This is a genomic window from Herbaspirillum rhizosphaerae (genome assembly GCF_001189965.1).
GTDB lineage: Bacteria > Pseudomonadota > Gammaproteobacteria > Burkholderiales > Burkholderiaceae_D > Herbaspirillum > Herbaspirillum rhizosphaerae.
This window is the reverse complement of sequence record NZ_LFLU01000018.1, coordinates 57,672-104,187: the sequence shown is the minus strand read 5'-3', so window position 1 is coordinate 104,187 and position 46,516 is coordinate 57,672. Positions and strand designations below refer to the sequence as shown.

Sequence of the window (46,516 nt, the reverse complement as noted above, 5' to 3'; positions counted from 1 at the left end):
GCAGAACGCCAAGCTGGCGCTGGAGGCGGCGCATCGCGGTTATGTGATGGAGTCGGGCCTGATCACCATGACCGGCGATGCCAAGCAGATGCTTAATGATCCGCGTGTCAAGGCGGCTTATCTGGGTGAGGGCTAAGAAAGCGGCGCGCAAGTCTGGTGTAGGATAGGTCGGTGTTTCCGCTGTTTTCAGATTCAACTCCCTCATCAAAGGACATTGAAATGAGCGATACCCCGATCACTATTCTCGGCATCTCCGGCAGCTTGCGCGCAGGTTCTTACAACACGGCAGCGCTGCACGCCGCAGCGGAATTGCTGCCGCCCGGAGTGCGTCTGATCCAAGCCGACATCTCCGATATTCCCCTCTACAACGACGATGTACGCGCCAAAGGATGGCCGCCTTCGGTGGAGCGTTTTCGCAAGCAGATTGCCGAAGCGGATGCGATCCTGTTCTCTACGCCGGAATACAATTATTCGATTCCCGGCTTGCTGAAAAACGCCATCGACTGGGCCTCGCGCCCGCCGGAGCAACCTTTCGCAGGCAAGGCGACCGCCATCATGGGCGCCAGCCCGGGCGCCGTCGGTACGGCGCGCGCGCAATATCACTTGCGCCAGATCGGCGTCTTTCTCGATCTGAAATTTCTCAACAAGCCGGAAGTCATGATCGGCGGCGCCGGCGATCGTTTCGACGCCGGCGGCAAGTTGACGCATGAACCGACACGCGAATTCATCAAGACCATGCTGGTCGCGCTGCAAGAGCTGGCGTTGATGCTGAAGCATCACAAAAAATAAGACGGAGATCTGTCAGTAAAATAAAAAAGAGCGGCTTGTGAGCCGCTCTTTTTTATTTCCGGCGCACGCATGTTGGGAGACATGCGTGCGTCGCTTGCTACCGCATGCTTATGCCGCCTTCTTGGCGCGCACCTGATCGCGCAATGCCTTGACGCGGTCGTGATTGGCGAGCACACCCTGGTACTGGCGCTCGACGAGCAGGCGCACGTCGCTCGGCAAATCTTCCGCCAGGGCCTTGCGATAGGCGTTCACTGCGGCATCTTCACCGCGTTCGCATTCGTTGAGAATCGCTTCGTCGTTCTTGCCGACGATGGCGCTCTTGATGTTGATCCATTGGCGATGCAGGGCGCCGCTGACCGTGGTGTGGTTGGTCGGTTCGCCGCCCAGCGCACGCACCAGGTTCTGCAATTCCAGCGCACTCTGGCCGCAGGCCTGCGAGCGTTCCAGGAACTGGGTCTTGTAATACGCCTGGCGTTCCGATGCGTCTTCCGCGCAGACGCGGAAACCTTCTTCGCCGTCCTTCGAAATCTGGATCAGGTCGTTCAGGGTATCAATCAGTTGATCGTTTTTCATCATGTGCCTTTCATTGAAATGGAGGGGAAAAGTTTTTTCTTTTTCTGCTCTTACATCGCTGCATCAGTACATCAGTGCACGAAAAAGTAGATCAGCACCAGCACGAAAGCGGGAACGCCCAGTATCCAGGCGAGGAAATACTTACCCATATCTGCTCCTTGAAATGTGAGGTCAACGCATTGAGCTGCGTATTGACCAGGAGACGCGCATCGGTTCTTTGCGTGCCTGTCTGCGATCAGGCGGCAAGCGCGGAATAATCTTGACGTATTGCCAAGACTTGCCAAGCTTCGGCCGACTTGCCATCCAATGTTTGCATCGTAGTAGCTGCACCGCGCCGGGGCCATCAGACGCCTGCGCAATCGCTTGTAGGAAGGCAAGCGCAAAGATCGGTAACGATCACTGTGGAGATAGGCGGAAAGCCTTTGCCGGCGCGGCTTCTCATCTTGTCCTACAAGACAATGGGCGGGCGTCCTATACCTCTTGCCCGAAGGCATTGCTACGATCCTCCCATCGCATCATCAAAGCCGAGGAGCGCGTCATGAACAAAGACCAATTGGTAGGCAATCTGAAAATTGCACTGGGACGTCTGCATGCAAACATGGCCAGAGTTTCCGGCGATCAGTCGCGCCGCCGCCATGCCCTGCAATTGCAGGAAGCAGGCAAGGTGCAGCGCACCCTCGGCGATGCGCGCCAGATCATCAAGCACTCGATCAAGCATTCTGCGAAGCAGCATCTCTCGGCCTGAGCCGGTTGCCTCGCAAAGAAATTAACAAAGAGAACAGGGAGATCGCCATGCTGACCAAACGAAGCCTGTTGCTGGCGCTGGGTATTTCCAGTGCAGCAGTCGTTGCCGTCCTCAACATTTGCGCCAATCGCCTGCAGCGCGCCGACCAACGCGCGCACCGCAAGGCCTTGCAACGCTGGGAGGGTGAAGGCGGCAATGTATTTCAGCCGGCCATGCCGGCGCCGGCTGCACAAAGCGATGTGCTATCGCAGGACGCTACGCCCTGATTGAGGGTCATGCAAGGGATGGTGTTTTACCGGCCTTGTCCTACAAGGCAATCAGCAGCAGTCCTATCGCTGATGATGCAGTCAGAAAGTATCGTTCAGTTACCGGGTCCGCAACGCTATGTAGCCACGCGGATTACAGGGAAACAAGGAAGAGACAAGCGGTTCGTTTCACGACACAAGAACAGATCGAAACGGGTGCAATCATGGAAAAACTGGTGCTTTGCTGGTTAGTGGGTATGCCTCTGCTGATGCTGCTCGTTCTTCAATACTTCATGTATTGAGCCATAAGCCGAAGCCAACAAACAAGGAGTTAAAAAATGCGCGAAGAAAAATTGCGAACCGTCCGAACCGACGTCCAGGTGCTGTTGCAGGAAGCCCAGGAACTGTTCAATGAAGCCGCTGCGGCAACCGGCCAGAAAGCCGCCGATCTGCGCGCCAAGGGCGAGGAAATCCTCGACCGTGCGTTCATCAAGGCCCAGGGGATTCAATCGTATGTAGTGCAGACCGGCAAGGAAATCGCCGCCACCACCGACGATTACGTGCAGTCCAACCCGTGGCGGGCCATTGCCATCTCCACCGGCGTCGGCCTGTTGCTCGGCCTGTGCGTGTCGCGCAGCTGCGAACGCTAAGCGCCGGCTCATCCTCAGCCATACAGCCAACCGGATAAAGGAACACGATCATGTCAAGCAAACCATCCACGGTGCACCACATCAGCGGCAAGCCGTTTCACATCGACCGCGAGAAAGTGCGCCAGGACGCCATGAAGCTGAGCGACGGCGCCGTGACCAAGGGTTACAAAGGCGATCGTGAAGAAGTGGTCGCCATGCTCAACGATGCGCTGGCGACCGAGCTGGTCTGCGTGCTGCGCTACAAGCGTCACTATTTCACCGCGACCGGTCTGGAAAACGAACCGATCAAGGCCGAGTTCCTCGAACACGCGCTGGAAGAAGAACAGCACGCCAACCAGATCGCCGAACGCATCGTGCAATTGAACGGCGAGCCGAATTTCAACCCCCGCGAGCTGTCCGAACGCAGCCACGCGGATTATGACGAATCGACCGACATCAAGTCGATGATTCGCGCCAACCTGATCGCAGAGCGTATCGCCATCGAGACTTATCGCCAGATGATCGAACGCATCGGCGACGACGATCCGACCACCAAGCATTTGCTCATCTCCATCATGGCGAAGGAAGAAGAACACGCCGACGACATGAGCGACCTGCTGGATTGACTGCGCCTGACCGGCGCATAGACGCCGGTGGAAGACATGCCCCCGGCACTGTCTGGCAAAACCACACTATCGACAACAAGCAAGGAGAACAGCATGAACTGGGACATCATTGAAGGCAACTGGAAACAGTTTAAAGGCAAGGCCAAGCAGCAATGGGGCAAGCTGACCGATGATCAGCTCGACACCATCAACGGCAAGCGCGAAGAGCTGGCCGGCCGCATCCAGGAAGCATATGGCATCAACAAGGACGAAACCGAAAAGCAGATCAAGGCTTTCGAGGACAGCAACAAGGATTGGCGTCATTGATTCGTGCGCCATAGGTGCGCGATCGATGCGAGCCTGCGGGCTACGCTCTGATCCCCCGCCCGGACCGCATTTCCGTCAACCCATTTCGTCTTATAGATCAATAAAGGAAATCTCATGAAAAAACTCATCGCCACCTGCATCCTGACCACCGCCGCTTTCGGCGCGCATAGCCTGGCAAACGCCGCCGACGCCGTCAAATCCCAATACAAGGCTGACGTCGCCGCCGCCGATGCGGACTACAAGACCGCCAAGGCCAAGTGCAAGCCGCTCAAGGGCAATGAGGAAGACGTCTGCAATAAGGAAGCCAAGGCTGCGCACGAAACTGCGATCGCCGACGCCAAGGCCAAGCGCAAGACCAAGGACGCCAACAAGGATGCAGCCAAGACCACCAATGATGCCGATTACAGCGTCGCCAAGGAAAAGTGCGATGCCTTGAAGGGTGCGGAACAAGACAAGTGCACGACCGCCGCCAAGGCCAAGTACGGCAAGTAATTCGCAGCAATCCAGTAAGGTCATGGAGAGGTAGCGATGCTTCTCCATAAAAACAATCACACTAATGTATTCGAATTTACCAACAAGGAGATCATCATGACTTTATCTTTGACCAAACGCTTTATGGGCTTTTTCCTCGCACTGATGATGGTGTCGCTGGTCGGCTGCGCTTCCGGTCCCAACAAGGAAGGCACCGGCGAGTATGTCGATGATGCCGTCATCACCACCAAGGTGAAGACCGCCATCCTCCAGGAACCTAACCTGAAGTCGGCCGAAATCAACGTCGAGACCTACAAGGGTGTCGTGCAGTTGAGCGGTTTTGTCAGCTCGGCAACCAGCGCTACCCGTGCTACCGAACTGGCGCGCGGCGTCAAGGGCGTGACTTCGGTGAAGAACGACCTGCGCCTCAAGTAAGGTCTTTTCCGGCGGCGGCTGCGGCTGCCGCCCGGATCCGATCCGGAGCTTGTTTGCCGGACAATTGTTTTATCGGAACCAAGCAGCAAGAGGTAATAAGGTATAGTTAGCCGCGGAAGGCCCCGGTGCCGCCGGGCAACTCAATCAAATGACGGAAACGCTGCACAGCAGGCAAGGAACAGCGCAGTCGTACCGCATTTGCCTGATCAGGAAGGACTGCAGCATTGAACTTGATGCTGGTAAAAACTATGACAAAAATATTGGTAGTCGATGATCACGCTGTCGTGCGTGCTGGTGTCCAGCACTTTATTGCGGACATTCCGAACATGGAAGTCGGCGGTGAAGCAAGTACCGCCGAAGAGGCGATCCGCCTGGTGCGTACGCAGGAGTGGGACATTGTCCTGCTCGACATTGCGATGCCGGATAAAAGCGGCGTCGAAGTATTAAAACAAATCAAACGCGAAAAGCCGGCCTTGCCGGTGCTCATGCTGAGCATGCATCCGGAAAGCCGCTATGCGGTGCAGGTGCTGCGCAGCGGCGCCAGCGGCTATGTACAGAAGGAAGCGCTCGCGACCGATCTGGTCAGCGCCATCAACACTATTCTGCGCGGCCACAAATACATCAGCTACGGCGTGGCGGAGTTGCTGACTACCGATCCTGTGGATTCGGAAAAACCGCTGCACGAAACGCTGTCGCAACGCGAATATGAAATTTTTTACAAGCTGGGACAGGGCCAGGGCGTGACGCAGATCGCCGATGAACTCTGTCTGAGCGTGAAGACCGTGAGCACCTACCGGTCGCGCGTATTGCAGAAGATGAATATGGCCAACAACGCCGATATCATTTATTACGCCATCAAGAATAATCTGATCGATTGACGAAACATGACGGCAGGAATGTGCGGACCATACGCCGCACTGTCGTTTGCCATACCGGCCCGGGATTTTGGATTTGAGTGTCAGGATAGTAATCATGGAACAGGTATTGCAGGAAATGTCGGAAAGGATGGGGCGCAGCGCGAATGCGCCGCTGACGGTATTCCTCGTCGAAGATTCGGCCGACGTGCGCGACCTGATCATGGAAAGCCTCGCGGAGATTCCGGGCGTTGAACTGGCCGGTTATGCCGAGACCGAAGATGACGCCGCCGCCCATCTGGAAAACGAAAGCTACGATGTGCTGATCCTGGACATCCAGCTCAGGCAGGGCAACGGCATGAATCTGTTGCAGTCGCTGGCGCGTTCCGGCAAGAAGAGCCATGACGAGCTCAAGATCATCTTCAGCAATCATGTCAGCGCCACCTATCGCCGTGTCGGCTTGCAATACGGCGTGCAATTCTTCTTCGACAAATCTTCTGAATTTACCAAGTTGCGCAGCCTGATCGAAAGACTCAGCGGCAAGGGAAAAGGAATGGCGCCATTGCGCGGCTACACGCCGGCATGACCGGTTTATGTCGTGCAGCGCAGGCAGAATTACCTGTCTAAAATAATGTAGCCGGTGCAAGAACGAAGATGCGTGTTCGCCACGTGACGTTTGCGCACTCAACGGCACAATCCGGGGGCTTCGGCACATGCAAATAAAGGCAGTACGCAACGAGATCGGTGAAAGTTCATCGCTGGAGCACTACGTCGCCACGCAGGCGAATTTTGCCAGCATCGTCACGGCGGCGATGAGCCTGGCCATGATCATCGTGCTGTTCGGCATGGTGGTGCTTATCAGCTGTTATGCCGAAGACGACTACCGCAAGATCCTGGCGGATCTGATCGCGGTGCAGGGCAGCACGGCGGTCGGTTTCATCCTGGCGGGGGCGGCGCTCTACATGCAATGCCTCAACGTCGACCAATCGAGTCGCCGCCTGGCGATTTCTGCGCGTATCGTGGCCTGCCTGCTGCTGGTGCTGGGAGCCGGTTTCCTGTTGCAGAACGTGTTCGGACTGAGTTTGCTGGGCGACCGCCTGCCGGGCTTGCTTTCCACGATTTCCCTTGCGCACAGTGCGTTCGGCGCGGCGATCCATCCGCTGGCGGCGGGCAGCTTCGTCCTGATCGCGCTGACCTTGCTGCTGCATGATGTACGCATCCACGCACGCCACTATCCGGCCGAGTATCTGGCCTTCATCCTGATCGGTCTGAGCGCCATTCCTCTGGTCGGTTATCTGTATGGCGTCAACAAGCTGACCTTCCTGCATTATTCGACCGGGATTCCTTTCCTGTCGGCGCTGGGCTTCTTGTTGCTGAGCGCGGCGCTGCTGATGGCGCGGCCTTCGCATCGCCTGATGGCGATCATCGTCAGTCACGCGCCCGGCGGCAACATGCTGCGCCGCCTGCTGCCGTCGATGCTGCTGCTGATCCTGATCCTCAATCTGCTGGTGGCGCGCGGCGCCGAATACGGCCTCTATGCCGACCGCCTGATGTTGCCTTTCCTGACGCTGATCGACGGTGCGCTGGTGGTGTTCATTTTCTGGCGTTTCGCCGGCCGGCTCGATCGCGAATACGGCGCGCGCATGCAGAGCGCCGCCAAGCTGGCGGAAACCAATTCCCTGCTGACCGCGGTCAGCGACAGCACGCGCGAACCGATCTTCGTCAAGAATCGCCAGGGGCTGCTGGTGTTCGCCAATCCGGCCATGCTGCAGCAAGTCGGCAAGACCTGGGAAGAGGCGATGTACCGCGCCAGCCGCGAACTGTTCGCGCACAAGGAAGACGCCGAGCGCATCGATGAAGACGACCGGCGCGTCATGGCCAGCGGCCTGCCGGAAACCATCGAGCAGACCCTGCATTTGCCGCACGGCGTCTTCACGTATCAATCGACGCGCGTGCCCTGGTTCGACAAGGTCGGCAATGTGCTGGGCGTGATCGGCATCAGTACCGACATCTCCGAGCGCAAACGCGCGGAAGACTCGCTGCGCGAGCGTGAAGCGCAGCTGGAGAAAACGGTGGTCGAGCGCACCGCGCTGCTGCGCGAGCTGACCAATCACCTGGAAACCGTACGCGAAGAAGAGAAACGGGCGATTGCGCGCGAGCTGCACGACAACATGGGCGCCTCGCTGACGGCACTGAGCATGCATCTGGAAAGCGTCTACAAGATCCTGCCCGACGATGAGAAATGGCAGGAACGCAAGCCGCGCATCCAGGGGCTGATGAATTCGCTGGTCGGCACCACGAGACGCATCCAGACCGAGTTGCGGCCCAACATGCTCGACCTGTTCGGCCTCAAGGCCGCCATCACCGAGCAGATGGACGAGCTGGCCGAGCGTAGCGGCATGACCTGCAAGGCCAGCCTGCCGGACGAAGACGTCGCCATCGGCCATCAGATGGAAATCGCCATCTACCGCATGCTGCAGGAGATGCTCAACAACGTCACCAAACACGCCAAGGCGACGCAGGTCGACGTGATCCTGGATGTCGATGAAGAGCAGGTCGCCCTGACCGTGCGCGACAACGGCGTCGGTATTTCGCAAGACCGGCGCGACAACAACAAGACCTACGGCTTGCGCGGTTTGCGCGAACGCGCCACGTTCTTCGGCGGCGAAGTCGATATCCGTTCCACGCCGGGCAACGGTTCCCTCATCACCATTCGCCTGCCGATCGCCGCGCCTGCAGCACCTGCTGCTCCTGCCGCGCAAGCCTGATACATAAGCCCGATACATAAGCCTGACAAGGGGTTCGGTTTTCAGGTCGTTTTTTACTCTGCTTGTCCTACGTTTCAAAGCGGGGCTGTCTTATAGTCCCGCACCATCCCCCTCGCTAAGATGAACTCATCGCGTTTCCATCCATGGAGATGTGTGCAGTTGACTGTTGAGCATCGCAGTAACTGGTCTTTCAACTTTCAGGAGTCATCATGAATAAAGATCAAGTTCAAGGTAGCGCAAAACAGGTAGCCGGCAAGGTCCAACAAAAGGCCGGTGAAATGGTGAACAGCAAGGAACAACAGGTCAAGGGCGCCGCCAAGCAAATCGACGGCAGCCTGCAAAAAGGCTACGGCGACGCCAAGGAAGCACTGAAGGATCGCTGATCCTGAGCCGGTAAATGGGAGCGAAGGCTCCCATTTTCATGCCGGCCCGCTCTTTCTTGTAGGAATCGTCTTACGCCAGAATCGGAGAAGCACGGCTGTTGAGCCTTTCCCGCTTTTGTCATGATGGGCCGAGAGAAGAACAGGCAGGTATTGACTTAACAGGCCCTGGTACGCAGGACATGTCGAGGGAGGGATTATGAAAAAAACAGTTACCGTTGCTTCGCTCGTACTGGTCGGCATGATGGCATGCTCAGCTGCCGTCGCCGCTACCCCTCACGCTACGCAAGCAGCAGTGCCGGTGCCGAACGACGATGCCGCTCATGTCCTCATGGTGAAGAGCCATGCACAAGCAGGAAAAGCATCCGGCGTGAAGCCGGCATCGGACAAAAAGAAATTCCGCTATCTCGACATGGTAGAGAGAAAGCATCCTTCGTCGATCCGTAATGCGGTCATCGTGTATGACCACGCGCTGATGCGCAAGAAGGCTTGTGACTCGCACGATCCCGCAAGTGTAAGCGAATGTTTGGGACGTCCTTCGGTGTGAAACTATCCGCCTTCAAGTCGTCTAAAAAGTATGCGCCTCGCAAACCGGCGCTCAACTGAATCATTTGCTGCAGCGGCAGCATCAATCAACTTTTTATAGAGGTGTCATCATGAAAAATATACATAAGATTGCAGTGACCTCGATCACTGTGTGCGCCCTCACCGTATTGAGCGGCTGTAGCGGCATGTCCCAACGCGACAAGAACACCGCCATCGGCGCCGGCGTCGGTGCGGTCGGCGGCGCAGTGCTGACAGGCGGCAGCGGCATCGGCACGGCCGGCGGCGCAGCGGTCGGCGGCGTGATCGGTAACCAGGTCGGCAAGTAAATAAGCCGGTTGCCGTCGTACAGACTTCTCATCGCATCCCCGGCCGTACGCGGGATGTCATGCAGGAGGACATTGTGGAGACAAGAAAAGAACAAGGGGACCAGTTTGGTCCCCTTGTCTTTGGGCGTGTCGAAAGATGCGTCGGCAACCCTTTGTGCCGAACAGGGGCGATGCCGGCTTAACAGCGCGGTCCTGGTCCTCGTAGGGTTCTTATTCGCTACCGGCGGTATTGGCCTTGTAGATGCGCTTGGCCCGGTCGAGATCGCTTTGCATCAGCTCGCGCGCTTCCTTGCGGCAGGCTTTGGCTTCGGCGCGCTTGAGCGGTTTGCATTCGCCCAGGGCTTGCGCATAGGCTGCGTGCGCTTCTTTCATCAGATTCTTGTTATGCAGCTGGGCAGTGTCGTCGCCCTCGTACCAGCGCTGCGGATCTTGCTGCGAAACGTCTTCTTCCGCAGCCATCGCAGGGACATGCGCGGTAAAGCAAGCGGCCAGGAAGAACGGCAGTAGCAAAAGGTGTTTTTGGCGATTTTTTGTCATCGTTACGAGCTCCCTTCCAGTCAAAATGATAAACGGCGTTGCATCTGCAGGGTATCTGCAGATGCAACGCCGCTCATCATATCCTGTTTGTGATGCCAGGAAGAAAAACCTTCTACAACCTGCCCAGCAACACCAGTATCAGCAGGATGATAACGACGGTGCCGGCGATGCCGCTCGGGCCGTAACCCCATGAGCGGCTGTGCGGCCAGGCCGGCAGGGCGCCGATGAGGATCAGGATAAGTACGATCAGTAGTATGGTGCCGATGGTCATGTTGTTCTCCTTGTTGTACTGCAGGACTTGCAGCGATTACCGGCGCTGTGCGCCACACCGGTCGGCGGGCGCACAGCGTCAATATCAGAAACGCACTTTCACGTAGGCCGACGGCCCTTTGAGGCGGATGTCGAGGTTGGCGTCATTGATGGTGCCGCCGCCGCTGCGATTGATGTTGATGCGTGTGATGCCGTAGTCGGCGCCGATACCCAGGTTGGCCAGCGGATACCATTCCGCGCCGAGCGCCGCGCTATAGATGTGGCCGGTGACGCGGCCCCAGTTTTTCTTCACGCCCGAGGCTTCGGCATAAAGACGGAAGTCTTTGCTGAAGGCGTGTTTCCAGCCCAATTCGACCAGCGGCGCCCAGGTTTTCTCTGTGTAGCTTTCGTTGAAGGTGCCGGCGGTGCCGTTGAGCGTAGCCGCTGCGTTCACATCCAGATGAGCACGGTAATAACCGGCGCCGAGGCCGATGCCGAATACGTCGCTGCCCTGGCCGATCCACCATTTGTAGGCCAGCGACGCCATGTCGACCTGCAAGTTGGCGTCGGCGTTGGCGCTCAGGCTGGAGGTGGTGCCGCCGATCAATGCCGACCTGTCGATGGCTGCGCTGTTGTTTTTCTTGTAGGTGAAGTAATCGAAGGATAGGCCCTGGCTGTCGAACAGCAGCAACTCGCCGCGTATGCGCGGCAGGGTGGTGCGGTTGCGATCGATGTCGCCGGACTGGAAGTTGCCGTATTGCGTATTGGCGTTTACCCGAAAGGTGGGATCGGCATAGTAAGCGCCCGCCGACAGGCTGAAGCGGTCAAGTGCGGGCGACGGGTCGGCCAGCGCGCCGGCCGATGTCAGCGCCAGCGCACTGCCGGCAGCGAAGTAGGTGGCAAGTTGCGCGGTTTTTCTGACGGCCGGCAGCGTGCAATGACGACGGAACATGGGGGTCTCCTGAAAATAGATCGAATGCGCGGATCGAATGCGGTGTCGTGTTCACCTGCAAAAGCAGGAGATGACGTGATGGATGTTAGCCATCGCGATTGCTGCGGTAGATAGGCGTGCACCTCAATTTCCTGTAGGAAAAGGCGAGTGGCGAAGTAGGAGTGGAGCATCCTTGCGTCGGTGTGCGCCGCGGATCGTGGTTTGATTTTTGCTTGCTGCTAGCTGACGGGGCGATGCAAGGCGCCTGGATTGAGGCGCTGAAATACATCATGAAATGATATAAAGTGTGCGCTTGCAGCAAATGAGTTACTATTCGCCCGGCTGCATTCGGGGGAAGATCGGAGCGGCAACTTTGTCGCCCATCCCGCAGATCCGGCCGCAGAAACAACACATCAGCCCGCAACGAGTTCAGAATCGATTTACGATGTCCAGGCGAACATTGGAACCACACATGCGCAATTTACGCATCGTTGTCGTCAACACCATCATCGACCACGTCGATGAAAGCGACACTGCGCTGCACGAGCAGGCGGAGCGTGGCAAGGCGTTGCGCATCGGTTTGCTGGAAGCCGGCTACAACATCATCGCCTCGCTGCCGGCAGACCTCTATCTGCCGGAGCGCATCGCCCAGCTGCAGCCCGACATGATCATCATCGATGCCGAGTCCGATGCACGCGACGTGCTCGAACACATTGTCATCACCACGCGCGACGAGCGCCGCCCGATCGTCATGTTTACCGAAGACGACACCACCTCCACCATGGAAGCGGCCATGGAAGCCGGCGTCACCGCCTATATCGTGGCCGGTCTTCAGTCGGAACGCATCAAGCCCGTGCTGGACGTGGCGCTGGCGCGTTTCCGCCAGGAGCAAAAGCTGCTCACCGAGCTGTCCGACACCAAGCACAAGCTGGCCGAGCGCAAGGTGGTCGAGCGCGCCAAGGGCGTGCTGATGGCCAAACACAAGCTGTCGGAAGAGCAGGCCTATCAAAAATTGCGCAGCATGGCCATGAACAAGAACCTCAAATTGTCCGAAATAGCCCAGCGCTTGCTGGACGTCGAAGACTTGCTCGGCTGACATTTTTCCCGCCCGTCGCACTGATCCCAGGGGGCAATCATGCACCGCCAAATTGGTGCGCAGCACAAACGCGGTGCGCTGACGCGGCATTTTCCTGCGTCGGATTTTCCTGAGTTTGGTTTTCCCGCAGCCCTGCCGATTTGCCGTTTCATAGCGTAGCGACGGGGCTTTCCCGATTTTTTACCCAACTTGGCACGCTCTTTGCTGAATCCTCGATATAGCGCAAGGTTTGCGCATCGAACGGTTCGGCCAATGGCGGTTGAACCATCCAAGACAAAGGCGTCTTTCAGCATGCTTCATTGCGTGCTGAAGGGACGCCTTTTTTATTTGCTGAATGGGGAAACGCAATGGAATTCAAAGAGCAAGACGCGAACAAGGCCGTGGCAGCTGTCGAGGAAGTGGATTTCAAGCGTCGTCAATTAATTCAGACCGCAGGACTTGCAACAGGAGCGACCATGTTGGGATTAGCCACCGGAGGAGCGTGGGCAGCGGGCTCGGACAAGCCGGAAAAAGAAGAAGTGAAGATCGGTTTCATCCCGCTGACCGATTGCGCTTCCGTCGTCATGGCTTCGGTGCTCGGCTTCGACAAGAAGTACGGCATCAAGATCGTGCCCAGCAAGGAAGCCTCCTGGGCCGGCGTGCGCGACAAGCTGACCAACGGCGAGCTGGACGCGGCGCACGTGCTGTACGGCCTCATCTATGGCGTGCAAATGGGTATCGGCGGCCAGAAGAAAGACATGGCCGTGCTCATGAGCCTGAACAACAACGGCCAGGCCATCACGCTGTCGAAGAAGATCGCCGACAAGGGCGGTGTCGACGGCGCCTCGCTGGCCAAGCTGATGCAAACCGACAAGCGCGAATACACCTTCGCCCAGACTTTCCCGACCGGCACGCACGCGATGTGGCTGTACTACTGGCTGGCCGCCAACGGCATCAACCCGATGAAGGACGCCAAGGTCATCACCGTGCCGCCGCCGCAGATGGTGGCCAATATGCGGGTCGGCAACATGGACGGCTTCTGCGTGGGCGAGCCGTGGGGCCATCGCGCGATTGTCGACGGCGTCGGCATCACCGCCACCACCACGCAAGACATCTGGAAAGACCATCCTGAAAAAGTGCTGGGCACCTCGCTCGACTTCGTCAAGAAAAACCCGAACACCTGCCGCGCCATGATGGCGGCGATCCTCGACGCCAGCAAATGGATCGACGCCTCGCTGGCCAACAAGAACAAGATGGCCGAAGTCATCGCCGACAAGTCCTATGTCAACACCAGCAAGGACGTGATCGACCAGCGCATCATGGGCCGCTACCAGAACGGTCTCGGCAAGACCTGGGACGATCCGAACTACATGAAGTTCTACAACGACGGCGCGGTCAACTTCCCGTATCTGTCGGACGGCATGTGGTTCATGACGCAGCATCGCCGCTGGGGTTTGCTCAAGGACGATCCGGACTACCTGGCCGTGGCCAAGGCGGTGAACCAGATCGACCTGTACAAGGAAGCTGCGACCATGACCAAGACCAGCATTCCCAAGGATCCGATGCGGAGCTCCAAACTGATGGACGGCACCGTCTGGGACGGCAAGAATCCGAAAGCCTACGCCGCCTCGTTCAAGATCAAAACCTGAGCATGGATAGCCGCATGTCTTTGTTGCAGTACAGAGTGAAGGAGTCGATATGAGCGCAGTCATGGAAACCGCGATGAACGAAAAACCGAAGCCGGCTGCAACAACTGCAGCTGCAGTTTCAGCAACAGCTGTTGTTGCATCGGCGCCGGCCGTCAAGGCGAAGTCGAAGCAGGCGAAGCGATCGCCGCTGATGGCAGGCTTGCTGATGAAGGTATTGCCGCCGCTGACCGGCCTCGCTTTCCTGGTGCTGGTGTGGCAGATCATCGCCGCCAAGACCGGCAACTTTCCGACGCCGCTGGTGACCTTGCAGGAAGCGATCAAGCTGTTCTCCGATCCGTTTTACCGCGCCGGTCCGAATGACCAGGGCATAGGCTGGAACGTGCTGGCGTCGTTGCAGCGCGTGGCGATCGGCTTCGGCCTGGCGGCGCTGGTGGGGATTCCGCTGGGCTTCCTGATCGGCCGCGTGCGATTCCTGTCGGGCATGTTCGGTCCCATCATCAGTCTGCTGAAACCGGTGTCGCCATTGGCATGGCTGCCGATCGGCCTGCTGGTGTTCAAGTCGGCCAACCCGGCGGCGATCTGGTCGATCTTCATCTGCTCGATCTGGCCGATGATCATCAACACCGCCGTCGGCGTGCAACGTGTGCCGCAGGACTACATGAACGTGGCGCGCGTGCTGAACCTGTCCGAATGGAAGATCCTGACCAAGATCCTGTTCCCGTCCGTCTTGCCTTACATGCTGACCGGCGTGCGCCTGGCCATCGGCACCGCCTGGCTGGTGATCGTCGCGGCTGAAATGCTGACCGGCGGCGTGGGCATCGGCTTCTGGGTGTGGGATGAGTGGAACAACCTGAACGTGCCGCACATCATCATCGCCATCGTCGTGATCGGCGTAGTGGGCTTGATTCTGGAGCAATTGCTGGTGGCGCTGGCGAAGGCCTTCACTTACGAACAGGTCAGCAACTGACTCTGAACACAGATTCCGAATACGTATTCGGAACGATGACGCAGTCGAAGCCGGGAAGGAACCGTGATGGAAACGATGAACAAATTTATTGAGATCAACGACGTCGAGATGGTATTCCATACCAAGAAGGGGGCGTTCCACGCGCTGCGCGACATCAGCCTGACCGTGCAGAAGGGCGAGTTCATCACCCTGATCGGGCACTCCGGTTGCGGCAAGTCGACGCTGCTGAACCTGATCGCCGGCTTGCTCATGCCCAGCGACGGTTTGCTGCTGTGCGCCAACCGTGAAATCGCCGGCCCGTCGCCGGAGCGCTCGGTGGTGTTCCAGAACCATTCCTTGCTGCCGTGGCTGACGTGTTACGAAAACATTTATCTCGGCGTGGAGCGCGTCTTCAGCGCCACGGAAAACCGTACGCAACTGCGCGACCGCACGCGTGCCGCATTGGCGCTGGTCGGTCTGACGGCCGCCGAGAGCAAGCGTCCGAACGAGATCTCCGGCGGCATGAAGCAGCGCGTCGGCATCGCCCGCGCGCTGGCGATGGAACCCAAGGTCTTGCTGATGGACGAACCTTTCGGCGCGCTGGATGCCTTGACCCGCGCGCACTTGCAGGACGAGTTGCTGAAGATCGTCGCCAAGACCGAATCGACGGTCGTGATGGTCACGCACGATGTCGACGAAGCGGTGCTGTTGTCGGACCGCATCGTCATGATGACCAATGGACCGGCGGCGACCATCGGCGAGATTCTCGACGTCAAGCTGGCGCGTCCGCGCGAGCGTGTGGCGCTGGCGCAGGATGCGCAGTATTCCGAATACCGCACTGCCGTGCTGGAGTTCCTTTATCGCAAACAGGCGCATCCGGCCAAAGAAGCGGCGTAGCGCCAGGCAGAACAAATCGGGCAAGCACAGATTCAGACGAAAGGAACAACATGGCGGTCTCCGGGCAAATCCAGCTGATGCAAAACAGCGATACCGGGAAGAGCGAGACGACTTCCGCTGCCGATGCCAAGCCGCTGTCGGGCGAGGTGTTCGGGGCATTGATCAATCTGTCGGGACGACGCCGCTTCACCTCGCAGCGCCTGGTGCTGTATGCGGTGCTGGCGTCACAAAGCCACGAGGGCGCAGTCAAGATCGCGCGCGAAGCGTTGGCCTTGTTCCGCGGTGCGCATACGGCGCTGGTGAAGGGTTCGGATACCGTTCCCGGCATTTTTTGCGAAGAGGTGCGCGAAGCGTATTTCGGCCGGCTCGACGGCGATGCGCAGATTGTGTATTTCATCAACCTGGCCGAGCGCACGCTCAATGCCATCGACGACAGCCTGCGCGACGCGCCGGCGTTGCTGGACGAACTGGTGCGCATCACCACGCCGCTGCTGAGCGTGCTGAACCAGATCACCAGCGTCTACGAAGACCAGTCGAAGCGCCATGCGCTGCTGATGAAGAAGCAATTGCGCGGCATCATGACGGACATCGAAACCATCGCCAAGCAAGCCAAGATGGTGTCCTTCAATGCCCGCATCGTGGCGGCGCGCGCAGGACAGGCCGGCAAGGAATTTTCGGTGGTGGCCGGGGTGCTGTCGAACATCACGACCGAGATCGACGATCTGGTGAAGGTGGCGCTGAGCGGAGCGGCGGCTTAGCAATTCGCCGGGGTGTAAAAACAAAAAGCCGGTTCTCGCCGGCTTTTTGCTTTTGCAAAGAAGATTGCAAAGCGCAGCAAGCTTACTGCGCCTTGTAGGCAGCCCACGCCACCAGCAGCCAGCCGGCCAGGAAGGCCAGTCCCCCGATCGGCGTGATTGCGCCGAGGAAGCGGATGCCGCTCAAGGCCAGCACATAGAGGCTGCCGCTGAAAATCACGATGCCGATGAACATGGCGCTGCCTGCCCAGCCCAGGATGGCCGACCCGAACTTTGGAATCAGCAAGGCCACGGCAAACATGCCCAGTGCATGCACCATTTGGTAGATGACGGCGGTTTGCCAGATCGCCAGCATGTCGGCGTCGAGGATCTGTTTCAGTCCGTGCGCGCCGAAAGCGCCGGCGCCGACCGCGATGAACATGTTGAGGCCTGCCAGGATGACGAGAAGACGTTCGCTCATGAGTGATTCCCTGAATTGATTTGCGGGTATTGTAATTGTTCTGCGCCTGCCGGCCTCGGGCGGGGAGCGACGCGGCAGTTTTTCGATGCGAAGAACCGCTTAGGCCTTGCTTTAAACGCCGAAGATCGGCATCAGGCGCATGATCGATTCGCGCCACTCGCGCGGTTCCGGCTGGCCGTTGTCTTTCTTGCTGAGGAAGCTGGCGATATGCATGCCCTGGCGATTGAACAGTTCCAGCGAGGTGATGATGCCGTCGGTCGTCGGTTTCTTTGCGACCCAGATTGAATCGATATGGTCTTCGCGCAGCAGCATGCGAAAACCCGAGTTCATGATCTTCAGGCGCGAATCCTTGATGCCGATGTTCTTGATCTTGCCGTAGTAGGCCTGCACGATGCCGGCATTGCCGACCTGCGCCATGATGGCAGTGCCGAATTCCGTCATGCGCTGCAGGATGATGCGGGCCGAATCGTTGGCGACCTGATAGGCGAAGGCCTTGCCGGCCAGCCGTAGCTTGCGCAGGCGCTGCTGGTCGAAGGCTTCCTGGCGCTGGACGAAGTCGTTGTGGTTGTGCGTGTGCGCCCAGTCGGCGCGCAGTGCATCGACATCGATTTCCTTGCGGACGTCAGCCTTGTCTTCGCGCGGATGCACCACTTGCAGCGGCGAGCTCTGGTCGGCGGCGGCATGTTCGCTGACGAGCTGCCTGAAGGCCAGGATATCGTCGTTCTCGCGCAGGACGATCTTGTGCAGCATATTGCCGTAGCGATCGAAGAACTGGAAGCTGTGCTGCTTGTTGCCGCTGCATTCGTCGTGTTCTTCCAGCGCGTAGCCGTGTTCCCATTGCGGATAGAAGATGCGCAAGTGCATGGCTTCTGCAGGGGCGAATTCGATTTCGTTCTTCACATAGAGCGCGCCGCTGACATTGTCTTTTTCCAGCAGGGCAGACGAATTGCGTGTGACTTCCGTCAGGTTGCCGAGCGCCGCCAGGCGGTTGAGCAGCGGTGCGAACTCGTTGTGCAGGCGGGTGGCTTGCGGGTGCAGCGCAATGCGTTGCACGTCTGTCAGGTTGGGGAGTTGCTGATCGTCGAAAGGGCGCAGACGCATCATGATCTTTCCTTCTTCGTTATTGCTGTATTGCAGAGTGAGCGGCGGCACGACATGCCGGTCCCGAGCGATTCCGACCCATGTGGGGGCGGGTTGCCGATATCCAAGTCGCCGCGGCAGGGCATCCAAAGAAAAAGACGGCATGTCGGCGGGCGCTTGAGGTGGGGGGAGAAACAAACAACACAAGCAAGCGGAGGGCCGGCGGAGGTGAAATTCTTTAGATGAGAATAATTCTCATCTATTATTGTTCATCGACACTGAAATTGCAAGGACGGTTAAAGTCTTTTACAAAAGTTGGCGATGCTGTCAGCTGTAATCAAAGTGTTGAGAATGTGTCATTGTGTAATTGTTCTGGAGACGCATGGTGCGCTGCGATAAAGTGAACCCGTCTCCTCCAACTCCTCCCCGGATTGGATTCAGCCCCCGACCTGCAAAGTTCGGGGGCTTTTTTTTTGCTTCTCCGGCGACTGATTGTCATCAGCCCCGGGATTGGCAGACGCACAATAAGCGAACTCAAATCAGGGCCGCTCCCTTATCATGGCATCTGATTTTACATTTGGATGACAAGATGTCAGGCGAGACGACTTTAAAGTACGACTCGCGCTGTAAAGTTGTCTTCTGCTAATTGGGACGGCCGATGAGTACAAAGAATATTTCGTTCGACAGAGTAATGCTGGGATGTGTGTTTTTGTTTGCCTGGTGGGCTGTTTTTGATGTGGCAATCATGAACGGCGACGACGTGGTTCATTTTGCTTCTGCGTTGCACGGTGTTCTGGCACCGAAGTTTCATTCGGCCTGGACGCCCAATCGCATCATCGACATTTATGGGCGAACACTTTTCTCTTCCATTTTCAGTTTTACGTTTTTCTCGATAAACGGAATTATAAAAGTCAGCTTTTTCACGTTGTACAAGCTTGTATCCGCAAGTTTTTTTGCGGTTTTCGTGACCTGCAGCTTTTCCTATTTTCTGAAGAAGGCGGCGGCCCCCGAAACTAACCGCGGGTTCAAGCTGATGTTCAGCCTCTTCTTCGCGGTGGTCACTCTTCAAGTTTTTTTCTGGAAAAATCAGGTTCATTTCATTTGCTATCAACTGCCGGGATTTCTGACATTTGTTTTGCTGAAAATGACGTTTGAGGCAAAGGAAAGAAAACTCAGCGATTCGGCATTTACCGGTTTTCTGTTCCTGTCCTATCTCTGCAATTTTTCGCTCGAATCATTTACGCTGACTATTTTCATCTTTAGCCTCTTCTTGCTGTTACTGGAGATGAAAGCCAATACCGGCTTGAACCCCGCCAGACTCTGGACGCATCTTAAACAAAATAGCTATTCCAGGTTATTGTTGATCAATTTGTTTTTCGGATCGATTTCGCTGTTGATCACGGTGCTTTTTTCGGATCGTTCCAAGGGAGTGGCAAGCGCCAATTTTGTTGGCGGCATACGGTTCTTCCTCGAGTCCAGAATGATGCCGATCGGTATTGTCCTGCTGCTCTTGTGCGTGGCAGTTCTGGTGCTTAAAGCGCGCAGAAAGCCGGAGCGCGAGAGTGATTTTGCATATGGTTTTTACTTTGCACTCTATCTCGGCGCGGCTGTCTTGATTTCCACTTATTTGATATCCGCCAAATCCAATACCAACTACTTCGATATGGAATCCTATCCTTGGGGAGATCTGATGTTGGTGGGAAAACTTGCGTTGGTCTATCTCGTAGGGATATCCGTTGCTCGTTTGGCTTCCAGGGCGCCCAGGTTTCAGCCTGTATTGGCATTGGTGCTCATCGTGCTGTTTTCCAGGCTGATTTATTTCTTTTTTGATCATGTGGAAAAGGACTCGATTGCATCGGTCCAGGCAGGAAGAGTCTATGCGGCAGTCGCCGCCGGCAGCACAGATGCCATCACCACAGGATTTGATCTCGATGCGATACCAATGCCGGTCAGGCCGTTTCCTACGGCCTCATCGCCGCAATGGTTCAAAGACTCTTATCGCGCGACATTTGCCAAATACTATGGAATAAAGGTTCTGCCTGATTTTCGTTAGCATCGGCAGTAACCGTAAGGTGTGCGGGTCGACAGCGTATATGCGGTGGCTATGCGCGCCGCGAGGACGCGTTGCCGATGGCGACGTGTTGCGAATAACGAAACAAGGAATGGGAAAAACAAAAAGGGCTCCAATGGCTTGGAACCCTTTTTATCTACTGCGAATTTCTGGTAGGCCGTGCGGGACTCGAACCTGCGACCAACGGATTAAAAGTCCGCTGCTCTACCAACTGAGCTAACGACCCGAAAGACCGCTATTATATGCAATATCGATCGATCGTGTCAAACAGGTAGGGGAAATATTTCAAGGCGCTATTTCAATGTTGCCAGTTTTTCTTTACCTGTCTGGGCCGCCGGGCTTTCCGGATACTTCGCAATCAGCGCATCCAACGATTTTTTCGCCGCTGCCTTGTCCTTCAACTCGATGTACGAGCTGCCGATGTTGAGCATGGCGTCGGCCACCTTCGGACTGTCCGGGTAATTCTTCACCACTACCTGCTGTGCTGCGATGGCGCCCTTGTAGTCGCGCTGCGCATACAGTGCGTTGCCCACCCAGTATTGCGCCGATGGCGCGTAACCGGATTGCGGATAACGCTTCAGGAAGTCGCTGAACGCAGCGCCGGCACCCTTGTAGTCGCCGCCCTTGAACAGGTTCAGTGCGGCGTCATAGGATTTTTGCTCATTCAGATCGACGCTGGCTTCCTTGCCGTCAATCGTGATTTTTTGCGGTTCCAGCTTGCGCAGGCGCGCATCCAGATCGACGTAAAAGTCTTTCTGGCGTTGCTGCGTGTTGGACAGTTCATTGGTCAGCACTTCGATCTGGCCGCGCAGTCTGGCGATTTCCTGGCGGAGCTGGTCGTTTTGATCGGACAGGCTCAGCGCGCTGTTCTTGTCCGATTTGTTGACCATATCCTTTTGCAGGCTATCGACTTTGTTGCGCAGATCGAGGATGGCCTTGCGCGCTTCGTCATCGTCAAACAAGCCCGCGTGCGCTGTCATCGGCAGGCACGCGACAGCGGCCAGCATGGCCGCTGCAGAAACCGATTTGAACTTGGTTTTCAGGGAAGTGCGCATAGGTCTTATTGGTAAGCGATATCAGCGCGGCGGTTTTCAGCCCATGCTGCTTCGTCGCTGCCCAATGCCTTCGGCTTTTCCTTGCCGAAGGAAACGGCTTCAACTTGCGCATCGGAGACGCCCAGCAGGACCAGGGCCTTGCGGACTGCTTCTGCACGCTTCTGACCCAGGGCCAGGTTGTACTCGGTGCCGCCGCGATCATCGGTATTGCCCTGGATGATGACCTTGCGATCCTTGTGCGAGTTCAGGTATTTGGCATGTGCTTCGACCACAGGACGGAACTCTTCCTTGACCGAGTAGCTGTCATAGTCGAAGTAGACGCTGCGCTTGGCGAGGACGCCTTGCGGATCGTTCAGCGGGTCGGAACCGGCGTTGACGGTGTTGACTGCGCGTGGATCTGCGCCCTCAGTAGTGCCGGTTGTGGCGCGGGCTTCCACCGGTGCGTTTTTGTCGTCCAGTTTGGTGGACGAGCATGCCGCCAGCAGCACTGCTGCCGAAAGAACGATTGCAAAAGAACTGAATGTGCGCATCTGAAACTCCTTGTGTCGTGAATGAATGTGAATAATTGTTTATTTCATGAACGGCCCCCAGGTTGGCTCCCTGACATCGCCGACCTGGGTTGTTAAGCGCTGTTTGATCCGGCCATCGGTGGAAACGATGGCCAAAGACCCGCGACGGCCTGATTCCGTCGCGTACATGATGTATTTGCCGTTTGGCGAGAAGCTGGGCGACTCATCTTTGACGGTGTCGGACAGGCGTTGTTCCTGACCGTTGGTCAAATCCAGCGCGTAGAGCTGGAATTTGCCTTCCCGGCGCGAAATAAACGCCAAAGTCTTGCCGTCCGGAGAAATGCGCGGGCTGATGTTGTAGCTGCCGCCGAAAGTCACGCGCTGGGCTTCGCCGCCGTTGGGGCTGACCTTGTAGATCTGCGGGCCGCCGCTGCGGTCGCTGGTGAAGTAGACATAATTGCCGTCCGGCGAGAAGCGCGGTTCGGTATCGATGCCGGCGGTGTTGGTCAGGCGGCGCAGGCCGCTGCCGTCGGCGTTGATGATGTAGACCTGGGTCAGGCCGTCACGCGTCAATGCCACAGCCAGGCGCGAACCGTCGGGCGCCCATGCGGGGGCCGAGTTGCTGCCCTTGAAGTTGGCCACCAGCGTGCGCTGGCGCGTCACGAGGTTCTGGATGTAGATGACCGGTTTCTTGGCTTCGAAGGAAACATACGCCACCTTGCCGCCGTCCGGCGACCAGGCCGGCGAAATGATCGGTTCGTTGGAGCGCAGCGCGACCTGTACGCCTTCGCCGTCCGCATCGGCCACTTCCAGGCGGTATTCCTTGCCGGAACGTGTCACATAGGCAATGCGCGTTGAGAAGATGCCGGGGATGCCGGTCAGTTTTTCATAGATGTCGTCGGCGATCTTGTGTGCGGTCAGGCGGATCAGTTGCGGCTGGCTGCCGAACGACAGCGCCGACAATTGCGCCGCCTTGATGGTGTCGAACAGGCGATAGCGCACATCGAAGCGGCCGTCGGCCAGGCGCTGCACGCTGCCTACCGCCAGCGCGTTGGCGCCGCGGTTTTTCCAGTCGCCGTAATTGATGGTGGAAGAGTCCGACAGCGAGTCGCTGTTGTCGATCAGTTTGAATATGCCGCTGCGCGTCAGGTCGGCCCTGATGATGTTGGTGATCTGTTGCGGCGCGCCTTCTTCGCCCGGGAAGGATGCGATGGCGACCGGGATCTGGCTGGCGCCGACGCCGGAAATTTCAAAGCGCAATTCTGCATGCGAGGCAGGCGCCATGGCGATGCCGGCAACGGTCAGGGCAATGCCTGTCAGGCGGCGAAAACCAAGTGGCAGGTCGCGTGAGTTTTTCATCATCCTCATTGTCATCGTTTACTGATCTTTCGGTAAATGGGTGAAAGTAAAGCTGTTCGGCACCCGGCCATCCTTGTCTGGAGGGAAAGGTTGCGATTTGTTGATCGCTTGCAGAACTGCTTCGTCAAAGCCCGGAATGCCGGATGTTCTGTTCTTGCGGATGCTGCGTACGGTCCCGTCTGGCAGCAGTTCGACAGTGTATTCTACCGCCGGGTTCGCGCTCAATTCGCCGGGCACGTCGAAGATGGTGTTGGAGCGGATCTTCGCGCCCAGCTTGCGGCCGTAGTCTGCCGCGCCGATCGGACCTTGCGATTTGGCTGCGGTACCGGTGCCGCCGCTATTGCTGGTGGCCTGGCCCATCATGCGTTTCAGATCGTCCTGGCGACGTTGCTCGGCAGCCTTGTTGTCGGCGGCTTGCTGTTTCTGTTTCTTCTCGGCAGCGAGTTTGTCGGCTTCGGCTTTCTTCTTCGCTTCGGCGTCTTCCTTCTGCTTGGCGAGTTTCTTGTCGGCGTCCAGCTTCTCCTGCTTTTCCTTCTTCAGCTGATCTTCTTTTTCACGCTCGAGCTTGGCTTCTTTCGCCTTCTCTTCGCGATCTTTCTTTTCCGCTTCTTTGCGCTTCTTTTCCTTCTCTTTTTCCAGTGCGATATCCGGCTTCACCACGGGAGGTTCTTCGACCTTCGGTGGCGGTGGCGGCTTGACTGGTTCAGGGACGGGTTCCGGCGTCGGTTTCGGTGGTTCCGGTTCCGGCTCGGGTTGCGGCAGCGGGGCGGCTTCCTTGACGGTCGGATCCCAGATCTCCGCTTCCACGGTCAGCGGCGTCTGGCTCTGCCAGCTGATGCCGAACCAGAGGAAAGCCAGCAAGGCCATGTGGACCACCACCGCCAGTGCGATGGCGCGCCAGCGACCCGGTTGTCTCGGTACTTGGTAAGGAGAGCTCATATTACTTCGTTGCCAGTCCCACGCGTGTGATGCCCAGCTTCTTGGCGGACGCAATGGCCTGAATCACTTCGTCGTACTTGATGTCTTTGTCGGCGGAAATCATCACCGGCATGTCGGGGCTGTCCGCATGCAAGGCCTGCAGTTTTTGCGCCAGATCGTTGCGACTGCTTGCCGTCTGCGTCTCGCCGCGCTTGGGGCCGTTGACCTTGATGGTGGCCTTGGCGTCGGGCTTGAGGGCGATTTCGATGTATTCGTTGGGCGGCACGGTCGACTTGCCGGCGGTCGGCAGGTTGATGACGCTCGGGTCGTTCACCGGTGCGGCCACCATGAAGATGATCAGCAGCACCAGCATCACGTCGATGTAAGGCACGACGTTGATTTCCGATTTGAACTTGCGGGTGCGTCCCCCGCGCATGGATGAACCTGCCATTAGCGTGCCTGACGTTGCAAGATATTGGAGAATTCTTCGATGAAGCTTTCAAAGCGGATCGCCAGGCGGTCGATGTCGTGCGAGTAGCGGTTGTAGGCAATCACGGCAGGAATCGCTGCAAAGAGACCAATCGCGGTCGCGATCAGCGCTTCGGCAATACCGGGCGCAACCGCAGCGAGTGTCGCTTGTTGCACATTGGCAAGGCCGCGGAAGGCATTCATGATGCCCCACACGGTGCCGAACAGGCCGACGTAAGGCGACACCGAACCGACCGAGGCCAGGAAGGCCAGATGCGATTCCAGCGCGTCCATTTCACGCTGGTAGGCTGCGCGCATGGCGCGGCGGGCGCCGTCCAGCAAGCCGGTGGAATCGATCGTCGCGCCTTTGCCGACCTGCGCCTTGGCTTTGTTGAATTCGCCCATGCCGGCCTGGAAGATGCGTTCCAGCGCGCCGCCGTGGCCGCTGCCCTTGCGACGGTTGGACAGGGTGTCCTGATACAGCGCAATCAGATTGCCGCCGGACCAGAACGAACGCTCGAACTCTTCGGTCTGGATGCGCGAGCTGCGGATTGTGAACATCTTGCGGAAGATGTAAGTCCAGCTGAAAATCGACGCCGACAGCAACAGCAACATGACAAGTTGCACAATGACGGAGGCATTGGCGATCAGGGTAACGAAGGATAGATCTTGAGTGACATTCATGGGGATTGAGGGTCGGAGGTTCGGTCAGAGATGGTCAATTGTACGTGCAAATTTTTTCAATCCCGTTGCGGCAGGTGTAAAGATACCGCTGCGGTCATGGCTTCCGGGCTTGATGTGCAAGCTTGACGCGCAAGCTGTGCAGATGTCGAATAGATGGCGAATTATAAATTTCCCTTGAAGCGCGCCAGCATTTCTTCCGGAATGGCCTGAGGCCGGAAGCTCGCCGCGTCGACGCAGACGATGGTGATACGGCCGCGCGCCAGTAATGTTTGTTCTGTTCCCTGCGATGTTCCCTTGATACGCCACGCTTCCTGGACGAAGGCCAGCGAGGCGTTGCGGAACTGTTCGACCACGACTGTCAATTTCAGTTCATCGTCGAGGCGCGCCGGTGCAAAGTAATCCACGGCGGTGTTCTTGACCACGAAGATCAGGCCCGCAGATTCGGCCAGTGCTTGTTGGGAATAGCCCAGCGCGCGCAGCCACTCGGTGCGCGCGCGCTCAAAGAACTTGAGGTAGTTGGCGTAAAACACCACGCCGCCGGTGTCGGTGTCTTCGTAGTAGACCCGCACCGGCCAGGCGAAGGCGTCGCTGCTATTGCCATCGACGCTGTTGCTGCTCATATTGTTCTTATTGGTTAACTCGGACATCTGCGGTGTTTTATTGAGTGCGCTTGATGTTCATCGCGCCAAAACCTTGGCAAGTTGGCATCAGTTCGATGTAGTTGATGTTGACGTGCGCCGGCAGGGTGGCGACCCAGAAAGCGGCTTCCGCGATATCTTCTGCGGTCAGCGGCGTGGTGCCTTCATACACCTTGGCGGCCGCGCTGTCGTTGCCCTTGAAGCGCACGTTGGAGAACTCGGTGCCGCCGCACAGGCCGGGAGCCAGGTTGGTGGCGCGTACGCCGGTGCCGACCAGGTCGGCGCGCAGATTCAGCGTGAACTGATCCACGAAGGCCTTGGTGGCGCCGTATACATTGCCGCCCGGATACGGATAAGCGCCGGCGATCGAACCCAGGTTGATGATGGTGCCGGTGCCGCGCTTGACCATGTTCGGCAGGATGTGATGCGTGACGGTCACCAGGCCCTTGACGTTGGTGTCGATCATGGTTTCCCAGTCTTCCAGCGCGACCTGATGCGCCGGTTCCAGGCCCAGCGCGAGGCCGGCATTGTTGATCAGCACGTCGATGTCTTGCCAGCCTTGCGGCAGGCTGGCGAGCGCGGATTTGATGGAAGCCTTGTCGGTCACGTCCAGCACCAGCGGCAGCACCTTGTTGTCGCCGAATTCGCCGGCGAGGGCGTCGAGGCGGTCCTTGCGGCGGCCTGTGGCGATGACTTTGTGACCATTTTGCACGAACTTGCGTGCCATTTCTGCGCCGAAACCAGCTGTTGCACCTGTAATCAAGACGATCATTGTATGTTCTCCGTGTTGGTGTCTGGTCAATGCCTGTCTGCATCAACAACCCGAAATTGTAGCCCAAAGCGGGCTGCGGCGAGAGGCGGCGTGCGATGCAACATTTTCACGCATGGCGGCAGACGCAAATCTTGCCGAAATTTAAGCCTTCACTTACAATGGGCAGACCATTTCGTCTCACGTAACTGGCGAAAAACCGGGACCTTGTTCCGGCACAAGATGGGTATCCATCGGGAAGCGTGAGATTTCATTAGCCGTGCGCCTGGGCAGCCCTGAATGGAGAACGTACGACTGAGGCTGCCTGCAATTCCCTTTTATTTTTGGCCCTCATTCGATTTGGAAGTCAGTCAAGTCGGCTTTGCCCATTGTGTTTTTGCTTTTGGGCGCGCCGAACTGACATGCCTTCAGGCGCATCCTCATCCATTGGAGAAATCATGTTTGCAAAGAATCACACCATCGCGAGTATCGATCCGGAACTGTGGTCGGTCATCCAGAAAGAAAACGTCCGTCAGCAAGAGCACATCGAGCTGATCGCTTCCGAAAACTACACGTCGCCGGCAGTCATGGAAGCCCAGGGCACCCAGCTCACCAACAAGTACGCTGAAGGCTATCCGGGCAAGCGTTACTACGGCGGTTGCGAATTCGTCGACATGGCCGAGCAACTGGCCATCGACCGCCTCAAGCAACTGTTCGGCGCCGAAGCCGCCAACGTGCAGCCGAACTCCGGCTCGCAAGCGAATCAGGGCGTGTTCTTCGCCATGCTCAAACCGGGCGACACCATCATGGGCATGTCGCTGGCGGAAGGCGGCCACCTGACCCACGGCATGGCATTGAACATGTCCGGCAAGTGGTTCAACGTCGTTTCCTACGGCCTGAACGACAAGGAAGAAATCGACTACGAAGCCATGGAAGCACTGGCGCGTGAAAAGAAACCGAAGCTGATCATCGCCGGCGCCTCCGCTTACGCCCTGCGCATCGACTTCGAACGTTTCGCCAAGATCGCCAAGGAAGTCGGCGCTTACTTCATGGTCGACATGGCGCACTACGCCGGTCTGATCGCTGCCGGCGTGTATCCGAACCCGGTGCCGTTCGCCGACTTCGTCACATCGACCACGCACAAGTCGCTGCGCGGTCCGCGCGGCGGCGTGATCCTGATGAAGGCCGAGCACGAGAAGGCCATCAACTCCGCGATCTTCCCGGGCATCCAGGGCGGTCCGCTGATGCACGTCATCGCCGCCAAGGCCATGGCATTCAAGGAAGCGCTGTCGCCGGAATTCAAGGCCTACCAACAGCAAGTCGTGAAGAACGCCGATGTATTGGCCAAGACGCTGATCAAGCGTGGTCTGCGCATCGTCTCCGGTCGCACCGAGTCGCACGTAATGCTGGTGGATCTGCGTCCGAAGAATCTGACCGGCAAAGAAGCCGAAGCCATCCTCGGTGCTGCGCACATGACATGCAACAAGAACGGCATTCCTAACGATCCTGAGAAGCCATTCGTGACTTCCGGTATCCGTCTGGGCAGCCCGGCGATGACCACACGCGGTTTCAAGGAAGCGGAAGCGGAAAAGGTCGCCAACCTGATCGCCGACGTGCTGGACAATCCGCATGACGCCGCCACCATCGAGCGCGTGAAGGTCGAAGTCAAGAAATTGACCGACGCATTCCCGGTCTATGCTGCTTAATCGTACACATCGGGCGCAAGTCCGGTCGGCAGCAAGGCAGTAAAGTTGTTGTTTCATCCTGCGGCCTTCCTCTTTGTCGAGACGACAAGGATGGAGGCCGCGGGCGCAGTAAGATGGTCTCCGGTATTAACCCAGCAGTCAGCTTCTACTCGCCTCTATGAAATGTCCCTTCTGCAATCATGACGACACGCCGGTGCTGGATACGCGACTCTCGGAAGAGGGCGACGCGATTCGTCGTCGCCGTCGTTGCGCCAATTGCGACAAGCGGTTCACGACTTACGAGCGCATCGAGCTGGCCATGCCGGTCATCGTCAAGAAGAACGGCAGCCGCAGCGAGTTCGATCCCGCCAAGCTGCGCGCCAGCCTGATGCTGGCGCTGCGCAAGCGTCCGGTGTCGGCCGAAGCGGTCGACGGCGCGATTCAGAGCATCCAGGAAAAATTGTTGTCCAGCGGCGCGCGCGAAGTCGTGTCGGGCCAGGTCGGCGAACTGGTCATGCGCGAATTGAAGCGCCTCGACAAGATTGCCTATATTCGCTTCGCCTCGGTGTACAAGAGCTTTGAAGATGTCACCGAGTTTCAGGATGCGATCGCCGAAGTGGGGCAGGAGCGCAAAGCCGCGGCCAAGAAGCGCAGCGACTGATCGTCATCTATCCTCGCATGGCGTCAATCCGCGGAGCTGTTCGTGCGCGTCTTTGCAGTCTCTCCGCACACGCGCCGTTGTGATCCGCAGGCAATGTGAACGCTGCATGAGGCCGATGCACGGCCTCGACGCTGCTACAGCGTCAGATCTTACAAAGACCCACAAAGCGTTTTTGCATAAAAAAAGCGACCGTATTTCTACAGTCGCTTTCTTCTGAAACTAGTCCCGCCTGTGCCGCTATGCTGGCATCCTGAACCAAGCGGTTCAAGTTGGCTGCAGTTAGTTTAATTTCGGGTTCATCGGACTAGCGACGCTCACGCCCACCAAACAAAATCCCACAGCCTGTGCACATAAATGGTTCAAGGAATATAAGCATTCGCGAACACGGCAGGAGACTTAAGTCTACTCTATTCGCGATTCTTGTCAAAGTGTTTGCGTAAAAATATCGGCTATTTGCGCAGCGAGAGGCAAGACAAAATTATTCACGCACAAGCCTTGACATCGACGAGCAGGAAGCGCACAAGCGCGCGATGCAGAATGAGTTTCCCGCAGGTCAAGAATTGAAAACGGAGGACAAGAAAATTCGCTAAAAAATATGTTCAGAACAAATTTTCTTGCGGCGCCAATGCTTCATCCAGCACGGTATGCATGGCGGCGATGCTTTGCTTCCATTCTGCAACCGTCAGGCCGGCGAAAGGTCCGTCACCGGGTTGGGTCGACAGCAATTCGGCGGCAATGCCGAGCGCGGCCATGACGGCGATGCGATCGTTGCCCTTGATCTTGCCGGAGTCGCGGATGACGCACATTTTTTCATCCAGGTAGGCAACCGCTTGTTGCAGCGTCGCTTCTTCGCCTTCCTTGCATGCCAGCGTGTAGGAGTGGCCCATGATTGTCACGTTGAGCTGAATCATGCTGTCTCCTCTTCATTGATCGCCGGCGTCGTCGGCGCCGCAACCGGTAATTTTTCCAGCAAGGCTTCGACGCGCTGATGCGCTTCTTCCATGCGCCGCGCCAATTCCGCATTCTCGGTAGTCAGGGCGGAGACGTTAAGACGCAGGTCGGCGTTTTCGCGGCGCAATGACTGAGTCAGGGCGGCAAGTTGCGCGACTTTCTCTGAGAGTTGGTGAAATTCGGAGCTCATGGCCTAAGGTGTAGTGCAAAAGATGTGCGCCATTATATTCTGTTGGCGGCGTCGGGCGCGACAAATAGCGCATCGGTTGCAGACGGTTACACAATCCGTTTCGCTTTGATCGCGAAGAGCGGGGGATATCGTGACGCGCAGATCCGGCGAAATGGCGCATTTGTTGTCATCACGTCAACCGCCGCGCTGTTGTCCTTGCCGGTCGGCGATTTCATTCCATAAATGCATCGCCACGTAAGCACGCCATGGCCGCCATGCTTCGGCGCGGGCGCGTTGATGGGCGAGTTTGAGCAACGCCGGATCGCGGCCGGCGATGGCCTGCATGAGCACCAGGTCAGACGCCGGCCACGCATCGGCATCGCGCCACGCGCGCATGGCGACGTATTCGACGGTCCAGGGGCCGATGCCAGGCAAGTCAAGCAAGCTCTTGCGCCGCTCGGCGAGATCGACGCCGGGCGCATCTACCGGTACATCGCCGACGGCTACTGCACGCGCAAAACCTTGCAACGCGGCGACGCGTTTGCCCGGCATGCCGATGGCGGTGAGATCCACCGTCGCCAGGGCATCCGGTGTGGGAAAGCGCCATGCGGTCGCTGCATGCGCGTGATGTTCGATGCGTTCGCCGGCGCGTTCCACCAGTCGTCCGACGATGGTGGTGGCCGCTTTGACGCTGACCTGCTGGCCGACGATGGTGCGCACGATCAGCTCAAACGCCGACCAGGAACCGGGCAGGCGCAGGCCGGGCGCTGCCTTCAGCAGCGGCGCCAGCCATGGATCCGCAGCAAGGTGGCGGCGAATCGGCTTCGGATCGGCATCCAGGCCGAACATGCGGCTGAGCGGCGCCGCCAGTTCATCCGCGTGGCGGCTGACCTTGCCTTCCAGCACGGCGATCAGCGCGTTGTCTTGCGGATGTCGCGAGATCGCCAGCGTACCGGCATCGCCCTGCCACTCGATGGTGCGCAGGTAGACGCCGTTCTCCACCGCTTCCACGCCGGCGGTGGAGCGTCCGCCAAAAAAGCGCAACAGGCGCGCCCAGTCGAACGGTGGCTTGAAGGGCAGTTCTCGTGTGGCGCTTAGTTTTTCTGAAGGCATGTCCGGGTCCGGCATGGTTGATATCGAGCGATCTGCGTTACGTCGGGGTGGCAAGTCCGTAAAGGAATGGCAGCAAGTTGAAACGACTTGTAACGGACGTAAATGTTACCCGGTATTTGTAAAGATTTTAGAGAGAAAGCCCGCTTCATTTCGATTTTGCTGTCCATGCGTCGATGCCATCCTTCGGCTTCCACCATCTCCGACACGCACACGAGATCATGAGCCAGACATCACGCCACCCAGCATCGTCCATCGCGCCGCTTTCATCGGTCGCCAGCCGTCATCGCATGACTTTCAACATGTCAGATTGGAAGCGGCGCTTGCTGCTGGCGACGTTGTTGACGAGCGGCGTCGTCGCTTCCGCTTTCGGCGCCAGCTTCAACTGCAGCAAGGCCGGCTCGCCAACGGAGAAAATCATTTGCGGCGATGCCGAGCTTTCCCGTCTCGACGATCAGTTGGGCAAGACCTACAAGCAGGCCAGGGCGAAAGCCGCCGACCGCCGGGAGTTTGCCGCGCGTTCGGACGGTTTCTGGCGCTGGCGTGAACAGAACTGCCAGACGCGCGCCTGTCTGATCGATTGGTATCGGCAACGTCAGCTGGCGCTGGATGCAGAGTTGTCGGGAATATCCGTGGCATCGACCGCCTTGCAATCCTTGCCTGCACCGGTAGCCGGTGCGACGGCGGACAGCCCGGCGCAGGCGGTGACGCCGGAACAACTGCAAGCGGCATTGGCGCAAGTGCAGAAACTGATTGCAGAGCCGACCCATGGCAATCATCTGTTCCTGGTTTCTGCCGCGCCTCAGTCCGTGCCGGCAGTGCCGCTGCAGCCGCATTACGTCGGTACGTCCGGTGGCGAATATGTTTACGAAGACCTGAGCGAAGCGACGGAACTTGACGCCAGGCCGCGCGTGACGGTGCGCTATCGCGGCAAGGTGCGTGGCGAATACACGCTGGAGGTGCAGAAGAAAGCGGGACGGGTGCGTTATACCTGCGACAGCGATTGCGCTTACATCAAGCAGCTGATGTTGCCGGGCTATGGCTTGCACGATCTTGATATGGTGAAGAATGATCATGCCTCGCTGGCGTCGATCATGATGCGGGATGCGATGAACGGGTTATTGGCGGAGAGCGAGTGATCGGTTTTGCGCTGGAGTAGTTGCGTTGATTTTGTCGGCGATGGCTTTTAGTACCCATCGCCATCGAGGCAATGACGAAGTGATTTCAATCGCTCCCTCGCTCCTTTTTGAGAGCGTGCAGCAATTGCTAAAACGCAAATAGTTTCCTGAGATTAATTGGTGATAGAATTTTTTTTCGATGTAAGTAGGAATGAATTCCCGTCGAAAGGACGTTCATTCATGGATATAAATCTTGCCTGCTTCCGACAAGTCATTGTCTCTAAAAAAATCATTCAATCAAATATTTCAGGGGTGTTTATGTTTATCGCCAATCGGGATGTTGCCAGGTTCGCTTTTCTTTTTGTGCTTGCCGGATCGTCTGCGCCGTCGTTCGCTTCAGATGGGATACTTCGTTTCTTCGGCGCCATCACCGAGCCGGTATGCACCGTTCAGGGAACATCGTCCGAAGCAAACGCGAAGAGTGTGCGCCTGCAAGCACCGTCGCGCAGCATAGATCTCGCGGTGCGCTGCAATACGGCCCAGGCGGTCCACATCTCGTTCGAAGAACCTCTTGCAATTATCGAGGCACGTGCTTTGGGTAACAGCAACGACGCCGAAATGGTGTTGACCGGCACCAGCAAGACCATTCGTTCCGGCGACAGCATGCGCTATGTGTTTCCGGCGCAACGACATATTTCCATTCCCTTGACGGCGTCCATGCAGCAAGCGAGTGGCGCCGATAGTCTTGAGATGCGCAAGCACATCATGCTTTCTTTCGACTATCAATAGTTGTTCTGCAAGGCGGCCCTGGCGCGCAAGCAGAGATCGCATCGTCGTCGGGATTGTCGTTTCATAATGCAGGCTATTACGGACATGCAGACCTGTACTATCACCCGGGTTTTTATAGGAAAACCCTTAAAAAACTCGAACTTAAGCCAATCAATAAAAAATTAAATTCGCTTAAATTTTGATCGTTTTACGCTGCCGACAAAGCGGTACAGGGGCGCGTGCAAGATGGTCAGAAACCAAGACGCAGACAGTCGATGCAGGCCCAATTCCATCGGGGCATGCATGACGTCGTTGATTCCATGACCGTGATTCACACACACAATCGGACAGACTCTGTTTGACGGGGGAGGGGTTGTTGTCGGCTGCCGGGAAAGCAGGAGGAGGGGATCTGACAGTAGCAGGCTTCACTGCCGGTCGCTGCCAGATCAGGTCGAGATCAGATAGAGGTCACGATGACGGCTGCACCAGGAAGCGTCCTGCCCTGGCCCAATTCGTCCCTGCAATTTCGATAAAGACAACGTCGATACTCTCAATCGGGCAACACAGGATGTCGGAGGTCAGCCGCGTTACCTCTTCAACATATTTAATTTTTTGTTCTGCGCTTCTTCCTGGCGCCAGTTCAATTCTCAAGGTTGGCATAGCGATTCTCCTTTGGCTCTACATGATTGCATCATCAGCACAGTATCTTGCACTGTCCTTTTTGGTAAAGGCATGCTACCTCATCCGATGAGGTGCCGTCCCTGTTGCTTTCTCACTGGCGACTTATGTCCGGCTGGCTGAAGCAACAGATCGATCGTCGTCAGAACTTGTAGCGCAGGCCCAGCGAGAACATGCTTGTTTCGACTGGTTCAAAGCGATTATTGCCGAGCAACATGGCAGATTTGCCGAAGTATTCGTACTCCGCCCGTAATGACAGCTGCTGCGTGAATGCGTATTCGGCACCGGCGCCCAGCATCAGCCTGGTCGAGTTCGTCTTGCTGGTATTCAGCTGACCTGGCCGCGCGGTTGCCGGTGCGATGCTGCCATTGTCGCGGCGAACGGTATAGTCGTTTTGAAAGAAAATCGCGCCGGCCTTGCCGATGAGCGAAAACTGGTTGGTCAGGGGATACATCCCGACCGCATTCAGCGTGAAGCCCGATAATTTAGTTGTCTGGTGCAAATTGCTGCCCGGCGCGAATCGGGTGGTGTCGCCGGTAAATTTGCCGAAATCGATGTATTGCCCTTCCAGAGCAAAATACTGATTGAACTGGTAACCGCCAAACAACTTGAACCCGGTGTCTGTCGATTTCTCGTTACCGCCGACCCGGTAAAAGGTGCTTTCCGGTTTTGCCTTGGCATACCCAAGGCCTGCGCCAAGATAGAAGCCGTCATCAGCGGCCATCGATGTCAGCGGAATGGACCCCACAGCGAGAACAGTGCTCAGAAAAAGCGTTTTTTTGATTGAACTAGTCATAGCATCCTCAATAGTTGAATACTCTTTATGAAATGAATTGCGCCGGGTACACGTCCAGATATGCGTCCAGATGCAGGGTCAGCAATTGGATTAACTACATGCCTACCGATATGAAACCGCACATACCGGAGAACGGGCCCGCTTCGGCGACTGCACTGTGCAATGCATATCTTCATTTTTGCTTCTTCACACGCGACTGAAGCCGCTGGTCGCGGCTTCAGTCGGGCATCACAAAGCAGGCAAAATAAGCAGGGAAGATTTTTCACAGAGGTGCAGCCATAGCGGCAGTCCTGATCTGACAATGAGATAACCAGCATCCTCAGCCGAAGTCTTTCGTGTCATCGTTTCTTATCCGATTTTTTGCCTGCGCTACCGGCTGCTTATTGATACTCGATCGAGTAGGTCACGCTGGCAATGACGTTGCCGGCGGTGTGTGTCGCACCTGTGGAGTAGTAGCGTGCTTTGTAGTTCAATGTCGCTGCGCCACCACTAAGTGCTGTGAAAGGACCTGTGCCTTGCGAACCGGAAGCTGCACCCGCGACGATCGGAGTATTGTCCGGCATCGCCAGTTGAACATCCACGTTGGTTGCCGTACCAGTGTTGATCAAACGTCCGGTGGACGCATTGACGCCTGTACCGCTTTCAAAGAAAGCACGTACACCGGTGGCAGAGCCCCCGGCACAACCAGTCAGGGAGATTTGTATGGCGGTATCGCCAGTGGTGTTGCCGGCTGCACCCAAAGTGGTGGACGACACTGGCGGCAGAGCCTTTGAGATGGTGGAACCGCCACTGACGGTGCAGGTCGTTGCAGTCACCGAACCGGTGAAGTTAATGGTCCCGTCGGACGCGAAAGCTGCCAACGGCGCCAGGGAAGTAAGAGCCAGCACGGAGGCCAGGACTGTTTTTTTCATACGATAACTCCAATAATTGATAAAGTAATGTGCGGTGACCTCTGATGATGCTGAAACCGCTGTAACTCATGACCTCGGCAGGTCGCGATCAACTTTTAGTTATTCGCGTCACTTCGAAAGCCTTGTCGCGGTTGAGATGTTGTTCTTGAAATCTCAACTGCTTGATGCATGGTAGATAGCTGGCTGAGCGAAAAATATAGGAAAATTCTTAAAGAAGAATTTCTTGATTCGAAACATCAACAAGCCAAAAAAAATTCCAATATCAATTGGTAAAACGCTTTTTTCGTCGGCGGAAGCGATGCGCGTGAATGGGAGGCTGCGGCGGGAACTCGAAACGAATCGACCTGGAGACGGACAGGAAAAACGACTTGTTTAAGTCGAAGAGCGACATGTCAGTTTTCTTGCGGAGATGAGGCTGAATCCACGCGTTGCCGGAGGCTTTGATTCCCCGGTATCGTTATTTCTTCGCTCCGGATGTCAACACAGCATCACAGGATGATTTGGCTATGACGGGTATCAGCCAGGATCTCACGCAGCGGGGATCCGTGAACAATGGCGCGCACTCGCGATCGCTTTGCACTACATAAAACGGTGAAATAAAAAAGAGGACGGATGTCCCTCCTCTTTTTATCGTGCATCTGCCAGGGTATTTTCAAGCGCCGTTGGTATTCATTCCTCGCTGTTGTAATGTTCCCGGCGCTGCGATTTTCTCAAACATGACTTCATTGATACGACATGGTAAAGGTCGCCAATCCATTGGCCGTGCCCGGCGTCACGGTGCCGGTTTGGACATAGCGTGTAGAAAAGGTGATCCCAACCGGGCCGCTCGCACTGCCGTCGCTGTTAAACACGGAAAACTGATTGATTGTCCCCGAGGCTGAAGAATCGGGGCCAAAACTCATCTGCGAACCGCTTTTGCGCCAGACCTCAATCGCCAGTCCTTTTGCCGTGGATGTGGAGGTCAAGGGAAGCCGGTTGGAAGTGTTGCCTGGATTTTGCTGGTCAGTGAGCACCATGAACACCTTGGACGCAACGCCGGAACAATCAACGGAGATCGTGAAGTCCTGCCCCCAGGGAGAAACCGATCCGGGACCGGTGAACGTTTTACTCGAAATGCCTGTGGCGGGCGTCAGATTCGCGCTGATATTAGGCGTGTTCACCTTGCAGGTCTGAGGGACGATGGTGACGTTATTGGCCAAACTGATAGCGAAAAAATTAGCGCCCAGATCTAGGTTCGCGACAGACAAGAGTCCGGAAGCAATTTGTACGCTTGCGGTGGTAGAAAGAACAGACGCGTCTTTGACTAAACGGAGTTCATACGAAACTGGATTTTGAGTAAAAGCACGTAAACCGTTGCTGGTGAGCTGGTCGTTATAGACCCAAGGTAGAAGTGTATTCTCGATATTCCGCATTACTACGAGCGATATTCCTGGAACCCCCGTCTGCATGCTAGTGGTGCTTCCCGCAACTAAAGCTCGACTTGGCGTGACGATGGCATTAGGCGTGGTCGTGTCACACATAATGAGTTTGGTCGTTTGGGTAGGCAGTAGTGTACTGCGAGCCAGGATGGTCCCCGAAGTGGCATCCCGGGGTATCGTCACCGTAGCGGGCAAGGTGAAGTTGTAGCGCCATATTGCAGGTGCTGTTGGAGTGACCTGGTCACTAAGAGTCCAGTGGCACTCCGCATTACTCACGCCTGGCATCGCGAAGGCCGCGACAGACAAACTGCCGATGACCAAGACCCTGCGGGAATTGCGCCGGCACCACTTTCTCTCCCGGATCGGGGCCGTTTCAGATGCTGACTTCGCATCTGAATGATGAGCAGAATTTTCCCTGTCGCCGCTGAAAGCACGCAGCATCGCCCATGCATTCGAAATATATTTTTTCATCGCATTATCCCTGTTAGCCCGGTGGCGCATCACTGCGTAAAGTCACTTTCCACATCAACGCCGCCACCGTAGTCGTTCAGATAGGTAAAGCGTACTTTCACGCCGGCGGCCGGGGCCTTGTGCAGGTCCTTCAGCTCAAAGCGAGCTTCGCCGCCCGGGGGGAGCATGCCGCCTTCTTCATTCATCGCTTCGGGCTTCTCTGCCTTGGGGACCCCCAGACCGGCTTTGGTCAGATTGAGATAGTAGGGCGTGGGGTTCCTCGCTTCGAGTGCATAGGCGTCGCCATTGCGCACCAGCTTCCAGGTGAGCCTGCCCGGCGCAGTCAGCAATTGTTCTTGCGTGTTCAGCGCCTGCGGACGATAGAACACCTTGATGCGCGTGCGGAATGCCATTTGCATGTAGCTGGTGTCGTTGGTGTCGATGTTCTGCGGCCGGGGCGGGACTTCGAGCATGTTCAGCCAGAACAGGCTTTCCTTGTCTTGCGGCAGTTTTTCGGTCGGATTAAGGATCATGCGCACCGTCTGGCCCTTGGCCGGATCGATGCGAAACAGCGGCGGCGTGAGCAGGAAGGGGACTTGGATTTCATTCGGTACGGATTTGACGTCGCCCTTGTCCAGCCACATTTGCACCAGCCCCGGACTGAGGCCTTCATTGGTCATCCGGATCGACACTTCGCGCTCATTGGACGGGAAGACGACGCGCGTGTTGTTAATGACGACGCTGGCGTCGGCCTGGCCAGTGGCGCCAATACATAAGGCGCACAGCGTCAAGATAATTTTAAGTTTATGGTTCATACCCCACCTTTTTTGATGTCGTTGTACATCAATGCAGTCGCAACGGCGGCTTCATTGATTTCGTTTAGGACAAGTGTTTAACAAGCAGAATCGTACTGTTGCAATCGAGAATTCCTGTTGTGGCGATCATGTCACTTTGATGGAATCCACCAGCGTGCATCATCGCGGCGGCCTGTCGTGCAACAGTCCAGATTGTGGCCAGACTGTGTTTGGCCCGGCTTCGTTGATTACTCGTACTCGATCGCGTAGGTCACGCTGGCGGCAACGGTACCGGCCGCGTGTGTTGTCGCTGTGGAGTAGTAGCGTGCCTTGTAGTTCAGACTCGCTGCGCCGCTGACGATAGACGTGTAGGTGCCGGTGTTCTGCGCACCGGAAGCCGCACCTACGATGATCGGGGTATCGTCCGGCATCGCCAGTTGAACATCCACGTTGGTTGCCGTGCCGGTGTTGATCAAGCGGCCGCTGGTCGCATTGACGCCTGCACCTGATTCAAAGAAAACGCGTGCACCGCCGCTGGCCGGATTGCAACCTGTCAGGTTGATCGAAACGCTGGTGTCGCCGTTGGTACTGCCGACGGTGCTCAGGGTCGAGCTCGACAGTGTCGGCAGGGTCCTGGTGAAGTTCGGGGCGCCGCCATTGATGATGCACGTCGGTGCAAACACGGAACCGTTGATGATGATGGTGCCGTCGGAGGCGAAAGCCCACAGCGGTGCCAGAGAAGCAGTGGCCAGGAGGACGGCCAAGACTGTTTTTTTCATAAGATAACTCCAGGAATTGATAGCCATGTTGCAGTGATTTCTGCCGACGCTGAAATCGTTTGAACCCGCGACCTTCGGGTGTGACGACCGAATTTTGATTATTCGTATCACTTTTGAAGTCTCGTTGCGACCGAAGGAATGTCTTCAAATCTCAACCGTTGGAGAGCATGGTAGGGACTCACGGAGACAAACAACATAGGAAAACTCTCAAATATGAATTCCTAATAAATGGAGTAGACGACAGGTGTTTTAGGCAACCAAGCCGGACAAAATGTACTCGTCGACATATCAAAACCTGTTTCGGCCTGGCGTGACATGTCGTGCAATTTCGAAGGGGCGCATTGCTCTTGCATGTTCGCAAGGGCGAAAAAAGAAGCGTTGCATTCAAAAACACATTTTTGGGAATTTTCCTATATCTCGTAAAAATAATCGTCGCGACAATAGCGTCCTTGTGTTGGCGAAGGAAAGCGCGCCAATCTATTTTCAAGATTTGAATCTAACGATTGGCAGCGACGCATGGGATATGTTCAGAAAAAATTTCAGCTTAAGCCAGTTTGCACCTTGGTCCTGATGGCGTTGGCAGTTCTGGAAAGCGCGGCTGTTTATGCGGAAAAGCCGTCGATGAACCTGGCGCAGGTGGAGTTCGGCAATGAGTTTCTTCAATTCAGAGGTGGGGCGCCGGTAGACGTTTCGCGCTTTTCCAAGGGAAACGTCGTGATACCGGGAAGCTATCCGTCGGATATTTACGTCAACGGCACCTGGTTGGGCAGAGTGGAGGTGCTCTTCCGCAGCACCGGCAAGGATGCCGCGACGGGAGCGTCTCCCTGTATGGACCGCGCACTGCTGGACATGGCCGGCGTGGACTTTGAAAAGATGACGCCGGAGGCGCTTGCCTCTCTCCAAAGCGGCAAGACCGCCGGCAACTGTTTACAGATTCAAGATCTCATCCCTGATGCAACGGCTACCTACGATAGTGCCGATTTGCGTCTCGATTTCAGCGTTCCGCAAATCTCTTTGCGTCGTAGCGCCCGTGGATATATCAGCCCTGAGTTCTGGGACAAGGGGATCAACGCCGGTATATTGGGATACAACTTCAATGCCTACCGCAGCAGCAGCGGTTCGACGACGAACACGTCCTACTATCTTGGACTCAATGGCGGCATCAATCTGGGCGACTGGCACTTGCGCAATTCGGGTTCTTTCACAAAACAGTCCGGATCGCCGACCAGGTATCAGAACATTGCTACCTATCTTCAACGCGACATCGTACCTCTGAAAAGCCAATTGATCATTGGCGATTCCTTTACGTCGGGAGAGTTGTTCGACAGCGTCGGATTTCGCGGCGTTCGCCTCGCTTCGGACGATCGCATGCTGCCCGATTCGCAAAATGGCTATGCGCCGATCGTGCGCGGCGTTGCGAGGACTAATGCGCGCATTCGCATTACCCAGAACGGCAATTTGATTTACGAAACGACGGTGGCGCCTGGTCAGTTTGAAATCAACGATCTTTACCCAACCGGGTACGGCGGTGATTTGCGGGTAGAGGTGACGGAAGCCGATGGCAGCCAGAGCAGCTTCATCGTTCCCTACGCTTCTATCGTCCAGTTGTTGCGCCCCGGTGTCAGCCGTTACGCCATCACGGCCGGTCAGACGCGCAATGTGGGATTAGGCCCGTCCATCAGCTTCATGGAAAGCACTTACCAGCGCGGCATTACCAACGATATCACCTTGTTCGGCGGAGGCATCATTGCGGCGGACTACCTGGCGGCCATCGGCGGATCCGCATTCAGTACGCCGATAGGCGCGGTGTCATTCAGCCTCACGCAGTCGCATGCCAAAGTATCGGATCGCGATGTGCGTGACGGTCAGAGCTTTCGTGCCGACTATAGCAAGTTCTTGAAAGAAACCAACACCAATTTCTCGCTGGCGGCGTATCGTTACTCCAGTAGCGGATATATGCGACTGGCCGATTTGCAGTTGGCGAAGTCCTTGCAATCTCAAGGTGTCAATCTGAGTGCGCAAGATCGCCAGCGTAGCCAGCTGCAGCTGATCATCAATCAAAGTCTCGGCAGCGGAAACGGTTCGCTCTATCTGTCCGGCGCGACCCAGAATTACTGGAACCGTCCCGGTTCGAACACGCAATACAACGCCGGTTACAGTAACACCTGGAGACAGATGAGTTATAACGTTTCGGTACAACGCCAGAAGGACTTGGCAAGCGGGACAGCCGGTACGCTTTTATACGCAAGCTTGTCCTTCCCGCTTGGGCAGGAAATTCACTCGCCGCGCATCACTACCAGTGCTTCGCGCGACAGTCGCAGTGGAACGACCTTGCAAACTTCTGTGACAGGCACTGCAGGGGACGACAACGCGTTGTCATATGGCGCAACAGGGTCGAAGGACGGCAGCGGATCGAAGACTGCTTCCGCCAATGTTCAATACAGCGCCCCTTATGCCAATCTCGGAGCGAATGTCAGCGCGGGCAGTACCGGTTCTGCACAATCGGTTCAAGTCTCCGGCGGGTTGGTGGTGCATGCCGGGGGTATTACGTTGTCGCAGACATTGGGTGAAACAATCGGCATTGTCGAAGCGAAAAATGCGGAAGGCGCCCAGGTTAATACAGCGGGTGTTCGCGTCGACGGTCGCGGCTATGCCATTGTTCCTTACCTGACGGCCTACAGAATCAACGAAATTGCGATCGACCCGAAGGGGACTTCCACGGATGTCGAGCTGGCAGTGACCAGCCAGCGGGTGGCGCCGCATGCGGGTGCAGTCGTGATGCTGAAGTACCCGACAGTGAGCGGCCGATCCGTATTGATCAATGTGAAGCTGTCAAACGGCGATCCGCTGCCGTTCGGTGCGGAAGCCTTCGATGAGCAGGGCAATTCGGTGGGGATGTCCGGACAAGGCGGAAGCATCTTTGTGCGTACGGCAGAGGCGGATACGGGTAAGCTGACCATTAAATGGGGAAGCAAAGACCAGGATCAATGTCGGTTGAACTATCAATTGCCGGCCCGGGACAAAGATGCGAAGGGCATGGTGTACGACTCCACAACTGCCGTCTGTACCCTGGGCAGATCGTCCTGAATGAAGATGGGGACCTGCTCTCCCATCCCTTTCGACAGCCAGGTGCCGCTCGCATCGTTTGCGGATGTGACGTGCGGTCTTGGCAGGCAATCATTCGGGCCTCGACTTTTCTGGAAAAGAACGCGTAATTTTCACGGAGGATGCATGCGCTCGGTGCCGGGAATCAAACACCCGAGCAATCCGCAATCAATTCACAAGCCGCACTAATACAACACGCAACACAACACGCTTCTCAAGCGGCTTAGTGTCCCTCCCGGCGCAGCCCCAAGGGGAGCACCAATCTGCAATCCCCCTGAAAACAACCTTGACACGCTCAAGCCGGCAACGCAGGATGCGTGAGCCCAGCCGCGTTACCTCTTCAACATAAGCAAGGCACGCGGCTGTGGCAGCTTACTGTGCAACAATACAAATAATTGGCGCTTTGATGGCAACGGCGCCGCCTGTGTGCGTTGCGCTTCGGCGCTTGATCAAAACGGAAATCGGACATGAAGAGCTTATGTAAGAGCCAAGGATGGTTTTTGAGTCGGATCGGTAAATTGCTGCTATCGATTTCTTTGTTGGCGCAGGCGCAGGCGTGTTTCGCGGAAGAGGACGGCAGCCTGACACTGACGATAGGGTTTTCCGGCGCCTTGAGCGGCGTTTCCGAGTCGTTTGGCAAGAGCCTTGCCAACGCGGCAGAACTGGCCATTGCCGACAACAACCGTTCGCCGTTCAAAATGAACGGAAAACGTATCTACTTTCGATTGTTGCGCAAAGATGATCGCGGCAGTACCGAAGGGGCCGCAGACATCGCTGCTGAGTTCGTCAAGGCCGGTGTTGTCGGCGTCATTGCCGGCACCAACAGCAGCACGAGTATTGCCGGTTCGCCGATTTATGCCAAAGCGGGTATTCCACAAATTTCCGCGACAGCGACCGTAAAGCAATATACGGAAGCGGGGTCGTCAAGTACGTTTCGAATGATCGGCATTGACGATAACGCTTGCGATTTTTTGGGGAAATACCTGATCAGGAATCTGAACGTACATCGGATTGCCGTGATTGATAACGGCAGCACCTTCGGCACTTCCATCAGTACGCTTTGCAGCAAGGTCGCAAGGAGCTACGGCGCGGCGGTTGTCAGTCGAGAATCGATTGATCCGACTTTGCTGGACTTCAGCAGTATTCTCAAAAATCTCAGTACAAAAAACGCCGATGCGATTTTCTTTGGCGGTTATTCGTCGCAGACCGGTACGCTGGCCCAGGATATGCAACGCCTGGGAATAAAACCTTACCTGGTCACGTCCATGGTGGGCATCGTCGGTTCGTCTTTCTTAATGTCGACAGGCGCCGCCGCGAATGGTGTGATCGCACAGGAAGCCGGAGCATCGTTGACCAGCATGCCTGGATGGAAAAAATTCGAAGCTGATTTCACTCGTCATTTCGACTTCAACATCTACGGCCTGACACCTTATGCCTACGACGCTGCGGCTGTTTTCATGGCTGCCGTACGGCAATCCAATTCCGTGGATCCGAAAAAAATTGCCGAGACGCTGCATCAGATCAACTACAAAGGGGTAACGGGAGCAGTCTCTTTTGATGCCACCGGCAATCCGCGCACGCCGTCGTTTACCATTTACAAAGTACAAGACCAGAAATGGATTGCCTTAAAGACCGACACAGTCCGTTGAGCGCATGATCGCCCGGCGGGCAGGCACCATTTCAGATGCTGCCGTGGTTGGCTGGCGCCTGAGGAGGTGTTGAGGATTCATGTGGACGCAGTGTGCACATCCGGACGAACTTGCTACCGGCCTTGTTTTGCCCTGACGATTTTAACCAGCACCCATTTTTTTTCTTTTACCTGATAAATGGAATAAATGGGCTCTTCCAGATTGCCTTCAGCATCGAACGAGATCATCCCGGTCAATCCCTTGTGTTTGATGCGATGGAGCGCCGCAGTGATTTTTGGAGGATCGAGAGACTGTGCCCGCACGACTGCCGCAACGATGGCTTGTATGGCGTCATAGGCTAGCGGCTCGTACAACTCGGCCGCGCTGTCGAACTTCTCTACATTGGCTTTTTTTATCGCTTTCCAGCCTTCGACTTCATTGAAAGGCAGGGTGGTCTCCAGAGCGATCGTGCCATCAGCCTTATCTGCGACATCCGGAGACAAAAAATTGGAGCTGGTCATGCCGTTGGCGCCGCTGACCAGCATGGCGGTCATGCCCAAACGCCGCATGGCGTTCAACAAGGGCGCTTCTTGTGAATACAGGCCGCCGAAGAAAACGATATCCGCTTTTCTCGCACGCACCAAGGCTGTGTTGAAATCGGAAGTCGTGTCATCGACGAAGTCGCGACTCATGATGGTGCCGCCGTTTTGGGTGATCGCCAGGCTGAAATTGTCGGCGAAAGTCCGGCCGGCTTCGGTACGGTTATCGATGACAGCGATGCTTTTGTTGGGATAGGTCGTGCGGATGTACTCGCCAAGGTAGCGGCCGCCCTGATCGCTGTGGCCGATAATGCGGAAGGTGGTCTGAAATCCTTGCTGGGTAAACGGCCGTCCGCTCGCAGTGGGTGTGATTTGCGCGATGCCGGCGTCGCTATAGATTTTGGAAACGCTCATGGCGTTGCGCGTATTGCCCCGGCTGATGACAGCGACAACCCCCGTTTTTACAAAATAATTCGCGACCTGGACAGCATTGTTGGCATTGGACCGGTCATCCTGCACGTTCAGTTTGAAGACAACCAGTTTCCCATTGATTGTGATCTTGCGTTTGTTTGCGTCATCAATGGCGAGCTGGGCTGCATTGGCGCCGTTCGTTCCGTAGGGACCGTAAATCCCGGTCAGCGGCGTGAGAAATCCGATGGATGCCGTCTGTACATCCTGAGCATGCGCTGAAGAAACCTGAAACAAGATACCGCCGATGACGCTGCCTAATGCCCACAAAGCGCTGAATGTCCGTGTGCGAATTTTCATAGGTGATTTATTCTCGGATTGATTTGACACCTGACAGCCCCCAGCATCATAAATTGAAATTTATGCAACATTAATGTGGGTAATAACTCATTATAAATTAAACTATTCGATATTAATTTCGAATAAAAACTATTGAATTTTTGTTTTGTTTAGACGTGTGAAATCAGGGAGCGATAGAGGTTTTTTGATCCGCATCGGCCAATTCAAGCCGAACGGAGAGTGCGTTTTTGGGCAAAACAGGTCTTGGTGAGGAGGGTGTATGGTGGAGTTGCGCCTGTTGTTATCTTTCATCATTCATCTGGCCCCGGCGAACGTTGGAGCTCGGTGTTGTGACACCCGCCGATACGACGCTGGGTCCTGACTTTCGTCAGGACGACGGTGTCACAGGTTTTGGCAGGACGTTTCGGGCTTAACTGAACGGCATTCCACCCAACGTTGACCTTCGTATTGGTGGTTGAGTTGTAGGAATCTCCCACAGTTGGGCTTGAAAGCCCAACTGGCTCGTCCGGCACGAAGTGATGCTTCGCGCAACCCCGGGCTTGCCCCGCGTCCGTACCGGACGCGGATTCGGTTCGGTTCGGTTCGGTTCGGTCTGGATCATCACCAATAAAAAAGGCCACCCGGGGGTGACCTTTTGTATTGGTGGTGGAGCCGGCGGGAATCGAACCCGCGTCCGCAAGCACTCTACAGACAGTTCTACATACTTAGCGCTGCCATTTGATTTAACCCGAACGACGCGGACGCGCACGCTTCGTTAAGGCGAGTCACCTTAGATTTAGCCTTGAATCAAGTGACCCGATTCAAAGCGATTCCTTGTAAATGACTCTACTGCTGTTTTACCAGCCTACCCCAAGGAAGAAGTAGTGTAGAGCAAGCGGGTATTAAGCCGCTTGTGCGTACGAGTTATCGTTTGCAGTTATATCTTGTCTGATTGTATTTACGAGGTAGTCAGGCCTCGGTATGCCCTGCGCTGCTTTGCAACCCACGTCGAAACCAAGTCGGCCCCATGCAGATCTGCATTATAACTCAGTATGGGGGCGGCTTGCCGGCTTATCAAGAGCGGTCGTGCGCATCCCACCCCTCTATTGCTGCAACGTCAGCTCGACGCGGCTGGTTTGTCCCTTGTCCTTGATGCCTTCGGCGTTGAGCTTGGGCGCGATCAGGTAAATACGATCGGCCGAGATGATGCTTTGGTCTTGCAGGTAATTGCGTACCAGGTCGGCACGGCGCTGCGCCAGGTTGCGCAGGTCGTCTTCGGTGATCGTGGTGTTGTCGACGATCAGTTTTTGCATTTCTTCCGGCGGCAGCGATTTGGTCAGGCCGACCATGTTGCGCGGTTTTTTGAATTTCTCGTCCTTGTAGACTTTTTCCATGTACTTGGTGCGCTCGCCTTCCGTGACGTCGAGGTCCTTGCCGGAGGGTTGGCCTTCTTTTTCGATGATGTCCTTGCGTTTCATTGCGCGCAT

The 46,516-nt window shown here is 56.5% G+C and carries 51 protein-coding genes, 1 tRNA gene, 2 other RNA genes, 1 pseudogene and 1 riboswitch (1 of these 56 running past the window's edge); of the genes and pseudogenes, 27 read left to right on the top strand and 28 right to left on the bottom strand.

The genetic code is table 11. From position 1 onward, the window contains the following. Positions 1-136, top strand: a pseudogene (locus AKL25_RS20215) (ABC transporter ATP-binding protein); the annotation flags it as partial. A gap of 83 nt (positions 137-219) precedes the next feature. Next, on the top strand, positions 220-789 hold the full coding sequence (locus tag AKL25_RS20210; RefSeq protein WP_050479504.1) for an NADPH-dependent FMN reductase: 570 nt from the start codon (positions 220-222) through the stop codon (positions 787-789). Positions 790-897: 108 nt separating this feature from the next. On the opposite strand, the gene AKL25_RS20205 is transcribed toward AKL25_RS20210, so the two are convergent. Next, positions 898-1,362: a PA2169 family four-helix-bundle protein gene (locus AKL25_RS20205; protein WP_050479516.1), complete on the bottom strand. Its 465-nt coding sequence runs from the start codon at positions 1,360-1,362 to the stop codon at positions 898-900. A 538-nt stretch (positions 1,363-1,900) separates the two neighbouring features. Between AKL25_RS20205 and AKL25_RS20200 the strand changes: the two genes are divergently transcribed. The 13 genes from AKL25_RS20200 (at position 1,901) to AKL25_RS20135 (ending at position 9,693) form a co-directional block, all read left to right on the top strand. Beyond that, positions 1,901-2,107, top strand: coding sequence for a hypothetical protein (locus AKL25_RS20200; protein ID WP_050479503.1), 207 nt, complete (start codon positions 1,901-1,903; stop codon positions 2,105-2,107). A gap of 47 nt (positions 2,108-2,154) precedes the next feature. Further along, on the top strand, positions 2,155-2,373 hold the full coding sequence (locus AKL25_RS20195; RefSeq protein ID WP_050479502.1) for a hypothetical protein: 219 nt from the start codon (positions 2,155-2,157) through the stop codon (positions 2,371-2,373). A gap of 317 nt (positions 2,374-2,690) precedes the next feature. Next, complete coding sequence (locus tag AKL25_RS20185; protein WP_050479500.1) at positions 2,691-3,002, top strand: ElaB/YgaM/YqjD family protein; 312 nt, start codon at positions 2,691-2,693, stop codon at positions 3,000-3,002. 50 nt (positions 3,003-3,052) lie between these two features. Further along, positions 3,053-3,607: a ferritin-like domain-containing protein gene (locus AKL25_RS20180; protein ID WP_157050712.1), complete on the top strand. Its 555-nt coding sequence runs from the start codon at positions 3,053-3,055 to the stop codon at positions 3,605-3,607. 93 nt (positions 3,608-3,700) lie between these two features. Beyond that, entirely contained in the window at positions 3,701-3,913 is a 213-nt protein-coding gene (locus tag AKL25_RS20175; RefSeq protein ID WP_050479499.1) for a CsbD family protein, read from the top strand. A 114-nt stretch (positions 3,914-4,027) separates the two neighbouring features. Continuing rightward, positions 4,028-4,405 (top strand): hypothetical protein, encoded by a 378-nt coding sequence (locus tag AKL25_RS20170; RefSeq protein WP_050479498.1) that lies wholly within the window; start codon positions 4,028-4,030, stop codon positions 4,403-4,405. Between the two features lie 96 nt (positions 4,406-4,501). Next, complete coding sequence (locus AKL25_RS20165) at positions 4,502-4,819, top strand: BON domain-containing protein (protein ID WP_050479514.1); 318 nt, start codon at positions 4,502-4,504, stop codon at positions 4,817-4,819. A gap of 248 nt (positions 4,820-5,067) precedes the next feature. Beyond that, positions 5,068-5,697 (top strand): response regulator, encoded by a 630-nt coding sequence (locus AKL25_RS20160; RefSeq protein WP_034298516.1) that lies wholly within the window; start codon positions 5,068-5,070, stop codon positions 5,695-5,697. A 94-nt stretch (positions 5,698-5,791) separates the two neighbouring features. Next, positions 5,792-6,259, top strand: a complete 468-nt coding sequence (locus AKL25_RS20155) for a response regulator (RefSeq protein ID WP_050479497.1) — start codon at positions 5,792-5,794, stop codon at positions 6,257-6,259. Positions 6,260-6,386: 127 nt separating this feature from the next. Continuing rightward, on the top strand, positions 6,387-8,441 hold the full coding sequence (locus tag AKL25_RS20150) for a PAS domain-containing sensor histidine kinase (RefSeq protein ID WP_050479496.1): 2,055 nt from the start codon (positions 6,387-6,389) through the stop codon (positions 8,439-8,441). 209 nt (positions 8,442-8,650) lie between these two features. Next, positions 8,651-8,824: a CsbD family protein gene (locus tag AKL25_RS20145; RefSeq protein ID WP_050479495.1), complete on the top strand. Its 174-nt coding sequence runs from the start codon at positions 8,651-8,653 to the stop codon at positions 8,822-8,824. Between the two features lie 196 nt (positions 8,825-9,020). Continuing rightward, the gene (locus tag AKL25_RS24310) at positions 9,021-9,368 is read left to right on the top strand and encodes a hypothetical protein (RefSeq protein ID WP_157050711.1); all 348 of its coding nucleotides are present in this window, start codon (positions 9,021-9,023) and stop codon (positions 9,366-9,368) included. 109 nt (positions 9,369-9,477) lie between these two features. Then, positions 9,478-9,693 (top strand): glycine zipper 2TM domain-containing protein, encoded by a 216-nt coding sequence (locus tag AKL25_RS20135; RefSeq protein WP_050479493.1) that lies wholly within the window; start codon positions 9,478-9,480, stop codon positions 9,691-9,693. A gap of 210 nt (positions 9,694-9,903) precedes the next feature. Here AKL25_RS20135 and AKL25_RS20130 read toward each other — a convergent pair whose 3' ends face one another. The 3 genes from AKL25_RS20130 to AKL25_RS20125 all read right to left on the bottom strand — a co-directional run bounded on the left by AKL25_RS20130 (position 9,904) and on the right by AKL25_RS20125 (position 11,431). Beyond that, entirely contained in the window at positions 9,904-10,230 is a 327-nt protein-coding gene (locus AKL25_RS20130; RefSeq protein WP_050479492.1) for a hypothetical protein, read from the bottom strand. 112 nt (positions 10,231-10,342) lie between these two features. Further along, complete coding sequence (locus AKL25_RS23915) at positions 10,343-10,501, bottom strand: DUF3309 family protein (RefSeq protein WP_007878300.1); 159 nt, start codon at positions 10,499-10,501, stop codon at positions 10,343-10,345. A gap of 84 nt (positions 10,502-10,585) precedes the next feature. Beyond that, positions 10,586-11,431 carry a hypothetical protein gene (locus AKL25_RS20125; RefSeq protein ID WP_050479491.1) on the bottom strand — a complete coding sequence of 282 codons (846 nt, stop codon included), beginning with the start codon at positions 11,429-11,431 and terminating at the stop codon, positions 10,586-10,588. Positions 11,432-11,882: 451 nt separating this feature from the next. Here AKL25_RS20125 and AKL25_RS20120 point away from each other — a divergent pair, with 451 nt between their 5' ends. The 5 genes from AKL25_RS20120 to AKL25_RS20100 all read left to right on the top strand — a co-directional run bounded on the left by AKL25_RS20120 (position 11,883) and on the right by AKL25_RS20100 (position 16,735). Continuing rightward, the gene (locus AKL25_RS20120) at positions 11,883-12,506 is read left to right on the top strand and encodes an ANTAR domain-containing response regulator (protein WP_050479490.1); all 624 of its coding nucleotides are present in this window, start codon (positions 11,883-11,885) and stop codon (positions 12,504-12,506) included. 455 nt (positions 12,507-12,961) lie between these two features. Continuing rightward, complete coding sequence (locus AKL25_RS20115; protein WP_050479513.1) at positions 12,962-14,134, top strand: CmpA/NrtA family ABC transporter substrate-binding protein; 1,173 nt, start codon at positions 12,962-12,964, stop codon at positions 14,132-14,134. 49 nt (positions 14,135-14,183) lie between these two features. Further along, positions 14,184-15,101 carry a nitrate ABC transporter permease gene (gene ntrB, locus AKL25_RS20110; protein WP_050479489.1) on the top strand — a complete coding sequence of 306 codons (918 nt, stop codon included), beginning with the start codon at positions 14,184-14,186 and terminating at the stop codon, positions 15,099-15,101. Between the two features lie 66 nt (positions 15,102-15,167). After that, positions 15,168-15,977 carry an ABC transporter ATP-binding protein gene (locus AKL25_RS20105; RefSeq protein WP_205627281.1) on the top strand — a complete coding sequence of 270 codons (810 nt, stop codon included), beginning with the start codon at positions 15,168-15,170 and terminating at the stop codon, positions 15,975-15,977. Positions 15,978-16,054: 77 nt separating this feature from the next. Next, positions 16,055-16,735: a methyl-accepting chemotaxis protein gene (locus AKL25_RS20100; protein WP_050479510.1), complete on the top strand. Its 681-nt coding sequence runs from the start codon at positions 16,055-16,057 to the stop codon at positions 16,733-16,735. An 82-nt stretch (positions 16,736-16,817) separates the two neighbouring features. Here AKL25_RS20100 and AKL25_RS20095 read toward each other — a convergent pair whose 3' ends face one another. Then, positions 16,818-17,192 carry a DUF423 domain-containing protein gene (locus AKL25_RS20095; RefSeq protein WP_050479488.1) on the bottom strand — a complete coding sequence of 125 codons (375 nt, stop codon included), beginning with the start codon at positions 17,190-17,192 and terminating at the stop codon, positions 16,818-16,820. Between the two features lie 111 nt (positions 17,193-17,303). After that, entirely contained in the window at positions 17,304-18,296 is a 993-nt protein-coding gene (locus AKL25_RS20090; protein WP_050479509.1) for a ChuX/HutX family heme-like substrate-binding protein, read from the bottom strand. Positions 18,297-18,930: 634 nt separating this feature from the next. Between AKL25_RS20090 and AKL25_RS20085 the strand changes: the two genes are divergently transcribed. Further along, positions 18,931-20,325 (top strand): hypothetical protein, encoded by a 1,395-nt coding sequence (locus AKL25_RS20085; RefSeq protein ID WP_157050710.1) that lies wholly within the window; start codon positions 18,931-18,933, stop codon positions 20,323-20,325. 168 nt (positions 20,326-20,493) lie between these two features. On the opposite strand, the gene AKL25_RS20080 is transcribed toward AKL25_RS20085, so the two are convergent. The 9 genes from AKL25_RS20080 to AKL25_RS20040 form a co-directional block, all read right to left on the bottom strand. Then, positions 20,494-20,569, bottom strand: a tRNA-Lys gene (locus AKL25_RS20080). Between the two features lie 67 nt (positions 20,570-20,636). Continuing rightward, on the bottom strand, positions 20,637-21,398 hold the full coding sequence (gene ybgF / locus AKL25_RS20075) for a tol-pal system protein YbgF (RefSeq protein ID WP_050479486.1): 762 nt from the start codon (positions 21,396-21,398) through the stop codon (positions 20,637-20,639). Positions 21,399-21,403: 5 nt separating this feature from the next. Further along, a complete protein-coding gene (gene pal, locus AKL25_RS20070) occupies positions 21,404-21,928 on the bottom strand; it encodes a peptidoglycan-associated lipoprotein Pal (protein ID WP_050479485.1) in 525 nt (174 codons plus the stop codon). Positions 21,929-21,967: 39 nt separating this feature from the next. Beyond that, positions 21,968-23,269, bottom strand: coding sequence for a Tol-Pal system beta propeller repeat protein TolB (tolB, locus tag AKL25_RS20065; protein ID WP_420840724.1), 1,302 nt, complete (start codon positions 23,267-23,269; stop codon positions 21,968-21,970). Positions 23,270-23,284: 15 nt separating this feature from the next. Continuing rightward, positions 23,285-24,205, bottom strand: a complete 921-nt coding sequence (tolA, locus tag AKL25_RS20060; RefSeq protein ID WP_050479483.1) for a cell envelope integrity protein TolA — start codon at positions 24,203-24,205, stop codon at positions 23,285-23,287. Between the two features lies 1 nt (position 24,206). Beyond that, complete coding sequence (locus AKL25_RS20055; RefSeq protein ID WP_050479482.1) at positions 24,207-24,635, bottom strand: ExbD/TolR family protein; 429 nt, start codon at positions 24,633-24,635, stop codon at positions 24,207-24,209. Beyond that, positions 24,635-25,336 carry a protein TolQ gene (tolQ, locus tag AKL25_RS20050; protein ID WP_050479481.1) on the bottom strand — a complete coding sequence of 234 codons (702 nt, stop codon included), beginning with the start codon at positions 25,334-25,336 and terminating at the stop codon, positions 24,635-24,637. The genes AKL25_RS20055 and tolQ overlap by 1 nt, the downstream gene beginning before the upstream one ends. A 161-nt stretch (positions 25,337-25,497) precedes the next feature. Next, complete coding sequence (ybgC, locus tag AKL25_RS20045; RefSeq protein ID WP_050479480.1) at positions 25,498-25,956, bottom strand: tol-pal system-associated acyl-CoA thioesterase; 459 nt, start codon at positions 25,954-25,956, stop codon at positions 25,498-25,500. Between the two features lie 37 nt (positions 25,957-25,993). Beyond that, positions 25,994-26,746: an SDR family oxidoreductase gene (locus AKL25_RS20040; RefSeq protein WP_050479479.1), complete on the bottom strand. Its 753-nt coding sequence runs from the start codon at positions 26,744-26,746 to the stop codon at positions 25,994-25,996. 171 nt (positions 26,747-26,917) lie between these two features. Further along, a riboswitch (ZMP/ZTP riboswitch) is annotated at positions 26,918-27,021 on the top strand. 159 nt (positions 27,022-27,180) lie between these two features. Here AKL25_RS20040 and glyA point away from each other — a divergent pair. Next, positions 27,181-28,428, top strand: a complete 1,248-nt coding sequence (gene glyA, locus AKL25_RS20035; RefSeq protein ID WP_050479478.1) for a serine hydroxymethyltransferase — start codon at positions 27,181-27,183, stop codon at positions 28,426-28,428. A 157-nt stretch (positions 28,429-28,585) separates the two neighbouring features. Next, on the top strand, positions 28,586-29,068 hold the full coding sequence (gene nrdR / locus AKL25_RS20030; RefSeq protein ID WP_050479477.1) for a transcriptional regulator NrdR: 483 nt from the start codon (positions 28,586-28,588) through the stop codon (positions 29,066-29,068). Between the two features lie 218 nt (positions 29,069-29,286). Here nrdR and ssrS read toward each other — a convergent pair. The 4 genes from ssrS to AKL25_RS20015 form a co-directional block, all read right to left on the bottom strand. Next, a non-coding RNA gene (gene ssrS, locus AKL25_RS23910) (6S RNA) lies at positions 29,287-29,465 on the bottom strand. A 202-nt stretch (positions 29,466-29,667) separates the two neighbouring features. Next, a complete protein-coding gene (locus tag AKL25_RS20025; RefSeq protein ID WP_050479476.1) occupies positions 29,668-29,979 on the bottom strand; it encodes a cell division protein ZapA in 312 nt (103 codons plus the stop codon). Then, positions 29,976-30,209 (bottom strand): BRLZ domain containing protein, encoded by a 234-nt coding sequence (locus AKL25_RS20020; protein WP_050479475.1) that lies wholly within the window; start codon positions 30,207-30,209, stop codon positions 29,976-29,978. Before AKL25_RS20020 ends, AKL25_RS20025 begins: the two co-directional genes overlap by 4 nt. Before the next feature lie 174 nt (positions 30,210-30,383). Then, positions 30,384-31,301, bottom strand: coding sequence for a DNA-3-methyladenine glycosylase family protein (locus tag AKL25_RS20015; RefSeq protein ID WP_050479508.1), 918 nt, complete (start codon positions 31,299-31,301; stop codon positions 30,384-30,386). A 218-nt stretch (positions 31,302-31,519) separates the two neighbouring features. Between AKL25_RS20015 and AKL25_RS20010 the strand changes: the two genes are divergently transcribed. Together AKL25_RS20010 and AKL25_RS20005 are read left to right on the top strand one after the other, a co-directional pair. Further along, positions 31,520-32,437, top strand: a complete 918-nt coding sequence (locus tag AKL25_RS20010) for a lysozyme inhibitor LprI family protein (RefSeq protein ID WP_240475807.1) — start codon at positions 31,520-31,522, stop codon at positions 32,435-32,437. Between the two features lie 219 nt (positions 32,438-32,656). Then, complete coding sequence (locus AKL25_RS20005; protein WP_050479473.1) at positions 32,657-33,205, top strand: hypothetical protein; 549 nt, start codon at positions 32,657-32,659, stop codon at positions 33,203-33,205. 447 nt (positions 33,206-33,652) lie between these two features. Here AKL25_RS20005 and AKL25_RS20000 read toward each other — a convergent pair whose 3' ends face one another. The 6 genes from AKL25_RS20000 to AKL25_RS19975 form a co-directional block, all read right to left on the bottom strand. Beyond that, positions 33,653-33,844, bottom strand: a complete 192-nt coding sequence (locus tag AKL25_RS20000; RefSeq protein ID WP_050479472.1) for a 4-oxalocrotonate tautomerase — start codon at positions 33,842-33,844, stop codon at positions 33,653-33,655. A gap of 160 nt (positions 33,845-34,004) precedes the next feature. Continuing rightward, the gene (locus AKL25_RS19995) at positions 34,005-34,658 is read right to left on the bottom strand and encodes an outer membrane beta-barrel protein (RefSeq protein ID WP_083444806.1); all 654 of its coding nucleotides are present in this window, start codon (positions 34,656-34,658) and stop codon (positions 34,005-34,007) included. 380 nt (positions 34,659-35,038) lie between these two features. Beyond that, a complete protein-coding gene (locus tag AKL25_RS23905; RefSeq protein ID WP_083444805.1) occupies positions 35,039-35,569 on the bottom strand; it encodes a fimbrial protein in 531 nt (176 codons plus the stop codon). Positions 35,570-36,291: 722 nt separating this feature from the next. Beyond that, the gene (locus AKL25_RS19985; protein ID WP_167541920.1) at positions 36,292-37,458 is read right to left on the bottom strand and encodes a fimbrial protein; all 1,167 of its coding nucleotides are present in this window, start codon (positions 37,456-37,458) and stop codon (positions 36,292-36,294) included. A gap of 29 nt (positions 37,459-37,487) precedes the next feature. Beyond that, positions 37,488-38,252, bottom strand: coding sequence for a fimbrial biogenesis chaperone (locus AKL25_RS19980; protein WP_050479468.1), 765 nt, complete (start codon positions 38,250-38,252; stop codon positions 37,488-37,490). Between the two features lie 227 nt (positions 38,253-38,479). Beyond that, positions 38,480-39,010: a fimbrial protein gene (locus AKL25_RS19975; RefSeq protein WP_050479467.1), complete on the bottom strand. Its 531-nt coding sequence runs from the start codon at positions 39,008-39,010 to the stop codon at positions 38,480-38,482. Between the two features lie 516 nt (positions 39,011-39,526). Here AKL25_RS19975 and AKL25_RS19970 point away from each other — a divergent pair. Then, complete coding sequence (locus tag AKL25_RS19970; protein ID WP_050479466.1) at positions 39,527-42,097, top strand: fimbria/pilus outer membrane usher protein; 2,571 nt, start codon at positions 39,527-39,529, stop codon at positions 42,095-42,097. A 485-nt stretch (positions 42,098-42,582) separates the two neighbouring features. Next, positions 42,583-43,764: a branched-chain amino acid ABC transporter substrate-binding protein gene (locus tag AKL25_RS19965; RefSeq protein ID WP_050479465.1), complete on the top strand. Its 1,182-nt coding sequence runs from the start codon at positions 42,583-42,585 to the stop codon at positions 43,762-43,764. Between the two features lie 113 nt (positions 43,765-43,877). On the opposite strand, the gene AKL25_RS19960 is transcribed toward AKL25_RS19965, so the two are convergent. From AKL25_RS19960 to AKL25_RS19955, 3 genes are all read right to left on the bottom strand, one after another. Further along, complete coding sequence (locus AKL25_RS19960) at positions 43,878-45,050, bottom strand: branched-chain amino acid ABC transporter substrate-binding protein (protein ID WP_083444804.1); 1,173 nt, start codon at positions 45,048-45,050, stop codon at positions 43,878-43,880. A gap of 643 nt (positions 45,051-45,693) precedes the next feature. After that, positions 45,694-46,056, bottom strand: a transfer-messenger RNA (tmRNA) gene (ssrA, locus tag AKL25_RS23900). Positions 46,057-46,132: 76 nt separating this feature from the next. Beyond that, on the bottom strand, positions 46,133-46,516 hold the final stretch of the coding sequence (locus AKL25_RS19955) for a DUF748 domain-containing protein (RefSeq protein ID WP_050479463.1). The gene runs 3,345 nt beyond the window's last position; only the last 384 of its 3,729 coding nucleotides appear in the window; its start codon lies beyond the right edge, outside the window; its stop codon occupies positions 46,133-46,135.

Bases quoted from the DNA above. Each gene is read 5' to 3' on its own strand.
- AKL25_RS20210 (WP_050479504.1), top strand. From the start codon at position 220: ATGAGCGATACCCCGATCACTATTCTCGGCATCTCCGGCAGCTTGCGC.
- AKL25_RS20205 (WP_050479516.1), bottom strand. From the start codon at position 1,362: ATGAAAAACGATCAACTGATTGATACCCTGAACGACCTGATCCAGATT.
- AKL25_RS20200 (WP_050479503.1), top strand. From the start codon at position 1,901: ATGAACAAAGACCAATTGGTAGGCAATCTGAAAATTGCACTGGGACGT.
- AKL25_RS20195 (WP_050479502.1), top strand. From the start codon at position 2,155: ATGCTGACCAAACGAAGCCTGTTGCTGGCGCTGGGTATTTCCAGTGCA.
- AKL25_RS20185 (WP_050479500.1), top strand. From the start codon at position 2,691: ATGCGCGAAGAAAAATTGCGAACCGTCCGAACCGACGTCCAGGTGCTG.
- AKL25_RS20180 (WP_157050712.1), top strand. From the start codon at position 3,053: ATGTCAAGCAAACCATCCACGGTGCACCACATCAGCGGCAAGCCGTTT.
- AKL25_RS20175 (WP_050479499.1), top strand. From the start codon at position 3,701: ATGAACTGGGACATCATTGAAGGCAACTGGAAACAGTTTAAAGGCAAG.
- AKL25_RS20170 (WP_050479498.1), top strand. From the start codon at position 4,028: ATGAAAAAACTCATCGCCACCTGCATCCTGACCACCGCCGCTTTCGGC.
- AKL25_RS20165 (WP_050479514.1), top strand. From the start codon at position 4,502: ATGACTTTATCTTTGACCAAACGCTTTATGGGCTTTTTCCTCGCACTG.
- AKL25_RS20160 (WP_034298516.1), top strand. From the start codon at position 5,068: ATGACAAAAATATTGGTAGTCGATGATCACGCTGTCGTGCGTGCTGGT.
- AKL25_RS20155 (WP_050479497.1), top strand. From the start codon at position 5,792: ATGGAACAGGTATTGCAGGAAATGTCGGAAAGGATGGGGCGCAGCGCG.
- AKL25_RS20150 (WP_050479496.1), top strand. From the start codon at position 6,387: ATGCAAATAAAGGCAGTACGCAACGAGATCGGTGAAAGTTCATCGCTG.
- AKL25_RS20145 (WP_050479495.1), top strand. From the start codon at position 8,651: ATGAATAAAGATCAAGTTCAAGGTAGCGCAAAACAGGTAGCCGGCAAG.
- AKL25_RS24310 (WP_157050711.1), top strand. From the start codon at position 9,021: ATGAAAAAAACAGTTACCGTTGCTTCGCTCGTACTGGTCGGCATGATG.
- AKL25_RS20135 (WP_050479493.1), top strand. From the start codon at position 9,478: ATGAAAAATATACATAAGATTGCAGTGACCTCGATCACTGTGTGCGCC.
- AKL25_RS20130 (WP_050479492.1), bottom strand. From the start codon at position 10,230: ATGACAAAAAATCGCCAAAAACACCTTTTGCTACTGCCGTTCTTCCTG.
- AKL25_RS23915 (WP_007878300.1), bottom strand. From the start codon at position 10,501: ATGACCATCGGCACCATACTACTGATCGTACTTATCCTGATCCTCATC.
- AKL25_RS20125 (WP_050479491.1), bottom strand. From the start codon at position 11,431: ATGTTCCGTCGTCATTGCACGCTGCCGGCCGTCAGAAAAACCGCGCAA.
- AKL25_RS20120 (WP_050479490.1), top strand. From the start codon at position 11,883: ATGCGCAATTTACGCATCGTTGTCGTCAACACCATCATCGACCACGTC.
- AKL25_RS20115 (WP_050479513.1), top strand. From the start codon at position 12,962: ATGTTGGGATTAGCCACCGGAGGAGCGTGGGCAGCGGGCTCGGACAAG.
- ntrB (WP_050479489.1), top strand. From the start codon at position 14,184: ATGAGCGCAGTCATGGAAACCGCGATGAACGAAAAACCGAAGCCGGCT.
- AKL25_RS20105 (WP_205627281.1), top strand. From the start codon at position 15,168: ATGGAAACGATGAACAAATTTATTGAGATCAACGACGTCGAGATGGTA.
- AKL25_RS20100 (WP_050479510.1), top strand. From the start codon at position 16,055: ATGCAAAACAGCGATACCGGGAAGAGCGAGACGACTTCCGCTGCCGAT.
- AKL25_RS20095 (WP_050479488.1), bottom strand. From the start codon at position 17,192: ATGAGCGAACGTCTTCTCGTCATCCTGGCAGGCCTCAACATGTTCATC.
- AKL25_RS20090 (WP_050479509.1), bottom strand. From the start codon at position 18,296: ATGATGCGTCTGCGCCCTTTCGACGATCAGCAACTCCCCAACCTGACA.
- AKL25_RS20085 (WP_157050710.1), top strand. From the start codon at position 18,931: ATGAGTACAAAGAATATTTCGTTCGACAGAGTAATGCTGGGATGTGTG.
- ybgF (WP_050479486.1), bottom strand. From the start codon at position 21,398: ATGCGCACTTCCCTGAAAACCAAGTTCAAATCGGTTTCTGCAGCGGCC.
- pal (WP_050479485.1), bottom strand. From the start codon at position 21,928: ATGCGCACATTCAGTTCTTTTGCAATCGTTCTTTCGGCAGCAGTGCTG.
- tolB (WP_420840724.1), bottom strand. From the start codon at position 23,269: ATGATGAAAAACTCACGCGACCTGCCACTTGGTTTTCGCCGCCTGACA.
- tolA (WP_050479483.1), bottom strand. From the start codon at position 24,205: ATGAGCTCTCCTTACCAAGTACCGAGACAACCGGGTCGCTGGCGCGCC.
- AKL25_RS20055 (WP_050479482.1), bottom strand. From the start codon at position 24,635: ATGGCAGGTTCATCCATGCGCGGGGGACGCACCCGCAAGTTCAAATCG.
- tolQ (WP_050479481.1), bottom strand. From the start codon at position 25,336: ATGAATGTCACTCAAGATCTATCCTTCGTTACCCTGATCGCCAATGCC.
- ybgC (WP_050479480.1), bottom strand. From the start codon at position 25,956: ATGAGCAGCAACAGCGTCGATGGCAATAGCAGCGACGCCTTCGCCTGG.
- AKL25_RS20040 (WP_050479479.1), bottom strand. From the start codon at position 26,746: ATGATCGTCTTGATTACAGGTGCAACAGCTGGTTTCGGCGCAGAAATG.
- glyA (WP_050479478.1), top strand. From the start codon at position 27,181: ATGTTTGCAAAGAATCACACCATCGCGAGTATCGATCCGGAACTGTGG.
- nrdR (WP_050479477.1), top strand. From the start codon at position 28,586: ATGAAATGTCCCTTCTGCAATCATGACGACACGCCGGTGCTGGATACG.
- AKL25_RS20025 (WP_050479476.1), bottom strand. From the start codon at position 29,979: ATGATTCAGCTCAACGTGACAATCATGGGCCACTCCTACACGCTGGCA.
- AKL25_RS20020 (WP_050479475.1), bottom strand. From the start codon at position 30,209: ATGAGCTCCGAATTTCACCAACTCTCAGAGAAAGTCGCGCAACTTGCC.
- AKL25_RS20015 (WP_050479508.1), bottom strand. From the start codon at position 31,301: ATGCCTTCAGAAAAACTAAGCGCCACACGAGAACTGCCCTTCAAGCCA.
- AKL25_RS20010 (WP_240475807.1), top strand. From the start codon at position 31,520: ATGAGCCAGACATCACGCCACCCAGCATCGTCCATCGCGCCGCTTTCA.
- AKL25_RS20005 (WP_050479473.1), top strand. From the start codon at position 32,657: ATGGATATAAATCTTGCCTGCTTCCGACAAGTCATTGTCTCTAAAAAA.
- AKL25_RS20000 (WP_050479472.1), bottom strand. From the start codon at position 33,844: ATGCCAACCTTGAGAATTGAACTGGCGCCAGGAAGAAGCGCAGAACAA.
- AKL25_RS19995 (WP_083444806.1), bottom strand. From the start codon at position 34,658: ATGACTAGTTCAATCAAAAAAACGCTTTTTCTGAGCACTGTTCTCGCT.
- AKL25_RS23905 (WP_083444805.1), bottom strand. From the start codon at position 35,569: ATGAAAAAAACAGTCCTGGCCTCCGTGCTGGCTCTTACTTCCCTGGCG.
- AKL25_RS19985 (WP_167541920.1), bottom strand. From the start codon at position 37,458: ATGAAAAAATATATTTCGAATGCATGGGCGATGCTGCGTGCTTTCAGC.
- AKL25_RS19980 (WP_050479468.1), bottom strand. From the start codon at position 38,252: ATGAACCATAAACTTAAAATTATCTTGACGCTGTGCGCCTTATGTATT.
- AKL25_RS19975 (WP_050479467.1), bottom strand. From the start codon at position 39,010: ATGAAAAAAACAGTCTTGGCCGTCCTCCTGGCCACTGCTTCTCTGGCA.
- AKL25_RS19970 (WP_050479466.1), top strand. From the start codon at position 39,527: ATGGGATATGTTCAGAAAAAATTTCAGCTTAAGCCAGTTTGCACCTTG.
- AKL25_RS19965 (WP_050479465.1), top strand. From the start codon at position 42,583: ATGAAGAGCTTATGTAAGAGCCAAGGATGGTTTTTGAGTCGGATCGGT.
- AKL25_RS19960 (WP_083444804.1), bottom strand. From the start codon at position 45,050: ATGAAAATTCGCACACGGACATTCAGCGCTTTGTGGGCATTAGGCAGC.